The 40970-nt window shown below is 51.6% G+C and carries 50 protein-coding genes, 1 tRNA gene and 1 pseudogene (1 of these 52 running past the window's edge); 47 read left to right on the top strand and 5 right to left on the bottom strand.

Annotated elements, in window-relative coordinates; genetic code table 11:
* Window positions 1-117: 117 nt before the first annotated feature.
* Both rdgC and ROR01S_RS27035 read right to left on the bottom strand, forming a co-directional pair.
* Window positions 118-1035, bottom strand: coding sequence for a recombination-associated protein RdgC (gene rdgC / locus ROR01S_RS09880; protein WP_064359429.1), 918 nt, complete (start codon window positions 1033-1035; stop codon window positions 118-120).
* 574 nt (window positions 1036-1609) lie between these two features.
* Window positions 1610-1736 (bottom strand) — tRNA-OTHER (locus ROR01S_RS27035).
* 316 nt (window positions 1737-2052) lie between these two features.
* Between ROR01S_RS27035 and ROR01S_RS09875 the strand changes: the two genes are divergently transcribed.
* Window positions 2053-2523, top strand: coding sequence for a hypothetical protein (locus tag ROR01S_RS09875; protein ID WP_064359419.1), 471 nt, complete (start codon window positions 2053-2055; stop codon window positions 2521-2523).
* A 242-nt stretch (window positions 2524-2765) separates the two neighbouring features.
* Here the strand turns inward: ROR01S_RS09875 and ROR01S_RS09870 are convergent, their stop codons facing one another.
* Complete coding sequence (locus ROR01S_RS09870) at window positions 2766-3398, bottom strand: LexA family protein (RefSeq protein ID WP_064359418.1); 633 nt, start codon at window positions 3396-3398, stop codon at window positions 2766-2768.
* 100 nt (window positions 3399-3498) lie between these two features.
* Here ROR01S_RS09870 and ROR01S_RS09865 point away from each other — a divergent pair, with 100 nt between their 5' ends.
* The 17 genes from ROR01S_RS09865 (at window position 3499) to ROR01S_RS27340 (ending at window position 13779) form a co-directional block, all read left to right on the top strand.
* Window positions 3499-3696 carry a Cro/CI family transcriptional regulator gene (locus tag ROR01S_RS09865; protein ID WP_064359417.1) on the top strand — a complete coding sequence of 66 codons (198 nt, stop codon included), beginning with the start codon at window positions 3499-3501 and terminating at the stop codon, window positions 3694-3696.
* Between the two features lie 34 nt (window positions 3697-3730).
* Window positions 3731-3961: a hypothetical protein gene (locus ROR01S_RS09860; protein WP_064359416.1), complete on the top strand. Its 231-nt coding sequence runs from the start codon at window positions 3731-3733 to the stop codon at window positions 3959-3961.
* Window positions 3962-4417, top strand: coding sequence for a YmfL family putative regulatory protein (locus tag ROR01S_RS09855; protein ID WP_064359415.1), 456 nt, complete (start codon window positions 3962-3964; stop codon window positions 4415-4417).
* Between the two features lie 237 nt (window positions 4418-4654).
* The gene (locus ROR01S_RS26010; protein ID WP_073972286.1) at window positions 4655-4867 is read left to right on the top strand and encodes a DUF4222 domain-containing protein; all 213 of its coding nucleotides are present in this window, start codon (window positions 4655-4657) and stop codon (window positions 4865-4867) included.
* Window positions 4824-5738 (top strand): conserved phage C-terminal domain-containing protein, encoded by a 915-nt coding sequence (locus ROR01S_RS09850; protein ID WP_064359414.1) that lies wholly within the window; start codon window positions 4824-4826, stop codon window positions 5736-5738. The genes ROR01S_RS26010 and ROR01S_RS09850 overlap by 44 nt, the downstream gene beginning before the upstream one ends.
* A 205-nt stretch (window positions 5739-5943) precedes the next feature.
* Window positions 5944-6768, top strand: coding sequence for a DNA adenine methylase (locus ROR01S_RS09845; protein ID WP_064359413.1), 825 nt, complete (start codon window positions 5944-5946; stop codon window positions 6766-6768).
* A gap of 9 nt (window positions 6769-6777) precedes the next feature.
* The gene (locus ROR01S_RS09840; RefSeq protein WP_064159787.1) at window positions 6778-7167 is read left to right on the top strand and encodes a RusA family crossover junction endodeoxyribonuclease; all 390 of its coding nucleotides are present in this window, start codon (window positions 6778-6780) and stop codon (window positions 7165-7167) included.
* Between the two features lie 14 nt (window positions 7168-7181).
* On the top strand, window positions 7182-7868 hold the full coding sequence (locus tag ROR01S_RS09835; protein WP_064359412.1) for a phage antirepressor KilAC domain-containing protein: 687 nt from the start codon (window positions 7182-7184) through the stop codon (window positions 7866-7868).
* Entirely contained in the window at window positions 7865-8845 is a 981-nt protein-coding gene (locus ROR01S_RS09830) for a DUF968 domain-containing protein (RefSeq protein ID WP_064359411.1), read from the top strand. Before ROR01S_RS09835 ends, ROR01S_RS09830 begins: the two co-directional genes overlap by 4 nt.
* Window positions 8846-8858: 13 nt before the next feature.
* A complete protein-coding gene (locus tag ROR01S_RS09825; RefSeq protein WP_064359410.1) occupies window positions 8859-9437 on the top strand; it encodes a DUF1133 family protein in 579 nt (192 codons plus the stop codon).
* Window positions 9438-10576: 1139 nt separating this feature from the next.
* Entirely contained in the window at window positions 10577-10825 is a 249-nt protein-coding gene (locus tag ROR01S_RS09815; protein WP_004151282.1) for a phage holin, read from the top strand.
* Between the two features lie 2 nt (window positions 10826-10827).
* The gene (locus tag ROR01S_RS09810) at window positions 10828-11367 is read left to right on the top strand and encodes a lysozyme (protein WP_064359408.1); all 540 of its coding nucleotides are present in this window, start codon (window positions 10828-10830) and stop codon (window positions 11365-11367) included.
* Window positions 11364-11753: a DUF2570 family protein gene (locus ROR01S_RS09805; RefSeq protein ID WP_064359407.1), complete on the top strand. Its 390-nt coding sequence runs from the start codon at window positions 11364-11366 to the stop codon at window positions 11751-11753. Before ROR01S_RS09810 ends, ROR01S_RS09805 begins: the two co-directional genes overlap by 4 nt.
* Window positions 11638-11889: an Rz1-like lysis system protein LysC gene (gene lysC, locus ROR01S_RS27510; RefSeq protein WP_255265540.1), complete on the top strand. Its 252-nt coding sequence runs from the start codon at window positions 11638-11640 to the stop codon at window positions 11887-11889. The genes ROR01S_RS09805 and lysC overlap by 116 nt, the downstream gene beginning before the upstream one ends.
* Before the next feature lie 109 nt (window positions 11890-11998).
* Entirely contained in the window at window positions 11999-12223 is a 225-nt protein-coding gene (locus ROR01S_RS09795) for a hypothetical protein (RefSeq protein WP_064359405.1), read from the top strand.
* Window positions 12224-12964: 741 nt separating this feature from the next.
* A complete protein-coding gene (locus ROR01S_RS09785; protein ID WP_064359404.1) occupies window positions 12965-13603 on the top strand; it encodes a hypothetical protein in 639 nt (212 codons plus the stop codon).
* Window positions 13604-13635: 32 nt separating this feature from the next.
* Window positions 13636-13779: a hypothetical protein gene (locus ROR01S_RS27340; protein WP_169802922.1), complete on the top strand. Its 144-nt coding sequence runs from the start codon at window positions 13636-13638 to the stop codon at window positions 13777-13779.
* On the opposite strand, the gene ROR01S_RS09780 is transcribed toward ROR01S_RS27340, so the two are convergent.
* Window positions 13776-14063: a hypothetical protein gene (locus ROR01S_RS09780; protein ID WP_064359403.1), complete on the bottom strand. Its 288-nt coding sequence runs from the start codon at window positions 14061-14063 to the stop codon at window positions 13776-13778. The two genes, ROR01S_RS27340 and ROR01S_RS09780, sit on opposite strands and share 4 nt — an antisense overlap.
* Window positions 14064-14387: 324 nt before the next feature.
* Between ROR01S_RS09780 and ROR01S_RS09775 the strand changes: the two genes are divergently transcribed.
* The 28 genes from ROR01S_RS09775 to ROR01S_RS27500 all read left to right on the top strand — a co-directional run bounded on the left by ROR01S_RS09775 (window position 14388) and on the right by ROR01S_RS27500 (window position 38479).
* On the top strand, window positions 14388-14951 hold the full coding sequence (locus ROR01S_RS09775) for a hypothetical protein (RefSeq protein WP_064359402.1): 564 nt from the start codon (window positions 14388-14390) through the stop codon (window positions 14949-14951).
* Window positions 14893-17016 carry a phage terminase large subunit family protein gene (locus tag ROR01S_RS09770; protein ID WP_064359401.1) on the top strand — a complete coding sequence of 708 codons (2124 nt, stop codon included), beginning with the start codon at window positions 14893-14895 and terminating at the stop codon, window positions 17014-17016. Before ROR01S_RS09775 ends, ROR01S_RS09770 begins: the two co-directional genes overlap by 59 nt.
* Before the next feature lie 8 nt (window positions 17017-17024).
* Complete coding sequence (gene gpW / locus ROR01S_RS09765) at window positions 17025-17285, top strand: gpW family head-tail joining protein (protein ID WP_064359400.1); 261 nt, start codon at window positions 17025-17027, stop codon at window positions 17283-17285.
* On the top strand, window positions 17285-18922 hold the full coding sequence (locus ROR01S_RS09760) for a phage portal protein (protein WP_064359399.1): 1638 nt from the start codon (window positions 17285-17287) through the stop codon (window positions 18920-18922). The genes gpW and ROR01S_RS09760 overlap by 1 nt, the downstream gene beginning before the upstream one ends.
* Window positions 18919-19788, top strand: coding sequence for a S49 family peptidase (locus ROR01S_RS09755; RefSeq protein ID WP_064359398.1), 870 nt, complete (start codon window positions 18919-18921; stop codon window positions 19786-19788). The genes ROR01S_RS09760 and ROR01S_RS09755 overlap by 4 nt, the downstream gene beginning before the upstream one ends.
* Window position 19789: 1 nt before the next feature.
* On the top strand, window positions 19790-20368 hold the full coding sequence (locus ROR01S_RS09750) for a hypothetical protein (protein WP_064359397.1): 579 nt from the start codon (window positions 19790-19792) through the stop codon (window positions 20366-20368).
* Complete coding sequence (locus tag ROR01S_RS09745) at window positions 20368-20772, top strand: head decoration protein (RefSeq protein WP_064359396.1); 405 nt, start codon at window positions 20368-20370, stop codon at window positions 20770-20772. The genes ROR01S_RS09750 and ROR01S_RS09745 overlap by 1 nt, the downstream gene beginning before the upstream one ends.
* A 97-nt stretch (window positions 20773-20869) precedes the next feature.
* A complete protein-coding gene (locus tag ROR01S_RS09740; protein ID WP_048982857.1) occupies window positions 20870-21919 on the top strand; it encodes a major capsid protein in 1050 nt (349 codons plus the stop codon).
* Window position 21920: 1 nt separating this feature from the next.
* Complete coding sequence (locus tag ROR01S_RS09735; RefSeq protein WP_048271840.1) at window positions 21921-22289, top strand: hypothetical protein; 369 nt, start codon at window positions 21921-21923, stop codon at window positions 22287-22289.
* A gap of 5 nt (window positions 22290-22294) precedes the next feature.
* Entirely contained in the window at window positions 22295-22657 is a 363-nt protein-coding gene (locus ROR01S_RS09730) for a head-tail joining protein (protein ID WP_064359395.1), read from the top strand.
* Entirely contained in the window at window positions 22654-23199 is a 546-nt protein-coding gene (locus tag ROR01S_RS09725) for a hypothetical protein (RefSeq protein WP_064359394.1), read from the top strand. The genes ROR01S_RS09730 and ROR01S_RS09725 overlap by 4 nt, the downstream gene beginning before the upstream one ends.
* Window positions 23200-23202: 3 nt before the next feature.
* Window positions 23203-23382 (top strand): DUF2635 domain-containing protein, encoded by a 180-nt coding sequence (locus tag ROR01S_RS09720; protein WP_064359393.1) that lies wholly within the window; start codon window positions 23203-23205, stop codon window positions 23380-23382.
* Window positions 23383-24894 carry a phage tail sheath subtilisin-like domain-containing protein gene (locus ROR01S_RS09715; RefSeq protein ID WP_064359392.1) on the top strand — a complete coding sequence of 504 codons (1512 nt, stop codon included), beginning with the start codon at window positions 23383-23385 and terminating at the stop codon, window positions 24892-24894. It begins immediately after the preceding gene.
* A 3-nt stretch (window positions 24895-24897) separates the two neighbouring features.
* Window positions 24898-25266: a phage tail tube protein gene (locus tag ROR01S_RS09710; protein ID WP_025713562.1), complete on the top strand. Its 369-nt coding sequence runs from the start codon at window positions 24898-24900 to the stop codon at window positions 25264-25266.
* Window positions 25267-25269: 3 nt separating this feature from the next.
* Entirely contained in the window at window positions 25270-25548 is a 279-nt protein-coding gene (locus tag ROR01S_RS09705) for a phage tail assembly protein (protein WP_032717770.1), read from the top strand.
* 144 nt (window positions 25549-25692) lie between these two features.
* Window positions 25693-27483 (top strand): lytic transglycosylase domain-containing protein, encoded by a 1791-nt coding sequence (locus ROR01S_RS09700; protein WP_064359391.1) that lies wholly within the window; start codon window positions 25693-25695, stop codon window positions 27481-27483.
* Between the two features lie 46 nt (window positions 27484-27529).
* Window positions 27530-28096, top strand: coding sequence for a hypothetical protein (locus ROR01S_RS09695; protein ID WP_136895630.1), 567 nt, complete (start codon window positions 27530-27532; stop codon window positions 28094-28096).
* Window positions 28097-28152: 56 nt separating this feature from the next.
* The gene (locus tag ROR01S_RS09690) at window positions 28153-29553 is read left to right on the top strand and encodes a DNA circularization protein (protein ID WP_064359389.1); all 1401 of its coding nucleotides are present in this window, start codon (window positions 28153-28155) and stop codon (window positions 29551-29553) included.
* Window positions 29550-30626, top strand: coding sequence for a phage baseplate assembly protein (locus tag ROR01S_RS09685; protein WP_064359388.1), 1077 nt, complete (start codon window positions 29550-29552; stop codon window positions 30624-30626). Before ROR01S_RS09690 ends, ROR01S_RS09685 begins: the two co-directional genes overlap by 4 nt.
* Window positions 30623-31210, top strand: coding sequence for a phage baseplate assembly protein domain-containing protein (locus tag ROR01S_RS09680; protein ID WP_032717767.1), 588 nt, complete (start codon window positions 30623-30625; stop codon window positions 31208-31210). Before ROR01S_RS09685 ends, ROR01S_RS09680 begins: the two co-directional genes overlap by 4 nt.
* Window positions 31203-31652: a phage GP46 family protein gene (locus ROR01S_RS09675; protein WP_025713556.1), complete on the top strand. Its 450-nt coding sequence runs from the start codon at window positions 31203-31205 to the stop codon at window positions 31650-31652. The genes ROR01S_RS09680 and ROR01S_RS09675 overlap by 8 nt, the downstream gene beginning before the upstream one ends.
* The gene (locus tag ROR01S_RS09670) at window positions 31642-32790 is read left to right on the top strand and encodes a baseplate J/gp47 family protein (RefSeq protein WP_064359387.1); all 1149 of its coding nucleotides are present in this window, start codon (window positions 31642-31644) and stop codon (window positions 32788-32790) included. Before ROR01S_RS09675 ends, ROR01S_RS09670 begins: the two co-directional genes overlap by 11 nt.
* Window positions 32787-33470 (top strand): YmfQ family protein, encoded by a 684-nt coding sequence (locus ROR01S_RS09665; protein WP_064359386.1) that lies wholly within the window; start codon window positions 32787-32789, stop codon window positions 33468-33470. The genes ROR01S_RS09670 and ROR01S_RS09665 overlap by 4 nt, the downstream gene beginning before the upstream one ends.
* A 15-nt stretch (window positions 33471-33485) precedes the next feature.
* Window positions 33486-34292: a phage tail protein gene (locus ROR01S_RS27030; protein WP_155728881.1), complete on the top strand. Its 807-nt coding sequence runs from the start codon at window positions 33486-33488 to the stop codon at window positions 34290-34292.
* 158 nt (window positions 34293-34450) lie between these two features.
* Window positions 34451-37468, top strand: a complete 3018-nt coding sequence (locus ROR01S_RS09660) for an SGNH/GDSL hydrolase family protein (protein ID WP_155728880.1) — start codon at window positions 34451-34453, stop codon at window positions 37466-37468.
* 71 nt (window positions 37469-37539) lie between these two features.
* The gene (locus tag ROR01S_RS09655; protein WP_174539221.1) at window positions 37540-37857 is read left to right on the top strand and encodes a recombinase family protein; all 318 of its coding nucleotides are present in this window, start codon (window positions 37540-37542) and stop codon (window positions 37855-37857) included.
* Window positions 37857-37979, top strand: a complete 123-nt coding sequence (locus ROR01S_RS27365; RefSeq protein ID WP_148721662.1) for a helix-turn-helix domain-containing protein — start codon at window positions 37857-37859, stop codon at window positions 37977-37979. Before ROR01S_RS09655 ends, ROR01S_RS27365 begins: the two co-directional genes overlap by 1 nt.
* A gap of 77 nt (window positions 37980-38056) precedes the next feature.
* On the top strand, window positions 38057-38479 hold the full coding sequence (locus tag ROR01S_RS27500) for a site-specific integrase (RefSeq protein WP_032409522.1): 423 nt from the start codon (window positions 38057-38059) through the stop codon (window positions 38477-38479).
* A gap of 396 nt (window positions 38480-38875) precedes the next feature.
* Here ROR01S_RS27500 and ROR01S_RS09645 read toward each other — a convergent pair whose 3' ends face one another.
* Window positions 38876-39976 (bottom strand): tyrosine-type recombinase/integrase, encoded by a 1101-nt coding sequence (locus tag ROR01S_RS09645; RefSeq protein ID WP_064359384.1) that lies wholly within the window; start codon window positions 39974-39976, stop codon window positions 38876-38878.
* A 166-nt stretch (window positions 39977-40142) separates the two neighbouring features.
* Between ROR01S_RS09645 and ROR01S_RS09640 the strand changes: the two are divergent.
* Window positions 40143-40970, top strand: a pseudogene (locus tag ROR01S_RS09640) (ABC transporter substrate-binding protein); its annotated part runs 678 nt beyond the window's last position; the annotation flags it as partial.

Genomic DNA, 40970 nt, shown 5'->3' with positions numbered 1-40970 from the left:
GTATCAGCTGCTGTGCTGTTTTATACATGCTAATTTTCTCCAACTGACGCGCTGCAACGCGCTATTTAGGGTGCAGCAACCCAACCCATGAGAATGGGGTAATTGCTGCTGTTCCAATCAGGCTGCTGGTTTTTGTTCTTCGGGCTCTTTGTAGGCGAGCAGATCACATAGCTGGTTAATCACTTTGCAGAACTGGAACATGTCAGTTCCTGCCTGGTGGCGCCAGCGGTAGGCTTTATCTTCATCATCAGAAAAATCATTATCCTGGGTGTCGATACGCCGGAAGTGGAATTTATCGGTAAGCAGAAAAGAGACACCGCAGCCTCTTAACTCCATGTTATCGACAATGAAACCGGTATTCAGGCTCTCCAGAATTTCACTGGTAACGGAAGTATGTTCTGCAGAGTAGCGAATAACTTCTTTCTGATCTGCCAGTCGGGACAACTGGACATAATCACCGACCTCAAACCCGGCAAATGCTGATTGTTCGCCGTCCAGATGGCTTTTAAGGCGGGTTGTCAGGCCATTTTTAATATCGCTGATGTTGATGGTGACTGTTTTTACTGAACCGATCACTTTTACGAGCATCGCCCCAACCATACCGGCAATGTTTTTATTGGCGGAGTTAATGATCAGCAGATTTTCTTCGGTGTTGTACAGAGCCAGGAACAGAGACGATTTGATGAACGCCTGTTTGCAAAGCTGAACTTTGGCATCCTGGATGATGTTGTTACGATCGGCCCGCTTCAGTTTTTCGCCACATGCATTTTCGATACGCTGGATGCGCTCATTGGCTTCTTTCATTACGACGTGCTGGGGAATTATTTTCTCATCGCGGCGAACCACGATTGCATAACCGCCAGCGATTGGCGTAACCAGTTCGCCAGTAAGCGGGTTAGGGACGAAGGAGGCGCGCGCGAACTCGGTCTCTGTAAGCTCAGAGTAGGGCAGTTCGTGCAGGTGGCCTTCAACAACTTCGATGCTGGGCAAGGTGGCCCGATAGACAATGGCGTTACGTAATTTTGATAATTTCATTTTCATGTCCTCTGCAAAGGATTGGTTAGTTATCTCCACACAACACAGAAGAGCACCTGCGGCTGCAAATCCGCCCGAGCGGATTGGGTGATGGGCCCGTCACTCGGTGGTGCTCTTGTGTCTTGTGTAAAAAGGGCGGTACCAGAAACAAAGGGAAACTGGCACCGCCAAGACTACACACAGCACAGTTATTAACGTTGTGGCGGTGGTGCCTCCACCTGCCGGTATTAGCCAATCTCGGCGACGTACACTGCCCGGAAACGTACTCAAAGAACGGGTTTGGCTCGTCACGTGCGCATAGCCGCAATTACCACAACGAAGAGGACACTATTTCAACTTTTACGCTATGTGAGTGGTCTGCCGTTCCAGCGATTGACATCTGTTCTTTGTTAATCCTTCTGTTATCAGCGAGCCAGTAGTAGCATTTAGTTTCTCGGATAATTTCAAATAAAGCGCCAACTGGCAGCGCACCGCACCCTATATTCAGTGGATTTTCTATTATACGAGCTGACATTTTTTCCATAATTACCATCCGATTATGATGCCGTTTGGTCAGTACCCTCATCGTTGTGCGCTGTGGTGACGGGATTTGAACCCGCATAACGTCCGGCCGGACCGCATGAGATAACCTGTGTTGCGAACATTGGTTAGTGCTCAACTCCCCATACGAGGGGCGCTCTATCCATTTGAGCTACACCACAACTGGAAGCGCACTCCTTCAGTTACAAACCGATCCCCACGACCGATGGAAGATGGAATGCGCTTTCATGTTGTGTATCAGTCTTTTAACCACTTCATATGTGGTGATACTATCGGTGCCGGATACTTACCCGTGTCCGGCTCACGAACTCCACCTCACACGTGGAGAACTCCATCAAAAACAACGCCCATGGAGGGTAAAATGCTTATTAATCAATTTGGTGATTCAGACCTTCCGAGGCCAGATAGTCAGGTACCATACAGACCATCTGACAGACAGCCGGAGCCAGCGCCAAAGCAATGAGGGAGTAGAACCACATGACCCGAGAATCAACGTTATTCAATATTCGCTACTCGTTTCATATCGAAACAATGCAAGCGACTTTGTACAATCGCGCAGATAAATTCTTAACGTTTGCGCAGATTCTGCTCGGGTCTGCAATTTTTGCTGACTATGGCAGCCTTCCTATATTTGGCGCATGTGTGGCATCTATCTCGATCGCTAGCTTTGTCTGGCAGCCCGGCAAAATGGCTTTATTGCATGAAATACAGGCAAAAAAAATGAAGGCACTAACGACATTGCCAGCCAGTATTTCTGATGACGATTTATATGCTTCCTATCAAAGAGCGGAGGAGACAGATAATCCGACGCTTGGTCTGCTAAGAGACGCTGCATATAAACGGGCATGGATAGCCATGGGGCACCCAGAAGAATCGAAGAAAGTCACCTTAACCGTTGCTGAAAAAATTACTGCTTGGTTAGCGGGCGATTTGCCTAAAGATCACTGAGTATCACCAAACCGATTGTTAAAGAGCGAAGCGTCCAATGGGCGCTTTTTTCATACCTGCGAATCATTCGGTTATTCATACGCCACCGGCGGCTACTTCGTGGGCGTCCTGCCTGTTCGCTGTTGATGAACAATATTAGACATCTTACATTTTGAGTCAAGTTATATTAGTAAGTAATCTTACTTTTTGTTGTTTGATACAAAAAAACCCGCTGGCAGCGGGCTTCGATTTGGAGGGGAATGTTAGAGGTCTATGATGATTTGCTTAACAATACCGATAAGGTTTGTATCTTGGCTAACCTCAATAGGCTTAAACGAAGGATTCAGTGGGATCAGGTAGGAAAATGGTGGATCGATAGCTAGCTTTTTCAGGGTCGCCTCGCCTCCCGAGACTGTTTGCGCCACCACTATTTTCCCATTCGCCTCATCAACAAAACCGTATTCGGGTTCGACGATTACTATCGACCCATCTGGAATGCTAAGTTCATGATTCGACGTCATTGAATGGCCTTTTACTCTAAGAGCAAATGCCGATTCTGAAAGTTTGCGAGTTGTTTTAACGAGTTCATTCCCTGGATTTCCAATCACTTCAGTCCAGTTTCCAGCCTGGACCCATGAGATAACCGGGACCTCTCTGGTTGAGATGAGATTGATATTAATACCATTTTCAATATCTCCATTACCGAAAACCAACCATTCCGGCGAGCATTGAAGGCATTTACATACCAGTATCAGATTTTCACCGGATAACTTGGTTACATCACTCTCCCATTGGGTTACTGCAGACGCGCTGACGCCAGCCCACTCAGCTATGTCTCGCTGCGTAAGTTTCTTTTGTTTACGTCTAAATCTCAGTCTGCTGCCAACGGTATCCATATGTTCTCCTCGGATTGCACGTTAGCAATCTTACATTTAATTGACGTAAGCATGCTGTCCATATACGATGTAAGAATGCTAACTTTTAAGGAGGTGTTACATGTTAAAAAATCAGGTCGTCGAATACTACGGCGGCATTTCTAAAACCGCCATTGCATTAGGGGTTACCCATAGCGCGGTGTGCCAATGGGGAAATGTGATCCCTCAAAAACAGGCATTTGTTATTGAAAGAATCACAAATGGCAAACTCAAGTACGACGCAAATCTCTACCAAAAGTCTACAGATCACGCCTCTTAACCATAACTACAAACCGAATTTCAAAGGGGTAGGTATGAACCCGGAACAATTCATTAAAAACAATGTTGTTAAGGCGCTGCTGACTGATGGTTATTCAGCAGAACAGGCTGAGCAGGGGGGGGTAGAGGCTATTTCGTACTACCGGCGCTCATCGAAGCCGACAACCAAGCGCAGAAACATCTTTGATGACTGCCTGGACCAGGCCAGAACAATTCTTAAGTACGGCAAAAAGAAAGGCACCAAAACAAAAGGGGCTCTGATTTAAATGACAAATTTGAAAGAAGTCGTAAAGGCGATGTGCAAAGCCTACCCCGGCGGACGCGAAGCTATGTCCGGTGCGCTGGGAATGTCACTTACCCAGTTCAATAACAACCTCTATGAGAAGAACGGCTGTCGTTTTTTTGAAGTATCGGAGCTGGAAGCGATGGAAGACATTTCCAACACGTCGCTACTGGCTGACTATTTTGCCCGCCGTCGCGGTGCTCTGCTGGTGGATGTGCCGCACCTGGAAGAGCTGGATCGCGTGGACTTGTTTAGTCGCGCAATGCGTACCTCAGCAGCCAGAGGGCAGGTGGATCAGATTATCGAACAGGCGCTTGAAGACGGGGTTATCGAAAGACATGAAGCTGAAGAAATCATGGTGCATCACCGCCGCCACCTCGCAGCGCGTGAAGAAGAGATCGCGGCAATTATCACGTTGTTTGCACGCAAAAAGAAGTGACGCCAGCGGGTTGCAGCCCCTGGCGTCGTGGCGTGTCGTTATCAGTGGAGATTCCTAACGCATGAACAGTTTACCAACACAGTACCGCAGGTCGCAACTCATAGCGCGTCCGGTTCCTGGTGGAGCAGGGCCGGTGCAGTTCGTGTATGGGGTAAGAGTACCAGGCGGGTTTGAGCATGTCTGCTACCAGTTTGCTCAATGGGTGGTAGGGGATTTTAACGGTCAGGGGGAGAAAAAATGCGAGAGCTCAACCGATGGTTCAAAGATCACTACGGCGTGCGAGTCCATGTTATCCGCTGGGAGCCACAAAGCCGTAGGGTTGTTTACATGCGTGAAGGATATCCGCATGAATGCTTTAGCCCCATTGAGCAGTTTCGCAGAAAATTCAGGGAAATAGAGGGGACATATGAGCCTGTTAATGCCATCAAGGCCGATAGTCATCAACCCTGAGCTTGCGTACAGCATTGGTCTCAATGAAGCCATAGCGTTACAGCAGGTTAATTACTGGCTGAAGGAAACAACCTCCGGGCTGGAGCGTGACGGTGTGCGCTGGATTTATAACACTACCGAGCAATGGCTGGAGCAATTCCCGTTTTGGTCAGAGTCCACGCTGAAGCGCACGTTCACCCGCCTGAAGAGCCTGGGTGTGCTCAAAATTGAGCAACTAAACAAGTCCCAGCGCGACATGACGAACTACTACACGATCAACTATGAGAGTGAGCTTTTAGATGAAGTCAAAGTGACCAAATCGAAGGAGTCAAAATGCGCTGTTCCATCAGGTCAAAATGACACGATGGAAGAGGTCAATGTGAAACGCTCCACCAGGTCAAAACGAACCGCTCTCATCGGGTCAAAACGACCTGATGATCCTACAGAGAATACAACAGAGAGTACTACAGAGATTACAGGTAAAGACTCTTGTCCGGTTGCGGTGCAACCAGACCAAATCGATCCGGCTCATCTCGTTCTTGACCATTTCAATCGCGTCACCAACTCGACCTATGGCAAGGGGGGAAGAACCAAAATGACCCTGGGATACATACACGGTCGCCTTGCTGAAGATTACAGCCCTGAAGACCTGATGCTGGTGGTTGACTACCTCAGCGAGAAATGGGCCAAGGACCCGAAAATGAGCGACTACCTGCGACCGAAGACGCTGTTTGCGCCGGAGAACTGCGTTGAGTATTTCGATAAGGCGAAAAAATGGGGTATCGCTGGGCGTCCTGCCTGGAACAATGGTAAGTGGGTTCGCATGGACGAGGCGTTTAAATCGAGCTATGCGAATGTTGATTACACAGTGCCTGCGGGGTTCCGGTCATGAAAAATATCCCCGTAATAAAACCGCTGGTTGTTGTTGCCTACGAATTCATTCGCTGGCGCAGGGTGCGCTACTGGCGTTCCTGGTGGAAGGATGATGTATTTTTTCGTCGCCAAATCGCTGTTTGCACCCGAGACTACTTTAGTTTTGAAAGGCGGTATCGATTCCTGAAGCTGCTTGTAGCGTGTTGCCATCAGAGAGGTGAGCTATGACCTCGAAAACATGGCAACGTCCATTCCTTAAGTGGGCTGGCGGGAAATATACCCAGTTGGCCGACCTGTTCAGGTTTATCCCGGAGGGCAAGCGCCTGATTGAGCCGTTTGTTGGCGGTGGTTCTGTATTTCTGAACAGCGACAAACACGCCGATTTTCTTCTGGCAGACGTCAATCCTGATCTGATCAACCTGTACCAGATGCTAGCCGTCGTACCGGACGCTGTCGAGTACCAGGCCCGATGGATGTTCGAAAAGATGGCTAATCCTGACGGCTACGAGCTCATCAGGGCGGAGTTCAACGCTCAGACGCTGGATGTTGCTGAACGAGCTGCGGCGTTCCTGTACCTCAATCGCCATTGTTTCAATGGCCTGATGCGTTACAACCTGGATCATCAATTCAATGTCGGCTGGGGAAAATACAAGGCCCCATATTTTCCGCTGGACGAAATGAAATCCTTCGCGGATATGGCACATAACTGTGTGTTCATGACAGCCAGTTTTCGCCGGACTATTGGTCTGGCCGGAAAGGATGATGTGGTTTACTGCGACCCACCCTATGAGCCGATGCCGGGAACAAAAGGACTCACTGCGTATGCTGCTGGTGGTTTTACCTGGGCTGATCAAGAAGCTCTAGCAAAATGCTGCGTTAAAGCCCATCAGCGTGGCGCGCGAGTAGTCATTTCAAATTCATCATCCCCGAAGGTCGTCGACCTCTACCGGGAGCATGGTTTTAACCTGGAATTTATCAAAGCCCGTCGTTCGATCTCCTGCAATGGCACCACGCGGGAAGTTGCTCGGGATGTTGTGGCGATCCTTTAAGGGGACTTCATGAAACTGACATTACCATTTCCACCAAGCGTAAACAGTTACTGGCGCGCTCCCAGCAAAGGACCGCTGAAGGGACGGCATATGGTTAGCGAGACTGGACGCAAGTTTCAGAAAGCAGCCAGAGCAGCAATCATCGAGCAGCTACGAGCCGTACCGCGACCATCAAGCGATTTGGCAGAGGTCCATATTGTTCTGTTCCCGCCGGATCAGCGCCGCCGTGATATCGACAACTACAACAAAGCGCTGTTCGACGCGCTGACACAAACCGGCGTCTGGGAGGACGACAGCCAGGTAAAACGCATGCTGGTTGAGTGGGGGCCGTTGACGAAGAAAGGGAAGGTTGAGATTACGATTAAGCGATTTGTTGCCCCGGCAGTTGCAGCTGCCTGACAAGTGGAGAGCGTATGAACCAGTTAACACCGAAAAATGTTGTCACGATGTCCAGCCGAGATATCGCCGATCTGGTTGAGTCGCGACATGATGATGTGAAGCGGTCGATTGAACGCCTGGCGGAGCGCGGGATTATTCAACTTCCGCCAATGGCGGATGTTAAAAACCACCTAAACCAGTCGGTGTCGGTCTACCTGGTAGGAAAGAGGGATAGTTATGTGGTTGTTGCGCAGTTGTCCCCGGAGTTTACTGCTCGTCTGGTTGACCGCTGGCAGGAACTGGAGGCGGGGATCTCCCCGGCGATCCCGCAAACATTCTCTGCGGCTCTTAGGCTTGCAGCCGAGCTCGAAGAGGAAAAACAGCGTCTCTCGCATGAACTGGCTGTGGCGGCGCCCAAGGTAGACTTTGTAGATCGCTACTGTACGGCTAATGGGTCCATGTCATTTCGCCAGGTAGCAAAATTGCTGAGCGCAAAAGAGCCTGAGCTCCGCCTGTTTCTGATTGAGCGTGAAATAATGTACCGGTTAGGAGGTGTGTTAACTCCAATGGCCCAGCATATTGACGCTGGCAGGTTCGAAGTAAAAACAGGCACGTCGGCAACATCTAACCATGCATTCAGCCAGGCTCGATTTACCGCTAAAGGGATCCGCTGGATCGGTGGCCTGTGGACAGAATACAAAGCCGGGGGTAATGCCGCGTGAGAGCCTTATTGACTCCTGAAATTGCGCCCCGCCTGGGGGTTGTCTTGTTTCGCCCTGGTGCTGACCTTCTGCCGCTCTTCAGGCGCGGAAGAGTATTGATTGAATCAGAACCTGAGAACTGCGCGCACTATGCTACCGGGGCCATTCCGCCCGCTCATCAGTCCCTGGCCGACGATCCGCTACTGCTGCCGGTATTTGAAAATCAGCAGGTCATTATTCGCGCTGGTGGACTAGGGGCGCTTGAAGCTGAGTTATCCCGTTCTTTCGAATGCCAGTATCCGCACGGCACTTGGCATAGCGAGAATTTTACCGAGCTGCGACACGAGCCTGGTAGCATTCGCTTGTGCTGGAGCTGCGACAACCTGGTGAGGGATCAGTTTACTCAGGAACTGGCAGGTATTGCACGCCGAAACCTGGTATCCTGGCTGATATCAGTAATACGCGCACAACTGGGATTCAATGAAGACCATTTACTGACAATACCCGAGCTGTGCTGGTGGCTGGTCATTAACGACCTGGCTCATGTAATACCGGAAGGTTTAGCCCATAAAGCTCTTCGCTTACCAGCCGTTCCGCATCAGTCGGTGATGAAGGAGAGTGATATTACTCCGGGGCCCGCGGCTACCGAGGTAGTACAGAAAAAGATTCTGGCTTTACGCGTTGATACGGAAACACCTGAATCATTCATGCTGCGGCCAAAGCGTCGCCGCTGGGTAAACGAGCAATGGACGCGCTGGGTTAAGTCCCAGCTGTGTGTCTGCTGTAACAAGCAGGCAGACGACCCCCACCACCTGATAGGCCACGGACAAGGTGGGATGGGAACTAAAGCGCACGACCTGTTTGTTTTGCCGCTTTGCAGAGCGCATCACGACGAGTTGCACGCTGACACCGTGGCATTTGAACAGAAATACGGCTCACAGCTGGAGCTGCTGTTTCGATTTTTGGATCGTTCGCTGGCAATCGGCGTACTGGCGTAAGTGGAGACGCAAGATGATTAACCCCTCTGAAGTTGGCAAATCAGGCGAAATGGTTCGCCTCCGCACTCTCGAAAGTATCTGGATACAGGGTAGGCTGCAAATGTGGGGCCGCTGGTCGTATATCGGTGGCGGCAGTGGCGGGAATATGTTTAACCAGTTACTGGCATCCGGGAAGATAACGAAGACTGCCATCAATGACGCTCTGCGCCGTATGAAGAAATCGGGCATTACCAAACCTGAACTGGAAGCCTTCTTCAAGGAAATCCTCAGCGGTAAAAATAAAAGCGGCCTGGCGTTTTGTACCGACGAGGAGGGATTGAAAATTGACTCAGTGCTTAGCGCCGAGCTTGTGCGCTCCGGGAATAAAGCTCTCTATAAGCTAATCAAGGATCGGTATGTCTATCGCATGAGTAAGAAGTCGATGGCGAAAGAGCTAAACGAAAAGCATCCAGAATGGTGCTTGAGGACTTGCGAGAGCAGGGTTGATGTTTGGCTAAATTTGGCAGAATCGATGCTTTACGCGCCAATGTGTGACGCGTTTGGCACAAATAGCGACAGATTTTACTTGAATAGTTGCGCGGAAAGTGCTTGAATTGTGATAGGCTCGGGGCGTTAAAGCGAACTGAGCAGCAAGAAAAAATTAAAAGCCCAAGGTTAACCCCCTTGGGCTTTGTCATTTCTGCAATCTCAGCGCTGTTTAAAGGTTTCATACCCACAGCTGGAGCATTTGTAATAGTCTCTCTGAACTCCCAACCCAATGAAATCGGGGTCATCTACAGTTCGGTCAAGGCTATAGCTCATCTTTGAGCATCTGGGGCATTTCTCCCCACCGCTGGATTTGATGTATGACTCAAGCTCGGCGACCTGCTGTTTGAGACGATCCACTTCGTCGGGCACTGTTTTTAACCTTTTCCACAGTGGGATTTTTTCCAGTAAAGAATCCAGTTCGGAGAGTATTCCCCTGAGTCACCTCGTTAATAAGACGCTAGTTACGACAGGCGGCATTACGCTATGCAAGCCTGATATTTATGCCCTTGATATCACTACTGATGATAAGGGGAGTAAAGAACTCTACATTCTCAAGAATGGCGAAGAATTGATCCACTTCGAACTTACAGAAGAGAGTACGGAAAAGTTGTTATCCTTGCTCCGAGAGTAGGCCTATTTGCATTGCATCAGTACCCCTGTCACATCGTCGTAGAGCATTGAAACGAGTTTCATCAGATGTTAAATTCCTGGTGTGGTGAATCCCCCTATGCGGAGGGGCGGAAACAGCTTCAATGGAATCTTCATGATTCACTCGGACCGCAAGTCATGGTGGCTGACCAAAGGCTTACCGGGAGGCACCCGGCACCACACTCCATGTTTTTCTTGTTTTACGTACTATACTTTTTGTGTGGTTGCACCGTTTCGCTAAATCCTGAAATAACGTGCATAAGACGTTGTGGCAGAGCTGGCGGTGTAACCTCCACTGAACAAACTACCATTTTGCCCACTTCGACGAGTGGGCTTTTTTTTGCTCAGACATATAAAGGCCGCGCATTTGTTCGGCCTTTTCTATTTGTGCCGCCAGAACGTCACTCACTCTGTGTGTTGTCGTAAATCCATCTGGTGGCCATTCCCTATACAGGGCTCACCGGCGACGGCTCATAACCCACCCGTCGGGCGCTTGCGCAGAGCTCGCCCACTTCTTTCACGCACAGCACCCGCTAACAACGCGAGGTGGAGACTATGAAAATGCCTGACAAAATCTTTTCTGCGGCCTCGTACTGTACGTCAGGTGGACTGATATGCACAGGGCTGGCAAGGACCTATGACTGGTTTCATGGTCTTGACTGGAATTTTATTGCCTTGGCCAGTGGCGTGATAATTGGTGTAGCGACTTACCTGACCAATCTCTACTTTAAGCGCCGCTGGACGAAAATGTATCAGCAGTCCCTTGATCGTGGTTATGGTGGCCCGCCACCGCAGGATGAATAGCGATGGCTAACCTGAAAACAAAACTCAGCGCGGCCATGCTGGCGCTTATCGCCGCCGGCGCATCAGCTCCCGTTCTTATGGATCAGTTCCTGAATGAGAAAGAGGGTAACAGCCTGACGGCTTACCGTGATGGTTCTGGCGTCTGGACGATATGCCGGGGAGCAACCCAGGTTGATGGCAAGCCTGTAACGCAGGGCATGAAGTTAACGCAGGCCAAATGTGACCAGGTAAACGCCATCGAGCGCGACAAGGCGCTGGCTTGGGTAGACCGGAATATCAAGGTTCCTCTAACGGCACCGCAAAAAGTCGGTATCGCGTCATTCTGTCCGTACAACATCGGACCTGGTAAATGCTTCCCCTCTACGTTCTACAAACGAATCAATGCCGGTGACCGCAAAGGCGCGTGTGAAGCGATCCGTTGGTGGATTAAAGACGGTGGACGCGATTGCCGGCTGACCAAAGGTCAAAAGAATGGCTGTTACGGTCAGGTTGAGCGGCGTGACCAGGAAAGCGCATTGACGTGCTGGGGGTTGGACCAATGAGCCGCTTAACCGCCATTATCAGCGCTGTGGTTATCTGTCTGGTCGTCTGCCTTGGCTGGCTGGTTATGCATTACCACAACGCCGCCAGCCAGCAGGAATCCAGAGCTGAAACTGCTGAGCAGCAGGTAAATACCGCTCAGGCCATCACCTCCAACGTCTTGACCACCATGACCATCTTCAACTCCATCGTCGAGGCTAACCAGCATGCTAAAGAGCAGATCGCACTGGACGCATCGGGAGCCTCGGCTGATATCCGGGTTGCTGTTGCGAATGATGATTGCGCTCCCCGTGATATTCCTGCTAGCGCAGTTAAGCGGCTGCAGCAATACAAAGACCGTTTACGTCAAGGTGCCAGTAGTGCCACTACCGGCCAGCCTGACAGCTGAAACGCCATATCCCGATATCCCGGACAAAATGACGTGGGGCCAAAGCCTGGATTTGAATGTCAGCCTGCTGTCGGCGCTGGGCCAGTGCAACCGGGATAAGGCTGACATCAGGCAGGCTGACTCTAAGCGTCAGTAGCAGGACTACATCCGCACGCAGTGCCTGAAATAAGGGAACCATCATGCTGCTGATTTCACACTCTATAGCGGGAAGAAGCCCGTACCCGAAACCCAAACAGGAGAAAACCATGTCCGTTCGTGCAAAATTTCAATGTAACAGCATCAATAAATCGCCGGATAACTCTACGGCTGTCGTCCACCTTATCGCGGTAACGACTGGCAGTACGGAGAACGAAACCTGGTCGAAGTATACCCCCAGCGGTCAACTGCAGATGGTCATCTCTAACCCCGCAGCGGCAGAGCAGTTTGAGCAGGGGAAAGAGTATTTCATCGACATCGCCCCTGCTGAATAGGCATTCACTGAGTGCCTGTGATAATGTCCGATTACACTAAGGACGGTTACATGATCTCAAGTGATGAAGTGTAAAAGCTATGGAAGGTCAGACTGTCGTATTTTTGGGGTAAATATGATTATTCACAGCGGTATCGACGCTTACTTATTGCTTTTGCTCAGCATGTGGCCAGTTTTGATAGTTCTGTGTATCGGGATGTCATTGGCATTTTACGGTGTACTAATGCGTAAAACAGCAATCACGTTTATCGTTATTGCAATTATTACTGGTGTATTAGGATGGTTCTATACATGACTGAACCAGTAAGGTTTCGAATAAAAAATACAAAGACTAAGGTCGCTGATGCGGCCTTTTTTATTGGACATTACAGGAGCCATTCACCGAGTGGCTTCGATAATGCTCCCGTACATCTCACCGATAGAAGATATGCCCCTTCATCATTGTGTTAATCTTAATCACCACATGAAAACTTGGGGGCATTATGGAATGGATTAACGTTGGTGAGCGAGTTCCTCGACCATTTGGAATGGTTATTCTCGATACTGACAAAGGAATTGCTGTTGGCTGTTTCGATAGTTTTGGGGAACCTAATCAAGCAATCTTCGGTTTTACTGGCGTTGTAGCACACTCGCGATTTGAAGTGTTGCGATGGATGCCATTGCCTACAAAGTGACGCTTATCGCCATCGCAAAGGCCACCTTCGGGTGGCTTTTTTAATGGCTTAACTAATGGTGGGTAAACATGGCAACTCTGAAGGATCTTTCCCGCCAGTTAACGCAGTTGCAGAAACAAATACCCTTCGCCACTGCTCAGGCAATGACAACAGTCGTGCGAGAAATTGCCGCAGCGCAAAAAGTCGCGCTGGGGCGAAAGCTGGAATCGCCGACGCCGTTCACGGTTAATGCTGTGGGCTCATCGGGGGCCAGAAAGAACAACCTCCGCGCGAAAGTTTATGTGCGTGATATCGCCGCTGAGTATCTGGAGCCTTTCGAGTTTGGTGGCGAGCATAAGCTGAACAGCCAGGCGCTGCTCAACCCCAAAAACATCAAGCTGAACAAATACGGCAACATGCCGCGAAATAAACTTTCGCAGCTAAAAGCAAAGTCGAACGTGTTCATTGGTGATGTGAACAATGTCAATGCAGTCTGGCAGCGTCGTAAACCAAAACCGGCGAAGAAGAAAAGGGCCAAACGCTCTCCTAACGGTACACGTAGGCCTAAGCCAAAACATCGGGCACCTAAGATGCTGGTGAGGTTTGGTGATGCGCTTCCTGTGACTCCTGTACTCGGGTATATGGACCGCTCAAAGGCGATGGCTGAAGCATTGATGCCTGCCGCACTGAGCCGAGCTATAGCTGAAGCTATCAGGACAGCAAAATAACCTATTCAATGAATTAGTGAGAGGGTACTGAAGTGGATGAAAAAGAATTTAAATATGTTATCGCGCTGCTGCTTGAGGATGTAAAGCGTCTTCAGGAGTTAGAGCCAAATGCGGGCACTGAAGCCCGCATTTGGTTAGCAAAAAACGCCCTTGATTCAGGTGATCATGAGGGTTAAGCATCATCAAGGTTGGCGAACCAGCGGCCACCTGATTTAGTTACCATGATTTTGGGATTCTTGCGTATCTTTTCTGCAATTGATTCAGCTAACTCACCGACAGCAGCTTTATCTTTTGTCTCGCTTTCATAGCTATATTCGGCATTAGGTAGTATGAGAACGCTATCACTCGTCGTCATTGCAACAGTTCGGGAAAACCCTTGATCCTCCATTTTTTGATGAAGTTCATCGTAATCAGCATCCTGAGAATTTCTCAATTCGACACGAACACTAAATTTTGCCATTTCTTATCCTTGCGGGCTGTGTGAGAACTGCCAGCATACCATTGAGCCTGATGTGGCGAAATGACAGGCAAATCAGGGTGCGGAGATCCCCTTCTGGGTTTTGGGTCCTTCCTGAGACTTTTGTAAGGTACGGGCATTGCGCGCCGCGGTGTTTTTGTAGCTACAACTTTTTATTTTGTGTCCCATGTCCCACCTCAAGGGATCGTCAGCCACGCCAGAGCCAGCACGGATTATTCCATTTATTCCAGTGGGACATTCGTGTGGGACATTGCAAAAATGTCCCAGGTAAATGTCCCAACTCCAAAATGTCCCAGGTGATGTCCCATGACCATGATGAATCAGAGCCAGTATGCGCAGCACTCAGGCGTCGATCGCAAAACGATTGGGCGCTGGATTAAAGCCGGCCGTTTCATCGTGATGGACGGTGACCTGATTGATGTTGAAGCGAGCGATGCCGCACTGAAGAAAAACCGTGACGGAAAGGATCCGCGCACATCGAACGCGAAGAAAAAGAAAACGCCGGCGGTCGTTGATGATGTCGGTGATGAACTTGAAGACACTGCCAGAAAAATTATCCTTACCGAAGGTGCCGATCTTACCCGGGAGGAAGCCGCGCGGGTGCGCGAAAACTATATGGCTCTGCTGGCCAAACTTCAGTATGAAAAAGACAGTGGCCAGACGATTGAACTGGTCGCCGCCGAGGAGATTCTTTTCAACGCCTTTCGCCAACAGCGTGATGCCTGGATGAACTGGCCTTCCCGGGTGGCACCGCTTATGGCCGCTGATCTGGATGTGCCGGCGGACAGGATGACAGAGGTGCTGATCGAACATGTCCACAAACATATCTCAGTCCTCGGAGAGCCAGAATTTAACTCAGCTGAAGATTGAACGGCTTCAACTGAGTGTCAGAAAAGGATGGACACCACCGCCGCGTATCAGCGTTCCGCAATGGGCGGATGACTTTCGGAAGCTGGCGAAGGAGGCCGGAAGCACGTCAGGGAACTGGGAGACCTCGACTGTAGAAATTGCCCGTGGTCCGATGCTGGCGGCGACCGAATCCGGCGTGCATGTCGTCACGGTGATGTGCTGCACGCAGCTGATGAAAACGGCATTGCTTGAAAACCTGTTCGGCTATTTCGCTCACCTCGACCCGTGCCCGATTTTGCTCCTGCAGCCGAAAGAAGAGGCGGCAGAGCAGTTTTCAAAAGAGCGTATCAGCCCGCTGGTGCGGGTGACGCCGGCACTGCGGAAAATCATCGGCGACTCAAAACAGAAGAGTTCGAAAGAAACCATCCTCTACAAAGCGTTTACGGGCGGATTTCTGGCGCTGGCTGGCGCCGGTAGCCCGGACAACCTGGCACGCCGACCTATCCGCGTACTTCTGGCAGATGAGGTGGATAAATACCCGATTACCCGAGAGGGGGATCCGATAACCCTCGCGGAGGAACGAACCGCAACGTTTGGCCTGACCTGGCTTTCCGTTCGCGCCTGTTCGCCGACCGTTGAGGACGAAAGCCGGATTGCTGACAGCTATGCCGAATCTGATCAGCGCCGGGCCTCTGTTGTTTGTCCGCACTGCGGGCATCGGCAGTTTCTGGATTTTTTCAAACACGTTCAGTGGCCGAAAGAGGGTGATAAACACCTGACGAAATCAGCCATGATCCACTGCGAGTGCTGCGGCGCCGGTTGGTCTGAAGGCGAACGTCTCCGGGCATTACAGACTATCCGCTGGCATCAGACCCGGCCGTTTGAGTGTTGCGGTTCTCGCCACTCCCCGTTGCTTGAGTACGATCAGGCCTGGCGGGCGAATGATGAAAATAGCGTGGCTGCTGTCTGGAAATGGTCCGAATCACCGCGGCATGCGGTCTACCGGGCGATTTGTCCGGATTGCGGAAAAGAGGCTGTCGATAACCACCATGCCGGCTATCAGGCTTCCAAACTGTTCAGCCCCTGGCAGAAAGATAAACCGTCGGATATCGCGGGAAAATATATCAAGGCGAAGGGGGATCCGGATAAAGAGCAAGCCTGGTGGAACACGCAAATGGGATTGCCACACAGACCCAACCACGGCAAACAGCTGCCGGTTGATATTCTGCTGGCGCGTCGTGAAGTCTTCCCGGCCATCGTTCCTGATGGCGTGGCTTTGTTAACTGCAGGCGTAGATACCCAGGATGATCGCTTCGAAATCACGATCACCGGTTGGGGGAGGGATGAGGAATCATGGTCGGTTTCCCACGATGTGATTTATGGCGATCTGGAAACGGATGAACCGTGGAAACGACTCGATGCATACCTGAAACAGATCTGGCGCCGGGGTGATGGTCGTGGACTGAACATCATGGCGACATGCATGGACTCCGGCGGCCACCACACGCAAAAGGTCTACGAATTTGCTAAGGAGCGTTTGGGACGTCGTGTCTGGGCGATCAAAGGTGAGTCTGCTCAAAGCGGCAGGCGTAACCCTGTCTGGCCGACAAAGCGCCCGACATCGAAAAGCAAAGCCAGTTTCCGGCCAATTATCATCGGTGTGAACTCTGCCAAGGATGTTGTGCGTGGTCGCCTCCACCTGGACCCTCCCGCACCGGGCGCAGCCGCAGCGGGTTATATGCATTTCCCTGATGATCGGGACCTGGGATATTTCAATCAGCTATTGGCCGAACGTCTGGTTTACAAAGTGACTGCAGGCCAGCGCTTCAGTGTCTGGGAACAGATACCGGGGCGGGCGAACGAAGCGCTCGACTGCCTGGTTTACAGCTACGCCGCACTGTGTGGACTCAAACATATGGGATTAAAGCTCAACGTTCGGGCCGCAAACCTTGAAGCCAACCCTGAAAAATTCCTGCCGGCACCTGCCGTACCAGAAGAAAAAATCAGCTACGAGTTACCCGGCGCGGTTATTGAAGAACCCGCGCCAGTTAAGCGTAAGCAAATTTCTAAACTCCTGCCGCAATAAGGAAAACCATGTTCAACCGGAATACCAGCCTGCTGGCTGGAATGAGTGATGATCAGGCGCGGGCAGCATTAGCTAAAGCCCAGGATGCTTACGTTGACTTAGCCGCAGGGAGCCACGGTGTTTCATTTTCCTATACGCAGGGAGACGGAACACGCTCCGTGTCCTACCAGCAAACCACACTGTCCGAACTATTGGGGCTGATTCAGCTTCTACAGGCGTATCTGGGTATTGTCGTGAGGCCACGTAAGCCAGTGAGGTTTCGATTCTGATGAATAAAGTGCAAATACTTGGCCCGGATGGTACCCCGTATCGCGCACCGCGGCCCAGCATGCTGACGGGCGGCAGCCGGGTACCTTATGACGCCGCCGATTCGTTTAGTGATCAGCTGGCGAACTGGCAACCAGCGCTATGGTCGCCGGACAACGAAATCAACATTTATCGCGATCGCATTGTTTCGCGTGCCCGTGACCTGGTCCGTAATGACGGGTGGGCGAACGGCGCCGTAACCCGTCTTCTGGATAACGCCGTCGGCGCCAATTTCAGGCCCATCATGAAACCCGATTACCGGGTGCTGCGTATGGTCACCGGTAATAAATCCTTCGATTCAACATGGGCTGAAGAGTACGGCAAAGCGCTGGAGGCGCACTGGCGCACCTGGGCATATGACACCGGGCGGTACTGCGATGTTGAACGCAAGCTGACTGTGCCGCAGATGTTGCGCCTGGCCTTTCGCCACAAGCTGATTGACGGGGATGCGCTGATGGTCCTCCAGTACCGGCCTGACCGGTTGGGGCGGGGCAGGGGACGATATGCCACCACTGTTCAGGTCGTCGATCCTGACAGGCTCAGTAACCCACAGCAGAATTTCGATATGCCGAATATTCGCGGTGGCGTGGAGATTGATGAGGACGGCGCACCGATTGCTTATCACATCCGTGAGGCGCATATCGGCGACTGGTGGAGCGGTGCCAAAACTATGACATGGCGGCGTATACCCCGTGAAACCGCCTGGGGGCGTCCGCATGTCGTCCATGATTTCGACCATGAGCGGGGTGCTCAACACCGCGGCAATGGCATCCTGACGCCGGTCATTCAGCGTCTGAAAATGCTGGTGAAATATGACCAGAGCGAACTGGAGGCCGCCATTCTGAATGCCATTTTCGCAGCCTATATCGAGTCACCGTACGATTCCGAAATGGTTCAGGCTGCGATGGGGGAAAACTTCGATGACACCAGTTTGGGTGCCTATCAGGACGGCCGTGTGGAATTTCACAATGACCGCCGGCTGACTCTGCAAAATGGCGCCCGGATGCCAATTCTTTACCCTGGTGAAAAAATCACAACGGTTAACGCTGCCCGGCCGTACAGCAACTTTGAGGTGTTCGAATCGGCCGTGCTGCGTAACTTCTCGTCCGGTACCGGACTTTCTCCGCAGCAGGTCACTCAGGACTGGTCAGATGTTAACTACAGTTCCGCGCGATCTTCATTGCTGGAAGCATGGAAGACGCTGACCCGACGTCGTGATGATTTCTCTATGGGTACTGCACAGCCCATTCTGACGGCTTTTGTTGAGGAAGTTCACGATAACGAAGATTTGCCCTTGCCAGCAGGTGCGCCTGACTTTGTAGAGGCCCGCGCCGCCTATTCCCGCGCGCGCTGGATGGGGCCGGGCCGCGGCTGGGTGGATCCGGTTGCAGAGAAAAAAGGCGCCATTCTTGGTCTGGATGCGGGGCTTTCCACGCTTGAAATTGAAGTGGGGGAAAACGTCGGTGAGGACTGGGAAGAAGTGCTTGACCAACGGCAGCTCGAAATTGAGTCCTGCCTGAAACGCGGGCTTCCATTACCCAGCTGGGCGCAGGCGGACAAGTTCGCCAGCGAGACAATCAAAGATCCGGAGGAAAAGTGAATCTACCTCATCTGGCGCAACGTCTGTTTAATACGCCGCTGGCCCTTCATCCGAATAAAGCCGAGGTCATCATGGCCGCGGTTATGGACCGGTTTGGCATCAGCAGAATCGAATCCTCTCTGGCGATGGAAGACGATGACTGGTACGGCTACGACGACAAACGTGGTCGGGAGTCAAAACGCGACCCCGGATATGACAACGTGGCCGGGGTCGCCGTGATCCCCATCTGCGGTACGCTGGTTCAAAAACTGGGAAGTCTGCGACCGTATAGCGGCATGACCGGTTATGACGGCATCCGCCAGTCCTTTCTGACCGCGCTGGCGGACCCGGAAGTTAACGGCATCTGCCTTGATATTGATTCGCCCGGTGGTGAAGTGGCCGGTTGTTTTGATCTCGTTGATGAAATCTACAACGCCCGGGGCACGAAACCCATCCATGCCATTCTGACCGAAAATGCGTATTCCGCGGCGTATGCGATTGCCAGCGCTGCTGACCGTATTTCCGTTCCCAGAACCGGCGGCGTGGGTTCAGTCGGCGTCATCACCATGCACCTGGACTGGACGCAGCGAATTAAAGACGACGGTCTGAAAGTGACGATCATTACCTTCGGAAGCCGTAAAGCAGAAGGCTCGCCATTACGTGAACTCTCTGAAGAAGCGTTCAATGCCATCCAGGGGGATATTAACGCGATGGGGGAATTATTTGTGAATACCGTCGCCAGAAATCGCGGGATCAGCCCGAAGGTGATTAAAAGTACGCAGGCCGCCTGTTTTATGGCTGCTGATGGTGTGGAGCTTGGACTGGCTGATGAGGTATGCCCTCCGGATGCTGCGTTCAGACATTTACTTGAAAAAACAGGAGCCTGAAATGGCAAAGAAACCGTTTAGTTTTGCCCACCTTATTGGACTTGGCGCGTCGGCTTCCGAAGAGGAAGACGATAAAAAAGCCAAAAAGGCGAAAGCCCGTCGCGCGGAAGAAGACGAGCGCGATGATGATGCGGAAGACGATGAGCGTGACGACGACGCCGAAGAAGACGAACGCGACGACGATGCGGAAGATGATGATGACGATCCGGATGCTTCCGAAGAGGATGATCCCGACGATGACGACGACCGCAAAGAAGGCAAAGCGGCTAAAAGTGCCCGCATTGCTGAGCGTAAACGTTGCGCCCGCATCTTCGGTAGTAAGCATGCCGCTGCGAATCCATCGCTGGCCGCCTCGCTCGCATTCAACACCGGGATGAGCGCTGCGGCTGCTATCGACGTTCTGGCATCTACCGCGCCAGCTACTCAACCCCAGGCGACGCGCAAGCGCTCTCTCGATCAGCGCATGCAGGAAAGCGAGAATGTCCGGCTTGGGCAGGATGGTGAAAACAAAGCCGGCGGTAAATCGACACTGGTGAACAAAATGACCAGTCTCTACAACTCCACTAAAGGAGAGAAATAATGGATCAGTTTGGTCAGAATCCGTTTGCGCCGGGTATGAAAAGCGCCCTGTTCGTTCCTGATCAGCTCATTGCCGGGACGCTCCAGCTGGTTACCGATACCGGTATTATCACCGGCGGTGCATATAAGTGCGGAGCGGTACTGGGAGTGGTCACCGCCAGCGGGAAGTATAAGCTGAGTGTGAAAACAGCCACCGATGGTAGTGAAGCGCCGGCGGCAATTCTGGTTGATGACGTTGATGCATCCACCACTGACCAGAATGGCGGACTGTATCTGATGGGCGAGTTCAACCAGAACAAAATCATTGTCGATGCGTCATGGACTCTGGCGGCAATGAAAACCGCGCTGCGTCCGCTGGCTATTTTCCTGAAAGACAGCACTCAGGCCCCTGTAGCCACTTCCTGATTTACCCCTCTCACTCCTGATCTAATGCTTTAACCGGCAGGGGCTGACTCATTCCAATTTTTGCCAGCGTGCAGCTGGCATTATCAAGAGACTGAATATGGAAAATATTTTTGATACCAGCGTGCTGGCACAGGTCGTTCCTAACCTGAAAACCAGTCAGAACTGGTTACTGGATCGCTTCTTCCCGAATGTCGTGACCTATGAGACTGAAGAAGTGGCGATTGATGTCGATGTCGGCCTGCGTCGTATGGCGCCGTTTGTCTCTCCGCTGGTGGAGGGCAAGCTGGTCGAGTCCCGTAAATACCAGACCAATACCTTTAAACCTGCGTACATCAAAGACAAGCGCGCCCCTGATCTGCGTAAACCGATTCGTCGTCAGATTGGCGAGCGAATTGGTGGCGAATACACTGCCGCCGAACGTGAAATGTTAAATCTGCAGTTTGAAATGACTGACCAGATCGACATGATCAACCGTCGTCTGGAGTGGATGGCGGCCAGCGCGCTGGTGTCCGGGACCGTCACGGTCACCGGGGAAGGTTACGAAACTAAAGTGGTGGATTTTGGTCGTGCTTCCGACCTGACCATCACCCTGAGCGGTTCGGACAAATGGCCGCTGACCGTTGCCGCCGGCGCGACCAATACCCAACCTTCTGATGATATCGAAGTCTGGCAGACCACTTTCCTGAAAGAATCCGGTTCTGTCGCCACCGACCTGGTCTTCACGAATAAGTCATGGCGTGCATTCCGACTCGATACCACCATCAAGGATAACGCCATCACATTTCCGGCGCTGAGCCCGTTTGGTAACCAGATTAATGCGGGCCCGCAGGTCATGAAGGGAGCTATCTATAAAGGCCGCTGGGGTAACTTTGACCTCTGGTTGTATAACGACTGGTTTATTGACCCGCTTGATAATGTCGAGAAACCAATGATCCCTGATGGCGCTGTCATCATGAGCGGCGCGGACCTGATGGGCACCCGTGCCTTTGGTGTGATTCTGGACCCGGCATTCAACTATGGCCCGCTGGCTTATGCGCCCAAGTCCTGGGTGAAAGAAGATCCAGCGCAACGCCTTATCCTGATGCAATCCTCCCCGCTTGTTATTCCGAGCCGGGTAAACGCATCCCTCTGCGCAACGGTGGTCTGATATGGCTAAAACAATCAAAACCGGGTCGGTGGATGACCTGAATGCGGAAGGCACCGCCGAAGAAGTCCTGAATGTTGACGATCTGAATGCAGGAGGCATCGTTCAGGATAACCAACAGCATGACGAAACAGACGGTGATTCAGCAGAGGAAGCGGATGGCGATGAAGATGAAACCGCTGCCCCTGAATACGTCGTTCTGAAGGGGAACTGCATTCGCCATGACGGCGAGATTTACCGCGAAAATTTGCGTATTCCGGTCTCCGGTAAGGACGCAGAACGTCTGCTGGCTGCAGGTGTGATCGCCGATGTTCAGGTTCTTCGGCAGCGTGCGTTATCTGCTGCGCGTGGCGTGAAAATTACTACGGAGTAAGCGCGATGGGAGTGGACTGGGATTTACACCTGTTGAGTCCGCTACATGGCGTCTTCGGCGATGAACACGAGTACCGCCCTAAAGACGGTACTCCTCCTTTCACGATTAACGGCATTTTTGACCGTGGGTATGCCCAGGCTGCTGAAAACCTCGATGGGGATTCAGTGATCAATACCTCCAGTCCGATGCTCGGTGTACGTGATGCCGAGTTCCGCAAGCTGGGAAAACCTCAGCCTGAAGTATCGGACCGGGTGTTTATTAAAACCGTCGGCGGACACGTCATTAATCAGTTATTCGTTGTTTCCAATGTCGAGCCTGACAGTCATGGCGGATCCCGCCTTGTTCTCAATGTGGTGAAAGCACGATGAATGCATCAGCTATTCGCAAAATGGTGGTGACGGCGTTGGTCGGGCACACCGATGCCGGCGACCGCGTTTATTCCCCGCGGGACTGGCCAACCTCGGCGGCGCTTTATCCGGTGCTGCTGGTACAAACCCCGTTTGACCATAAAAAGGCGCAGGGGCGGAATACGCCGGCGTTCACCACGGTAACCACTGTCCGCATCACTGGCCGCGTCCAGGAATATGACGGGGAAACCGATGATGATGGGGCGCTACGGGCCGAGGAGGCGCTGGAGGACCTGCGCGAGCAGGTAGAAAGGGCGGTCATCAACAGCTACGAGCTCACTCGTAAAATCCAGAAGTACGCGGAAATCCGTTCGACGATTGACGTTGATGGCGAGGGTGAAGCGCATCTGGGTCAGCTGCTGTTTGAGATCGACATCGAACATTATCAGGGGCCGGAAGATTTTTATCCCATCAACCCGCCTCCGTTGGAAGGGATAGACATCACCGTCGAAATGCCGGATGGCACCCTGCGCCCGGGTCTCAGTATTAACCTTCAGGAGTAATCCATGTTTGTAAAACCAAAAGACGGGCTTAGCGTTCGCTGTCCCGTCCGGGGGGAGCCATTGCCTGTAGAAGGCGCGGTTGTCCCGGATAATACCTTCTGGCGCCGCCGTCTGAAGGATGGTGATGTCAGCCTGGTGCTGGAAAAAGGTGTGAAGAACACCGCTAAAAAAGAGGACGCTTAAATGACCGTTCCGTTTTCACGCGTACCCGGTAATCTCCGGACGCCGTTGTTTTACGTCGAGTTCGACAACTCTATGGCCAATACTGCGACGGCGACGCAACGAACCTTGCTGATTGGCCAGATGCTTGCTGCTGGTTCGACGCAGGTCAATATCCCCGTTAAAGTTTCCTCCGCCAATGGTGTTAGTGAACTGACCGGCAAGGGGTCACAACTGCATGGCATGATGACCGCCTATCAGAAGAATGATACAGCCGCTGAAATCTGGATCCTGCCGCTGGCGGACGACTCCGGGTCAATGGTAGCTGCGAAGGGGAGTATCAAGGTTGCGTCACAGGCGTCTGAGACGGGCGTAATCTCTCTCTACCTCGCCGGGACCCGCGTGCAGCTCACCGTGCTGGCAACCGATACGCCGGCGCAAATCGCTGCGGCACTGGTCGCCGCTATCGCCCGAAAAACTGACCTCCCGGTTACAGCAGCTGTTAAATCGGATGCCACTGACACGGTGGAGTTCACGGCAAAAAACAGGGGGCTCCTGGGTAACGGGATTGATATTCGCCTCAACTATCTGGGGACGCAGGGCGGGGAATCGACACCTGCAGGTCTCACCCTGACCATTACCTCGATGGCAGGCGGCGCCGGCGCGCCGGATTTTGTGGATGCACTCGGCAATCTGCAGGATAAAACGTTCGATTTCATCATCAACCCTTACGACGATACGGCCTCTCTTGATGCCATGAAGGCGTTTCTGAACGATGCTTCCGGCCGCTGGGCGTGGGATAAACAGTTGTACGGGCACGCCTTCGGCACAACGTCGGGAACCTACGCTGAGCTGGGAACAAAAGGAGGGGCCAGAAATAACCAGCATGAAACGCTGCTGGGCGTCTATCGCTCTCCAACGCCTCGTTATATCTGGTCTGCTGCGCTGACCGGAGCCATTGCCCCGAGCCTGCGTAATGATCCGGGCCGTCCGCTGCAGAGCCTGCCGGTATATGGCGTACTGGCGCCAGATCTGCAGGACCGTTTCGAACTCACTGAGCGTAACAACCTGCTGTATAGCGGCATTTCAACGTACACCGTCGCCGACGACGGGACGGTCAACGTAGAAAATATCATCACCACCTACCAGAAAAACAGTTATGGCGATGAAGATGACAGCTATCTGCAGGTGGAAACGTTGTTCAGCTTGATGTTCGTGACCCGCTATCTCCGCACAGCGGTGACCAGTAAGTTTGGACGCATGAAACTGGCTGCTGACGGGACCCGTTTTGCACCGGGTCAGCCCATTGTGACGCCCAACATCATCAAAGCTGACCAGATCGCCGAATACCAGACGCTGGTGTTTAACGGTTACGCCCAGGATGCAGAAGCGTTCGCGAAAAATATTATCGTTGAACAAAATTCGTCCAATCCGAACCGCGTTGACGTGCTGTGGCCGGGAACGCTCATCAATCAGCTGCGTATTTTTGCGCTGCTTAACCAGTTCCGCCTGCAGGCTGAATCAACAGGAGCATAAATCATGGCTGACACTTCTAACCGCCTGGCCGGTACCGCCTACGTCACCGTGGACGGTATTTCAGTCATGGTGGAAGGTTCCTTTAAATACCAGCCATCCACTGTTAACCGCTCTACGCTGACGGGTATGGATGGTGTGCATGGTTATAAGGAAAAACCGGTTGCCGGGTATATCTCAGCACGCCTGCGTGACAGCGGCGGCACCAGTGTTCGGGGTTTTAACGGGCAGACCAACGTTAACGTAATTGCCGAACTGGCGAACGGGAAAACGATTATTGGTCGCGCGCTCTGGACGGTCAACGTTCAGGAAGTGGAAAGCGAAGATGCCGTGTTTGATGTTCGCTGGGAAGGCCGCGACGTGACGGAGAATTAATTAATGGCTGAATTAGAACGTTCGAAGAGCATTATTCTGACCATTCCCCTGGAAGATGCCGCACAAAAAATACGTTATGAGCAGCTGGAGCTGAAGGCCCCCACGCTGACTCAGGTTGAGAAGTTCTACGAAAAACAGGAATCCTCCACCTCGATTGCTGCAATGCGCTTACTGATCGCTCTGGTGACAGACACCCGAGAAAGCGTACTGGCACCGATGGACTATGTGGATTTTTGCAAATGTAAGGAGTATCTGCTCGGTTTTTTGAACTGGAAGCCCTGACCGCATGGCAGGAGGTGGCGGCAGACGTCACCTTCTATTTCGGGTGGAGTGACGATAGGGCGTGGGGTATGACCCAGAAACGGCTGCTCTGGTGGGTGGCGCAGGCGAAGCGAATTAATAAACTGAAGTCCGGAGGTCAGGGCGATGAGTAACGCATTCGATTTCGAGCTGATTGCGGACGACAGGGTCAGCGCCACCATTGATGAAATCAACGAGGCCATTAAAAACCTGCTCCCTCACCTGGATGAGACGCAGGAAAAGCTTAACCTCGGCGGTGATGAGACGGTTGATAGCCTGGATGATGTCGGCGGACGGCTGGATAAAATGGCCCGTAGTGCACGGGATAACGTCCAGTTCATCGGAGATATCATTCCTCCACTGAAGATCGTCGGTGAGCTGGCCGGTAAAATGGCTACCTTTGGTGCGGCCGGCGTTGTCGGATACGGAATAAAAAAGGTTGCTGACGGTTTCAGGGAAGCGGCAAAAGAGGCTTACAACCTCGATACCCATGCGCAGAACACCGCTATGAGCGTCCGGGATTTTACGCAACTGGCTGGCGCGATGCGTATTCTGGGGGCAGACAGTGAAAGTGCGGCCTCATCCATTGAGGGTATTTTCAAAGCACTCAATGAGGCAGCCAGCGGTAAGAATGCGGGTGTTATGGCCGCAATGGCACAAATTGGCGCGCAGATCGAAAAGAACAGTGATGGCTCAGTGAATACCCTCAAAACACTGGAGTCGATTGCGAAAATTTTCCCAACCCTGCGACCTGACCAGCAAAAATCCGTTGCTGACGGGCTGGGTCTGACGCCAGAACTGCTGACACTGATGCGTGAAGGCGCGAATTATAAAAAACTGCTGGCGAAAGCTGATGAGTTTGGTCTGACCGTTGATCCCGGGCTGAATAAACAGCTTTCAGACGTCAACGTGACGATGAATGAGCTGGGCGCTGCCTGGGATGGCTTAATCAATAAATCAGAAAAAAAAGTGCTGAAATTTGTTATGTCTGATGGTTCCGTTAAGAACGGACTGGAAGGCGTTACGGATTTGCTCACCAACGGTGATTTGACTGCACTATCCCACGCCGCCGGCTTTATCAACACGGATGAAGCTGAAAAGTTACGGCGCATTCAGGGCAACAAAGAGCTTTATAATAAACTCACGCGCCGGGAGCGCGGGGCGGTCGATGCCGGTTTTATGACCGATGCTGTTCGTAAACGTTACGATGCCGAATACGGCGCGACTGATGCTGCAGAGCGTCTGCGTGGTGACATGTCGGTGATTGCGCCGCAAAAAGCCCCCGGCAATGAAAAAATCCCTTATCGCCAGAACGACAATACCAGCCAGTATGACGATCTCCTCAGTGAGGCGGGCGGAAAGTACGGCGTGGATCCTCGTCTTTTGAAAGCCATCATGAAGCAGGAATCCAGGGGTGACCCCTATGCCATTAGTCGAGCTGGAGCCCGTGGGCTTATGCAGATTATACCGTCTAATTTTAAGTCTACAGGCATTACAGACTGGACCGATCCTCGGCAGAACATTTTTGCAGGCGCGCAGATTATGGCGGAAAATATGCGGAATGCGGGTGGAAACATCCCGTTAGCGTTACGCTATTACAATGGCGGCTATGATCGTAGTCGCTGGGGGCGGGAGAACGCCGCGTATCCTGGTGCGGTTTTAGGGTATTACCAGGACATTATCAGCGGCGATACGGGTGGGAACCCATCAGGCATTAATCAGGAGAGGCCTGGCAGCATTGTTCAGCCCACATCGGGTGCGGGTTCTGTATCCGTAAACGATATAACCAAATCGTTCAAAAGCGCTATGGAAGATAACAAGCTTAAACTCGAAATAACGACGGTTAATGAAAAAGGGGATCGGAAAGTGTTTGAAACTCAGAGCGGAGGTCGGATAACCTTACCCATGAATTACTAAAATACGCAATAAATTTGGGTGAATGCTAAATTTTGGTGAGGGAAGCATGAAGAAATCTCTTTGCTCATTGATCGCAGTGGCTATAGGGCTCATACCCCCGGCCTTGCATGCAACTGACTATACAGACAGGGCAATGAAAGCCTTTAAGATCGGCGATTGGAATATTGTTGAGTTCGCGGCAGACAAGCAGATTATTTATAAAGTGGCGACAGAGGCGCTCAATCAAAATCTCAAGGAGACATACTTAAGTTTTTATCTGACAACTTCTGAAAAATGTAAACCCTCCTTGGCTGAGATGAGCATGCTTATGGGGGGATATAGTGAAAACCTCGCAAATGGCCATGTGCCTCTTTCTTATAAAATCCCAGGGCAAAAAGAGGATACTGAAGCGGTAGAAACTAAGATGCTTCAAGGTGAAGAATTCGCATTCTTTAAATTCAAGAAGTTGTCCTTAAATAAATTAGTGAATTCAGGAAGTCGAGGGAATCTCGCTATCTGGGTTCCAGCAAGCGGCAATGGGGAAGTGCGCGGTTCATCCAATATGTACTTTTCCCTTAATGGGCTAAGTCAGGCGTACTCTGCGGCCAAAAGTCTTTGTAGTGATAACCTGTAGATATCGAAAATCAATGAACCCGCCAACTGGCGGGTTTTTTTATACCTGGAGTTCAAATGCCGATTATTCAGGATGCGATTTCTTCACTGATGGGCGGCGATACCAGTGATGACTGGCAGAGCAAACTGCAACCCTCCAGTTTCCGGGGTGTCCCGTTTGCCGTTGTTGCTGAGGAAGGTAGTCACGGTCGCCGCCAGGCGGTGCACGAATATCCTTATCGTGACACTGCCTGGATAGAGGATATGGGGCGTGGTGTCCGGCGGATTGTTATTCGTGGCTTCCTCATTCAGGACAGCCAGATGTATGGCGGCGGGGATGTTATTACCCAGCGTCAGGCGCTCATCAATGCATGTGAGGAGAAGGGCACAGGCACATTGATTCACCCGACCCTGGGTGAAATGACGGTGGCCATACCGGAAAACGGTCTTCGCTTATCCGGGTCAGCAGATGCCGGTCGTGTCTTTGAATTCACGCTGATGGCTGTCGAGTCCGGGCTGAAAGTTTTTGCAGTGACCGGCAGTACCGCGGCCGGTGAGACGGTCAAAACCAATTATCTGAAGCTGGTCAGCACGGCAGTGCTCAGCACTATCGCTCGAGTGAAAAGTGAAATCCGTGGGGTAACGCAGGGGATTAACACGATTAAGGGAACGATCGCCTTCTGGACCAACATGGTGGACAGTACCATCAGCGAGGTGACGAACGTCAGCAACGTGCTGAGCTCAACCTTCGGTAATAATCGTTATGGTCGCTACAGTAAAGGGGTTGTTGGCGGGAGTTCATCGGGGTTGAAAGGGGATCGGGATGCTGATGATGTTGATGATTATCAGACGCTCTCCGGGCAGGTCACCGCTCAGGCGGTTATGGACCGTCAGGGGGTGCTGGACAAAACCACCACTCTGAACACCTCGACCACCCCGGACGCATTTGTTCAGGGTGTTGCTGATGTTGTGAACGCCATTCTGGACAGTGCTGGCGGTGTGAACGACAAGATTTCGGCATTTGAGAAGCTGGCCGCCTCGATCAGTACCGAATACCAGCGCGCGGAAAGCAGCCAGCAAATTGCGGCGACGATAAATACGCTCATTGTCATTTTGTGCAGTGGCGCAATGACCTCTGCCGCCGCAGACGCCAACCCAACAAGTCGTAATGAGGCGGAAGACATTACCCGGCGCGTCGCCACGCAGCTGGATACGGCGCTCATTCTGGCCGGGGATCGTGGTGATGACGAGCTCTATAACGCGCTGATGCAGGTCAGGGCGTCATTCCTCAGTGCAATGGAGCTGACTTCCGAAGGGCTTAGCGAGCTCATGCAGATTAATACCGCCAGCCCCTTGCCCGCGCTCACGCTGGCTAATCGTCTTTACCAGGATGGCTCCCGCGCGAATGAGTTGATCCAGGAGGCCAATGTTCCACATCCGGCATTTATGCCGATAACCATGAAGGTGTTGAGACAATGAGCGATCAGGACATCGTATCACTCAACGTTGGCGGGAAAATTATCGAGGGCTGGGACTCGGTTCGCGTGACCCGGAGTATCGAACGCTTTCCGTCTGATTTCAGTCTGGGGCTGATGGATTACTACCCCGGAACCAGCGAGAAACAACTGGTTCAGGAGGGACAGTCTGGCGAAGTGCGAATAGGTAGCGATCTGGTGCTGACCGGTTACATCGACAGTTGGGAGCCCGCCATTACCCGCGCGCGCCATGAGGTTCAGGCAAATGGCAGAAGCAAATGTCAGGACCTGGTGGATTGTTCAGCTGAGTGGCCGAATAACGTTATCAACCGGAGTGATGCGCTGAGCATTGTCTCCCGGCTGGCATCATGGTACGGCATCAACGTTTCGTGCGATGTTGACGATCTGGTTGATGTGCCTCAGTTCACGATTAACTGGGGAGAATCTCCACAGGAGATCATCGAACGGGTATCCCGGTGGTCCGCGCTGCTCTATTACGATTTGCCGGATGGAAGCCTGCTCCTTACTCGAGTTGGTCGTCGGCGGGCGGCCAGCGGGGTAGCGGAAGGAGAGAACGTCGAACAGGCGTACTACCGGACCGATATGTCGGAACGATTCTCTGACTATGTTGGGGTCTCGATGACCGTTTCGCCGATCGCCGGATTTTCACCTGATACGGCCTATGATTCGGTGACGCTGGCGACGGCTCGTGACCCGGAAGCAGCCAGAATGCGGTACCGAAAACGCATAGTTATCGTTGAAAGCACATTGATGGCTTCGCAGCAGGCGCAGCGGGCCATCGACTGGGAGATGAACCGCCGGTACGGCCGATCAAAGCAGTTAAGCGTCACGATAGACAGCTGGCGGGATAAAGCCGGGAAATTGTGGGAGCCCAATACGCTGATCCCGGTGGACCTCCCCACGCTCAGGCTGCCGAACACTGAATTGCTGATAGCGGAAGTCACGTTTATGCGGGACAGCGATGGCACGCATGCCCGGTTGACGTTGATGCCGAAAGAGGCCTTTGCGGTGCAACCCTATGCGTTTTACCAGCAGATAGCAGGATTCAGCCAATGAACCAGTTTCGACATATTGCAAACCGTATCGCCAGCATGCTGGGGGTTGGGCGGGTCACTGCCATGCAGGACGCCGGCGGAACCCAGTCAGTGCAGTATCAGACTCCGCTTGAGGTCGCCAGCGCACACCGGCTTGCCGAGTTTGGGTTTTCTTCCGGGCTGCCGGCCGGCACGGATGTCGTGCTGGCGTTCCTGGGCGGTGATCGTTCGAGCCCGGTGGTTATCGCGACGAACCATCAGGGGTTTCGCCATGCCGACCTTCAGTCGGGGGAAACGGTTGTTTATAACCAGTGGGGACTGAATATTCACCTGACGGAAAGCGGCATTTTCATTGATGCCAAAGGGAAAAATGTTGAGGTCATCAATGCAGCCACTGTCACCATCAATGCCAGTGAAAGCATCATGGCCAACACGCCATTACTAAAATGCACGGGCGATATCGTGGACAACTGTGAATCGAACAGTAAAACGCTGAAACAGCTGCGTGATGCCTATAACGATCATGACCATGATGTGAAAGAAGTTCAGCCTGGCGATAGCACCATCACCAGTGAAAAAACAGCGGAGCAGGTGACCGATGAGTGATATTTCATCCTTCTGGAACGTCGATGAGATGCACGCCGACTGGCAGGAAAACTTCGGCGTGCTGACTTCCGGCAATGATATGCAAACCGCTGTTTTGATCAGCCTGTTCACAGACGGCCTGGCGCGCTCGGATGACCCGTATGAAGGCACTGACCGCCGTGGCTGGTGGGGAGATCTGGATAACGAGAAACCTATTGGATCACGGCTCTGGTTATTGCGTCGCGAGAAATTGACTCGTGACGTTGCCATGCGGGCAGAACAGTACGCTGAAGAAGCGCTGGCGTGGATGAAAAGTGACGGCATCGCCCGGGATATTCAGGCCACTTCGGAAATCATCTTCCCCAACAGGCTGAATCTTATCATCCGTTATCTTCCACCGGACGGCGACTGGCAGGAGTTCAAATTCTTCTGGTTATGGGAGCAACTGAATAATGCCATTTAAACGAAAAACGCTCAGTGAGCTGCGAACCGACAACCGGCAGTTCATGCAGGCAGAGCTGGAAAAGGTGGGTGCATTACTCCGCTTCGGGAATCTGAAAGTGCTGGCAGATATGGATGCCGGGATGGCTCACCTGCACTATGCCTACCTGGATTATATTGCCCGGCAAACGAACCCGTTTACGTCCACAGAAGAGTGGCTGGCGGGGTGGATGGCATTAAAACAAATTTATCGCAAAGCGGCCACGGCAGCCCGTTCGCCTGCAGCGCGTATTCCCGGCACGCCGGGTGTAACGTTAAAAAAGGGGAGCGTCCTCAACCGCGCAGACGGATACCAGTACACTACAGATGCTGATGTCCTTATTGATGCAACAAAAAATGCCTCTGTATCCGTTACCGCTGTTCTGCCTGAAATTTCCGATGATGTGACCGGTGGCGGGAGTCGCGGGAATGCAGACGCAGGGACTGTGTTAACTCTGGATGCCAACGTGCCGGGGATTGACAGTACCGTGACGCTGACAGAACCAGCAACAGGCGGTGCAGACATTGAAAAGGAAGAGGATTTCCGTTTGCGTGGTTTGCTCGCGTATCAGAATCCCCCGCAAGGGGGGAGCGATACCGATTATCGCGGCTGGGCGCTGTCAGTTTCAGGCATCACTCGCGCGTGGATCCGACGCCGGGGAATGGGACCGGGAACTGTTGTGATTTATATTATGTGTGACGGTGAGGATACGACGAACCACGGATTTCCGGTTGGTACTGATGGCGTGTCATCGCTGGATGACTGGGGTGCAACAAAGGCCACCGGCGATCAGGGCAGAGTTGCCGATTACATTTACCCGCGCTCACCCGTCACCTCCCTGAATTACGTTTGCTCACCCGTCCCGGGTATTATTGATTTCGAGATCAGTGGTATCTCCAGTGTCGGGAGTGAAACGACAACTGCGATTGCGGATGCCATAGACAGCGTATTTTTTGAAAATGGTGACCCACTTGGCACCGGGAAAATTTATCTTTCCGATATTAACCGGGCTATTGGTGATGTCGCTGGCACTGCAGGTTTTATTCTGGTTTCGCCGTCAGCCAATATTGAGCCAGGAGTGGGGGAATTACCGGTACGAGGTGAGGTGAATTATACATGAGCCTCTTCACGACAGATGACTACCGTCAGGCACTGCAGGCACTAATCCCAAACGGGCGGGCATGGCCTCGTGACCCTGATACGGTTAAGGCTGCTGTTCTCAGGTCTCTGGCCGCCAGCTTCCAACGCAGTGACAATGATGCCCTGGGGATACTGAGCGGCGCTTTCCCGCAAACGGCAACAATCATGCTGCCAGAATGGGAAAAGGCCCTTGGGTTGCCTGATGATTGCTCGATCGGGGAAGTGGATACGATCGCCAAGCGTCAAAATGCTATCGTCTCAAAATTCATCAGCACTGGCGGCCAGTCGAAAAGTTACTTCATTGGTATAGCCAAGGCGCTCGGTTACAACATCACGATTAAAGAATATCGACAGGCCCGCGCTGGGCTATCGGTATGCGGGGATGGGCTAAATGGCGACGACTGGCCGTTTGTCTGGATGGTGGAAGGTGAGGAAACTAACATTTCCTATGCGCGTGTAGGGTTGGGCTATTGCGGAGATCCTCTACGTTCTTGGGGTAACCGGCAACTTGAATGTCGTTTGTCTGCTCTTTCCCCTTCTCATACATTGGTCAAGTTCGGGTATATCTATTTCGGTTTTAGTGATGAAGGGGTTTATGAAGTTACCCCTGAGTTTGCAACGATATTTGATATAGCATCGGGGAATATCTCTTTAAATTAAATCCTGAAGGTAAATATGAGAAAAGTTGGAAGTACAACAGATACCGCTGATGCTAATGGCGAATATACTAACGGTAATGTTGCTAATGGGGTATCGCCGACAATTATTAATGCCGAAATGCTTAACACATTTCAAAGGGAAATGGTTAACGTAGTCGAAGGGTTGGGATATGCACTAAACCCTGACGACGACTCGCAAATATTAAAGGCAATTGAAGATGTTACTACTGGCCGCCTAATTGATATAAAGGTTTTTTATGATAGTGGTACTTATACAAAATCAGAGGGAACAAAAAGTTTAGTAGTTGAAATAATTGCTGGCGGGGGAGGGTCTAAGTCTGTCACTGCAGATAGCTCATCTACTGGTGGGTCTCAGCCGGGATGTAGCGGGCAGTATAATAAATCGCGGTTTGATGCTAACGATGTTCCATCATCAGTAAGCGTCACTATAGGATCTGGTGGTACTCCTGGCAATGCCGGGGCGCAGTCATCATTTGGTAGCCTTGTTTCTGTAGCTGGTGGTAGCGCTGGAGCGAATGGAATGGCATCAGCTGGTGCGTTCATTTCTGGGAATGCCTACAGGTATACTGGATTAGTAAACACGTCAGAAGGTGTGGTGCTTGCCTCAAGTGGCGGGGAGGCGCAAACGCCACAAGTGATGCAGGTATCAGCGGGTACAGCTACCGGTTTTATAGCTTACCTATCACAATTTCCTGGCGGTCAGTTCGGGAGAGGCGCGGACGGTCGATATGCTGGAGCTAGCACGACTGTTAATGGATTGGCTGGGAATAAAGGAATTTGTATTGTCTACGAGTTTAGTTAATTAAATTTTACCTTACTTTAAGCGTTAGCGATTCATCATTTTCATTTATTAAATATCATTCAGTGTGATTGATATTGTAATTATTATGCCATCAGCAAGCAAATAACTGCTGGGTTGTTATTAACTACACGGTAGCTTAGCTCCTGCCTGGAATTTATATGCCTCAAAGATATAACACAGGAAATGAACGCCCATCTAATGCCATGAAAGATCTTAATGATAATGCACTGGCTTTTGATGACTACATGAATAGTGATAGCGATACATTTATTGATCGACTTGGAGAAGAAAAAGATTCCCTATCTGGATCTGTAAAAAAAATATCTACAGCCGCAGATGATGTTGTGGAGTCTGCGCGTCAGAACTTGATCCCCCTCAGTCGACAGTACATTTCAATTACAGATGTGCAGAAGGACATCGCTAATATCCCTGAGGGCTCCACCACGTATTACCGCAGCCCGGATGACAGCGCGCTGGCTATTGAGGTCATGAACGTATCCGGGACACTGCAGCCTACCGGGCGGAAAATGCCAGCGTACTCTTCTTTGCGCAGAGGCAACATTTTATTCGACGCATTTAATGAATATTCCTCAAGCCTTTTAACATTTGCTAACTGGGATTGGTATAAAGGCGCTACGCCAGCTTTTTCTACTACTGATGTTAATTTGCCGCTTCCAACACCTGTTATTCAAGCTTCTGGTGTAACATCGTTTGATAAATATTACGATGTGTCAAAACTACAGGTAAAACCAGGAGACACTTTAGCTTTCTCTGTTTTGGTATGGTTCGAGAACGCTGGAGGCAAGTTACAGATTTATTGGCTTGATTCAGCGGGAGCAACCATCACTACAGGGGAGGCCTCTCCTCTGGTTGCTGGCATATCCTCTCCGGTTGTGGTCATTGCTGTGCCATCTGGCGCATCATCCATACGAATTCGGGTGCAAAACACTGTGTCAGGGGCGTTCAAAATCGGCGCCTATGCCGCAGCTATTGGTGATGTTACTCCTGAATTCACAAGGTCTTTCCCTTCAAAAGCGTACCAGGAGGCATTGGGTACCCCTGATAACCTCGTGTACGACCCTTTTGGCGAGATGCTTTCCGTTCGTCCTAAGCAAGGACTTCCAGCAGGCGTGGTTGACGCCATGAGTTACGCTGGAACATTGATTCAGAACAGCGCAAATTCACCATGGGGTAAGACCGGGATCCAAAACGCGTCAGGAGTTGGTGCTGATCGTATTATTTCTCTCAGTTCGATGGGGGTTAAGCCGGGAGACACAATCACTGTCCGTCTGGCAGCATGGTTCGCATCAACGGGTGGCACGTTTCAGGTTTTCTGTCGTAATGCATCCGGAGCACTTTCTTCGGCAACTATTGCCGCATCAGCATCCGGCTTTAATGATGGAAGTACCACGCTGACAATACCAGCATCAACGACATACCTTACGCTTCGCGCATCAGGGGCTATGGTCAAGGAGCTGGTTGCCATAGGTGTAGCTTTCGGACGATCTCGCCCTGAGTTTATTTACGGTAGCCTTCCAGCAGAGTATTCAGGGTACCAGCGCCAGCAGATTAACCTGTGGCCAGATCCGTGGTATCGCCGGTATGAATGCGGAGAAACCAGAATTGACGGATGGGGTCCGGCACAGGTTGCCGGTGTGGCATTACCTACATATGTTGGCGATTATTCTGGCAGCCCATTTTTGCGAAAAAAATCCCTGATTATCCCAGTGGGTGGTGGTCAGACGGATATCAACATCTCTGCTAAGCGCCTGGGGCTTCGCGCAGGTGATTCACTGACGGTGGCGCTGGGAGTTATTTCATCTCAGGCTATTAATCTCGCAGCATATTTCCGGACGGCTAGCGGGACTGTTATTAGTGATACAAGTTCTCAGTTGTTCCAGTTCCCGTCGCAGCAGTATCAGACGCTGGTCAGGACAATTGCCATTACGCAGGAAATTGTGGATACGGCCGGATATCTGCAAATCCGCTTAATGAACGGGCAAACGGTAGGGGCTGCCGGGGTGTATGTCGTATCGCGGGGTTTGTTTGTCGGTAACGGCTCACCTGTACTGAGCGATGATACGTACCGGCAGGATGCCGACTTCAACACCTCCAGAACGTTCACGCTGAATCAGGATTCACTCAGGGAGACGCATAAGCGCCTGATGAACCGGAAACTGTCTCAGTCAGCAACACTGGTAACAGCGCACATTGGCGATAGCTGGACCCACCTGTGGAACCGCTGGAGTGGTATATTTGCCGGGAAAATGCAGGCTGACTACGGAAGTGCTGGTATTGGATATATCGGCTTTGGCTATCCGTCTGAGGCGGGTTTCGGGCAGTACAACGGCAATATACTTGGTCAGATAACTTTGACCAAAACAGGAACATGGACTCCGACATATGCGGCAGCACAGAGCGCAGATATTTGTAGCGTCTCGTCTTCTGATACCACCGCTACTTTCAGGGCGAACGGTATACCGGCAAATGCATCGTCAGTCCGCCTTTTTGCTAAACCGCAGGGGAGTGTTAAATACAGCACAGATGGTGGAGTTAACTGGACAACTATCGACCTGAGCACGTTCACTGACCTTGCGGTCGTCAGCCTCACGGTACCGTCAACAGCTTTCAATATCTGGTTCAGTCCGGTATCAGGAACCGTTGAACTGTACGGTCTGGATGTGCAGACCGCGACAGATGGTGTCCGGTCTCACAAGCTGGGTGCGACGGGGAGTTCTGCTCAACAATGGGCGGCGCAGGTTACCAGCGCAACATGGAAAGCAGCATTCACCGCGCTGGCCCCCAATCTGGTGACCATTCTGCATGGGACCAATGACCAGACATCATCCCGTGATCCATCCGCGTTTGCTGCCGATATTCAGACGATAATCACAGCAGTTCGCACTGCCTGCCCGTTGGCTGATGTCCTGGTGATCATGCCATGTGAAAACCAGAGGAATAACAATGTGGCAATGGCGGCGTATGCGTCTGTTGTACGGGATGTTTGTGCGCTAAACAGGGTGGCTTATCACAATCTCCAGATTGACTACGGAGACAAGCCATCTGATTACGCATCGACATCTCCACGCAACTGGTTCAATGCTGATGGAATCCATCCTGACCCTGCAACTGGAGGTGGGCTGCCGATTGTTTCTGCTGTTTTGAAGTTAATGTAAAACTCCTACATTGATCTTCCCTCACAACAATAATACTGTATGTTTGTACAGTATTATTGGGAGGGCAGATCATGCTTCGACAGTCAGACATCGCCGCGGCTTTCCGCGAGTCCATTTTGCGCAGTTCCAAGGGGTTCCAGTTCCTTCACACCCGCGACTTCGTTACTGCGCTTCGCCGGCGCGGCATCCACTTATCCGAGGTGGAGGCTAACGCCTGGATCGCACGCGAGCAGTCTTATTTCGTCGACAAAACGGCAGAGCACAGCGAAAACCGCCTGTGGATAATGGCAGAGATGGAACGAGAGCTGATTGTCGAGCGAACCAGAGCGGGTTTAGCCGCAGCGAGGGAGCAGGGGAGCAGGGGAGAGTCGGTGGCCGTCGCCGGGTAATGACTGAAGATGTGGTGGAGCAGTGCCGCAGAATGCTGGAGAACGGCGCTACCCGGCAGCAGGTAGCCGATGTGATAGGTGTAGACGTGAAAACAATCTACAAGTACCTCCCGGCGACTTGAAGACAAAGATTTCACTACTTTTCCTGATATGTTACGTTTGGCTTAATCAATTCATTCAGCTTTGAAAACAGTTTGGTTTGTTCGTGAACGGTAAGAAAACAATAAGTTTTGAGCAATTTTTAACTATTAACAGCAATCTTGTTTCCATCTCAGATACATGGGCTGACTTGTGGGCGTTAATTTTTCACACGGGTTTAAGCGCTGGAAGGCTGCTGAGTATTCGATATGATGATATTGATGGTGACTTGATACTGATACGAAAACAGGGTCACCTGAAGGAGCTACGTGTTAAATCAACCCCTCCAGTGGAGGCGATGATTGCTCGTAGAAGAGAACGCTATCCAGAAGATGTTTTTTTATTTCAGAGCCATTCTAACCGTGTGAAGTACCAACGCCGGCCGGTCACTATAATTGCTTTCAACGCCGCTTTACGTCGCGCCGCTAGATCATTACCAGACGTTAACGTAAGCAGTAGTAGCGCGAGAAACATACCGGACTAACCGCCTGTCCAGTCGAGTGTGTCCGATGTGACAGGCGTGGGGGTGAAGACTATTTACAAATATTTGCCAGTACAATACGGCGATAAAAAATCCCCTTGAGCAGGCACACTCAAGGGGAAAATACTACATAACATCATTGCTGTGTGCGTCTTCGCACACGCCTATCTTCCAAGAAGACGCCCAAAGCTTCCAGATATTTCTGGTCTGAGCAGTTAAAACATTGTGTCTGTGGCCTATGTGCTCGGAGGGGGTGAAGACGATTTATAAAGATTTCCCGGATAGCATACTGCATGAGGCTGGGTGAGGATTTGATGTAAAAACCCACCCGGCAGCCGTATACAAGACCTGCCGAGTAGGGTAACTGCAGGTGTTCATGCCGTACAGTCGGCGATGATTTTACTTATTAACTTTGTCTTTCTGCAACTTATCGAACTTATCATGCAGAGTTTTAGGAAATAACTCAGTGTAAACCTGCCATAAAATATTCAGTGAACGGTGGCCCGTGACCTGCGCAACCTCTTCAATACTGAACCCCGCTTCAAACAGACGACTTGCCCCCTCGCGGCGTAGGTCGTGATATCTCAGATCTTCAATGCCCAGCTCATCACGAACGCGCCGAAACATGTCAGTAATAGTTTTTTCGTTATAGGGGAATATTCTTTCATCATTTTTCGGCTGACGCTGCAAAATGGTCCAGGCATCCCCCAGTAACGGAACTGACATATGATTTCCTTCCTTTTTACGCGGATCCTTCCTGTCACGAACAATAACCGCCCGCTGACTCTCGCTTACGTCAGACCACTTGATGCGGCAAACCTCGCCAATACGCATACAGGTCAGGATTGAAAACATAAAGATTTTGTCAAAGGGGGCGCCAGAAAAAGTCCGTAAGGCCTTCCTCTCTAATGCCTCCAATATTCGGTTAATCTCTTCGGAGGTCGGGCGCCGGCTACGCTTTTGCGATGCGGAGATCAGCCCCATATTCCGCAGCCATTTTTTTGCATCAGCAAGCGGGGCTGGGTCGACCCTTATACTGAAAAGAGGCGCTGCTGATTCCAGGGCAACGCCAAGCTCAGTGATATCCTTTGAAATCGTTGATGGTGAGATCCCTTGTGCCTTCCTCATCTGGCAATGTGAAATGAAATCTGAAGGCTTAAGCTCGGCGAGTTTGACATCCGCGATAGGGGATCGTCCGAGGACGGCAATAGCGCTTTTTTTCGAGCGGCCAACCTTGATGTTGGGGTGCTGCTCGTACTTCTGAAGTAAATCTCCGACGGTCAGGATGGACGCTGGCGCGACTTCCTGCGCTTTATCAGGTATGCCATGCTCCTCGATATAGGCCACTCGTTTAGCACCCCACGATTTGGCGAGGGTGTTTTTTGAGAACGTTTGATTCTCCCTATGGACGTATTTCCCGTTCTTTTTCACTCCGACAGTGCAACGGTAGCGGGCCGTTCCGTCGCTACGGAGCCGTTTCTCTATGGTGAAGAACGCCATGTTTTCTCACTCCCTTGTTTTTATGGGGTGCTGTGTGGGGTGCTGATAATAATAAAACGGCAAAAAATAGGCAAAAACAATCCATAATTGTACTGTATGAAAAATAAGTAAAATTACATATTTAATTGAATGTATTGAATTTTAATTTTATGGGCGTTTTTTAGTATCCGAAGGATCGCCGGAGAATTTCAATCCTCAGCTCTACACCTCAGGCACCAGCGTGGACGCCAGCGCGGTACCTGTTTATAACCGGCTGGTTGATTTTAAGGTGGGCACCACCGAATTGCAGCCGAGTCTCGCGGAAAGCTGGGAGGTGAGCGATGACGGAAAAGTGTATACCTTCCATTTACGCAAAGGGGTGAAGTTTCAAAGTAATAAATATTTCACCCCCACCCGCGACTTTAATGCCGATGATGTGATTTTCTCCTTCATGCGGCAAAAAGATCCGCAGCATCCTTATCACAACGTCTCCGGCGGCAGCTACTCTAACTTTGAAAGCCTGGAGTTTGGCCAGTTAATTACCGCTATTGATAAGCCTGATGAGTATACGGTGCGCTTTACTTTGGCCCGCGCCGAAGCGCCGTTTGTGGCAGACCTGGCGTGGTATTTCGCCTCTGTTTTATCGGCGGAATATGCGGATGCGATGCTGAAGGCCGGTACCCCGCAGCGCGTCGATTCCGATCCGCTTGGCACCGGTCCCTTTAAGCTGGCGCAGTATCAGAAAGATTCGCGTATTCTTTATACCGCCTTCCCGGACTACTGGCAGGGGAAAGCAAAAATCGACCGTCTGGTTTTTAGCATTACCCCGGATGCTTCGGTGCGCTATGCCAAACTGGAAAAGAATGAATGCCAGGTGATGCCATTCCCTAATCCGGCCGATTTACCGAGGATGAAGGAAAATAAAAACATTCAATTACTGAATAAGGCCGGATTGAACACCGGGTTCCTTGCTTTTAATACGCAAAAACCCCCGCTGGACAATGTCAAAGTACGT

The sequence above is a fragment of the Klebsiella ornithinolytica NBRC 105727 = ATCC 31898 genome (assembly GCF_001598295.1).
Classification (GTDB): Bacteria; Pseudomonadota; Gammaproteobacteria; order Enterobacterales; family Enterobacteriaceae; genus Klebsiella; species Klebsiella ornithinolytica.
This window is presented reverse-complemented; position numbering and strand designations above follow the sequence as displayed.

Coding starts and splice junctions, on each gene's coding strand:
- ROR01S_RS09670 (WP_064359387.1), top strand. CDS start 31,642: ATGCCATTTAAACGAAAAACGCTCAGTGAGCTGCGAACCGACAACCGG.
- ROR01S_RS09865 (WP_064359417.1), top strand. CDS start 3,499: ATGTTAAAAAATCAGGTCGTCGAATACTACGGCGGCATTTCTAAAACC.
- ROR01S_RS09700 (WP_064359391.1), top strand. CDS start 25,693: ATGAGTAACGCATTCGATTTCGAGCTGATTGCGGACGACAGGGTCAGC.
- ROR01S_RS09770 (WP_064359401.1), top strand. CDS start 14,893: ATGTCCACAAACATATCTCAGTCCTCGGAGAGCCAGAATTTAACTCAG.
- ROR01S_RS09810 (WP_064359408.1), top strand. CDS start 10,828: ATGGCTAACCTGAAAACAAAACTCAGCGCGGCCATGCTGGCGCTTATC.
- ROR01S_RS09655 (WP_174539221.1), top strand. CDS start 37,540: ATGCTTCGACAGTCAGACATCGCCGCGGCTTTCCGCGAGTCCATTTTG.
- ROR01S_RS09710 (WP_025713562.1), top strand. CDS start 24,898: ATGGCTGACACTTCTAACCGCCTGGCCGGTACCGCCTACGTCACCGTG.
- ROR01S_RS09750 (WP_064359397.1), top strand. CDS start 19,790: ATGGCAAAGAAACCGTTTAGTTTTGCCCACCTTATTGGACTTGGCGCG.
- ROR01S_RS09760 (WP_064359399.1), top strand. CDS start 17,285: ATGAATAAAGTGCAAATACTTGGCCCGGATGGTACCCCGTATCGCGCA.
- ROR01S_RS09730 (WP_064359395.1), top strand. CDS start 22,295: ATGGGAGTGGACTGGGATTTACACCTGTTGAGTCCGCTACATGGCGTC.
- ROR01S_RS09665 (WP_064359386.1), top strand. CDS start 32,787: ATGAGCCTCTTCACGACAGATGACTACCGTCAGGCACTGCAGGCACTA.
- ROR01S_RS09675 (WP_025713556.1), top strand. CDS start 31,203: ATGAGTGATATTTCATCCTTCTGGAACGTCGATGAGATGCACGCCGAC.
- ROR01S_RS09840 (WP_064159787.1), top strand. CDS start 6,778: ATGAAACTGACATTACCATTTCCACCAAGCGTAAACAGTTACTGGCGC.
- ROR01S_RS27365 (WP_148721662.1), top strand. CDS start 37,857: ATGACTGAAGATGTGGTGGAGCAGTGCCGCAGAATGCTGGAGAACGGC.
- ROR01S_RS09720 (WP_064359393.1), top strand. CDS start 23,203: ATGTTTGTAAAACCAAAAGACGGGCTTAGCGTTCGCTGTCCCGTCCGG.
- gpW (WP_064359400.1), top strand. CDS start 17,025: ATGTTCAACCGGAATACCAGCCTGCTGGCTGGAATGAGTGATGATCAG.
- ROR01S_RS09745 (WP_064359396.1), top strand. CDS start 20,368: ATGGATCAGTTTGGTCAGAATCCGTTTGCGCCGGGTATGAAAAGCGCC.
- rdgC (WP_064359429.1), bottom strand. CDS start 1,035: ATGAAATTATCAAAATTACGTAACGCCATTGTCTATCGGGCCACCTTG.
- ROR01S_RS09795 (WP_064359405.1), top strand. CDS start 11,999: ATGTCCGTTCGTGCAAAATTTCAATGTAACAGCATCAATAAATCGCCG.
- ROR01S_RS27030 (WP_155728881.1), top strand. CDS start 33,486: ATGAGAAAAGTTGGAAGTACAACAGATACCGCTGATGCTAATGGCGAA.
- ROR01S_RS09725 (WP_064359394.1), top strand. CDS start 22,654: ATGAATGCATCAGCTATTCGCAAAATGGTGGTGACGGCGTTGGTCGGG.
- ROR01S_RS09740 (WP_048982857.1), top strand. CDS start 20,870: ATGGAAAATATTTTTGATACCAGCGTGCTGGCACAGGTCGTTCCTAAC.
- ROR01S_RS09705 (WP_032717770.1), top strand. CDS start 25,270: ATGGCTGAATTAGAACGTTCGAAGAGCATTATTCTGACCATTCCCCTG.
- ROR01S_RS09715 (WP_064359392.1), top strand. CDS start 23,383: ATGACCGTTCCGTTTTCACGCGTACCCGGTAATCTCCGGACGCCGTTG.
- ROR01S_RS09855 (WP_064359415.1), top strand. CDS start 3,962: ATGACAAATTTGAAAGAAGTCGTAAAGGCGATGTGCAAAGCCTACCCC.
- ROR01S_RS09870 (WP_064359418.1), bottom strand. CDS start 3,398: ATGGATACCGTTGGCAGCAGACTGAGATTTAGACGTAAACAAAAGAAA.
- ROR01S_RS09680 (WP_032717767.1), top strand. CDS start 30,623: ATGAACCAGTTTCGACATATTGCAAACCGTATCGCCAGCATGCTGGGG.
- ROR01S_RS09860 (WP_064359416.1), top strand. CDS start 3,731: ATGAACCCGGAACAATTCATTAAAAACAATGTTGTTAAGGCGCTGCTG.
- ROR01S_RS09845 (WP_064359413.1), top strand. CDS start 5,944: ATGACCTCGAAAACATGGCAACGTCCATTCCTTAAGTGGGCTGGCGGG.
- ROR01S_RS09645 (WP_064359384.1), bottom strand. CDS start 39,976: ATGGCGTTCTTCACCATAGAGAAACGGCTCCGTAGCGACGGAACGGCC.
- ROR01S_RS09690 (WP_064359389.1), top strand. CDS start 28,153: ATGCCGATTATTCAGGATGCGATTTCTTCACTGATGGGCGGCGATACC.
- ROR01S_RS09775 (WP_064359402.1), top strand. CDS start 14,388: ATGACCATGATGAATCAGAGCCAGTATGCGCAGCACTCAGGCGTCGAT.
- ROR01S_RS09815 (WP_004151282.1), top strand. CDS start 10,577: ATGAAAATGCCTGACAAAATCTTTTCTGCGGCCTCGTACTGTACGTCA.
- lysC (WP_255265540.1), top strand. CDS start 11,638: ATGATGATTGCGCTCCCCGTGATATTCCTGCTAGCGCAGTTAAGCGGC.
- ROR01S_RS09835 (WP_064359412.1), top strand. CDS start 7,182: ATGAACCAGTTAACACCGAAAAATGTTGTCACGATGTCCAGCCGAGAT.
- ROR01S_RS09850 (WP_064359414.1), top strand. CDS start 4,824: ATGAGCCTGTTAATGCCATCAAGGCCGATAGTCATCAACCCTGAGCTT.
- ROR01S_RS09735 (WP_048271840.1), top strand. CDS start 21,921: ATGGCTAAAACAATCAAAACCGGGTCGGTGGATGACCTGAATGCGGAA.
- ROR01S_RS09805 (WP_064359407.1), top strand. CDS start 11,364: ATGAGCCGCTTAACCGCCATTATCAGCGCTGTGGTTATCTGTCTGGTC.
- ROR01S_RS09660 (WP_155728880.1), top strand. CDS start 34,451: ATGCCTCAAAGATATAACACAGGAAATGAACGCCCATCTAATGCCATG.
- ROR01S_RS26010 (WP_073972286.1), top strand. CDS start 4,655: ATGCGAGAGCTCAACCGATGGTTCAAAGATCACTACGGCGTGCGAGTC.
- ROR01S_RS09695 (WP_136895630.1), top strand. CDS start 27,530: ATGAAGAAATCTCTTTGCTCATTGATCGCAGTGGCTATAGGGCTCATA.
- ROR01S_RS09785 (WP_064359404.1), top strand. CDS start 12,965: ATGGCAACTCTGAAGGATCTTTCCCGCCAGTTAACGCAGTTGCAGAAA.
- ROR01S_RS09875 (WP_064359419.1), top strand. CDS start 2,053: ATGACCCGAGAATCAACGTTATTCAATATTCGCTACTCGTTTCATATC.
- ROR01S_RS09685 (WP_064359388.1), top strand. CDS start 29,550: ATGAGCGATCAGGACATCGTATCACTCAACGTTGGCGGGAAAATTATC.
- ROR01S_RS09780 (WP_064359403.1), bottom strand. CDS start 14,063: ATGGCAAAATTTAGTGTTCGTGTCGAATTGAGAAATTCTCAGGATGCT.
- ROR01S_RS09825 (WP_064359410.1), top strand. CDS start 8,859: ATGATTAACCCCTCTGAAGTTGGCAAATCAGGCGAAATGGTTCGCCTC.